The sequence below is a fragment of the Pseudomonas asturiensis genome, from assembly GCF_900143095.1.
GTDB lineage: Bacteria > Pseudomonadota > Gammaproteobacteria > Pseudomonadales > Pseudomonadaceae > Aquipseudomonas > Aquipseudomonas asturiensis.
The window spans coordinates 188,462-245,353 of the sequence record NZ_FRDA01000004.1; the positions used below are offsets into that span (position 1 = coordinate 188,462).

Annotated in this window: 53 protein-coding genes and 1 pseudogene (2 of these 54 only partly in view); 28 read left to right on the plus strand and 26 right to left on the minus strand. The window is 60.2% G+C overall.

The genetic code is table 11. From position 1 onward, the window contains the following. A protein-coding gene (gene gcvA / locus BUB69_RS08895) for a transcriptional regulator GcvA (RefSeq protein WP_073164818.1) crosses the window boundary here: on the plus strand, positions 1-339 show its 3' end. Its footprint begins 549 nt before the window's first position; the window shows 339 of its 888 coding nt (coding positions 550-888); the start codon falls outside the window, past its left edge; its stop codon occupies positions 337-339. A gap of 15 nt (positions 340-354) precedes the next feature. Here gcvA and BUB69_RS08900 read toward each other — a convergent pair whose 3' ends face one another. The 5 genes from BUB69_RS08900 to BUB69_RS08920 form a co-directional block, all read right to left on the minus strand. After that, positions 355-1,059 carry a helix-turn-helix transcriptional regulator gene (locus BUB69_RS08900; RefSeq protein WP_073164822.1) on the minus strand — a complete coding sequence of 235 codons (705 nt, stop codon included), beginning with the start codon at positions 1,057-1,059 and terminating at the stop codon, positions 355-357. Between the two features lie 2 nt (positions 1,060-1,061). Then, positions 1,062-1,994: an NAD(P)-dependent alcohol dehydrogenase gene (locus BUB69_RS08905; protein ID WP_073164826.1), complete on the minus strand. Its 933-nt coding sequence runs from the start codon at positions 1,992-1,994 to the stop codon at positions 1,062-1,064. A 77-nt stretch (positions 1,995-2,071) separates the two neighbouring features. Continuing rightward, positions 2,072-2,818, minus strand: a complete 747-nt coding sequence (locus BUB69_RS08910) for a substrate-binding periplasmic protein (protein ID WP_073164829.1) — start codon at positions 2,816-2,818, stop codon at positions 2,072-2,074. A gap of 166 nt (positions 2,819-2,984) precedes the next feature. After that, positions 2,985-3,611: a glutathione S-transferase family protein gene (locus tag BUB69_RS08915; RefSeq protein ID WP_073164832.1), complete on the minus strand. Its 627-nt coding sequence runs from the start codon at positions 3,609-3,611 to the stop codon at positions 2,985-2,987. A 104-nt stretch (positions 3,612-3,715) separates the two neighbouring features. Further along, complete coding sequence (locus tag BUB69_RS08920; RefSeq protein WP_073164835.1) at positions 3,716-4,513, minus strand: helix-turn-helix transcriptional regulator; 798 nt, start codon at positions 4,511-4,513, stop codon at positions 3,716-3,718. Positions 4,514-4,617: 104 nt separating this feature from the next. On the opposite strand from BUB69_RS08920, the gene BUB69_RS08925 reads away from it, so the two are divergent. The 5 genes and pseudogenes from BUB69_RS08925 to BUB69_RS29565 all read left to right on the plus strand — a co-directional run bounded on the left by BUB69_RS08925 (position 4,618) and on the right by BUB69_RS29565 (position 9,443). Further along, the gene (locus tag BUB69_RS08925) at positions 4,618-5,586 is read left to right on the plus strand and encodes a threonine dehydratase (protein ID WP_073164838.1); all 969 of its coding nucleotides are present in this window, start codon (positions 4,618-4,620) and stop codon (positions 5,584-5,586) included. A 64-nt stretch (positions 5,587-5,650) separates the two neighbouring features. Then, a complete protein-coding gene (locus BUB69_RS08930; protein WP_073164841.1) occupies positions 5,651-6,778 on the plus strand; it encodes a saccharopine dehydrogenase NADP-binding domain-containing protein in 1,128 nt (375 codons plus the stop codon). Positions 6,779-6,780: 2 nt separating this feature from the next. After that, positions 6,781-7,263 (plus strand): DUF2269 family protein, encoded by a 483-nt coding sequence (locus tag BUB69_RS08935; RefSeq protein ID WP_073164846.1) that lies wholly within the window; start codon positions 6,781-6,783, stop codon positions 7,261-7,263. Positions 7,264-7,514: 251 nt separating this feature from the next. Beyond that, positions 7,515-8,696: pseudogene (locus BUB69_RS29560) on the plus strand (methyl-accepting chemotaxis protein); the annotation flags it as partial. A 42-nt stretch (positions 8,697-8,738) separates the two neighbouring features. After that, on the plus strand, positions 8,739-9,443 hold the full coding sequence (locus BUB69_RS29565) for a methyl-accepting chemotaxis protein (RefSeq protein WP_425439359.1): 705 nt from the start codon (positions 8,739-8,741) through the stop codon (positions 9,441-9,443). Positions 9,444-9,581: 138 nt separating this feature from the next. On the opposite strand, the gene BUB69_RS08945 is transcribed toward BUB69_RS29565, so the two are convergent. Further along, complete coding sequence (locus BUB69_RS08945; RefSeq protein WP_073164854.1) at positions 9,582-10,523, minus strand: DMT family transporter; 942 nt, start codon at positions 10,521-10,523, stop codon at positions 9,582-9,584. Positions 10,524-10,598: 75 nt separating this feature from the next. Between BUB69_RS08945 and BUB69_RS08950 the strand changes: the two genes are divergently transcribed. Further along, positions 10,599-11,453, plus strand: a complete 855-nt coding sequence (locus BUB69_RS08950) for a LysR family transcriptional regulator (RefSeq protein WP_073164858.1) — start codon at positions 10,599-10,601, stop codon at positions 11,451-11,453. Between the two features lie 38 nt (positions 11,454-11,491). Here BUB69_RS08950 and BUB69_RS08955 read toward each other — a convergent pair whose 3' ends face one another. Then, on the minus strand, positions 11,492-13,678 hold the full coding sequence (locus BUB69_RS08955; protein ID WP_073164861.1) for an ATP-binding protein: 2,187 nt from the start codon (positions 13,676-13,678) through the stop codon (positions 11,492-11,494). A gap of 238 nt (positions 13,679-13,916) precedes the next feature. Further along, positions 13,917-14,933 carry a 1-aminocyclopropane-1-carboxylate deaminase gene (locus BUB69_RS08960; RefSeq protein ID WP_073164866.1) on the minus strand — a complete coding sequence of 339 codons (1,017 nt, stop codon included), beginning with the start codon at positions 14,931-14,933 and terminating at the stop codon, positions 13,917-13,919. Positions 14,934-15,103: 170 nt separating this feature from the next. Here BUB69_RS08960 and BUB69_RS08965 point away from each other — a divergent pair, with 170 nt between their 5' ends. Beyond that, positions 15,104-15,610, plus strand: coding sequence for an Lrp/AsnC family transcriptional regulator (locus BUB69_RS08965; protein ID WP_073164870.1), 507 nt, complete (start codon positions 15,104-15,106; stop codon positions 15,608-15,610). Between the two features lie 4 nt (positions 15,611-15,614). Here BUB69_RS08965 and BUB69_RS08970 read toward each other — a convergent pair whose 3' ends face one another. Then, the gene (locus tag BUB69_RS08970; protein ID WP_073165662.1) at positions 15,615-16,094 is read right to left on the minus strand and encodes a hypothetical protein; all 480 of its coding nucleotides are present in this window, start codon (positions 16,092-16,094) and stop codon (positions 15,615-15,617) included. A 236-nt stretch (positions 16,095-16,330) separates the two neighbouring features. Between BUB69_RS08970 and BUB69_RS08975 the strand changes: the two genes are divergently transcribed. Continuing rightward, entirely contained in the window at positions 16,331-17,239 is a 909-nt protein-coding gene (locus tag BUB69_RS08975) for a DUF808 domain-containing protein (RefSeq protein ID WP_073164874.1), read from the plus strand. A 125-nt stretch (positions 17,240-17,364) separates the two neighbouring features. On the opposite strand, the gene BUB69_RS08980 is transcribed toward BUB69_RS08975, so the two are convergent. The 6 genes from BUB69_RS08980 to puuE form a co-directional block, all read right to left on the minus strand. Further along, entirely contained in the window at positions 17,365-18,150 is a 786-nt protein-coding gene (locus tag BUB69_RS08980; RefSeq protein WP_073164877.1) for an outer membrane protein OmpK, read from the minus strand. Positions 18,151-18,526: 376 nt separating this feature from the next. Then, positions 18,527-19,810, minus strand: a complete 1,284-nt coding sequence (locus tag BUB69_RS08985) for a urate hydroxylase PuuD (RefSeq protein WP_073164880.1) — start codon at positions 19,808-19,810, stop codon at positions 18,527-18,529. Between the two features lie 27 nt (positions 19,811-19,837). Beyond that, positions 19,838-20,362: an ureidoglycolate lyase gene (locus BUB69_RS08990; RefSeq protein WP_073164883.1), complete on the minus strand. Its 525-nt coding sequence runs from the start codon at positions 20,360-20,362 to the stop codon at positions 19,838-19,840. Between the two features lie 71 nt (positions 20,363-20,433). Beyond that, complete coding sequence (gene alc / locus BUB69_RS08995; protein ID WP_073164888.1) at positions 20,434-21,429, minus strand: allantoicase; 996 nt, start codon at positions 21,427-21,429, stop codon at positions 20,434-20,436. Between the two features lie 16 nt (positions 21,430-21,445). Then, positions 21,446-21,985, minus strand: a complete 540-nt coding sequence (uraD, locus tag BUB69_RS09000) for a 2-oxo-4-hydroxy-4-carboxy-5-ureidoimidazoline decarboxylase (protein ID WP_073164892.1) — start codon at positions 21,983-21,985, stop codon at positions 21,446-21,448. Then, positions 21,982-22,911 (minus strand): allantoinase PuuE, encoded by a 930-nt coding sequence (gene puuE / locus BUB69_RS09005; RefSeq protein WP_073165666.1) that lies wholly within the window; start codon positions 22,909-22,911, stop codon positions 21,982-21,984. The genes uraD and puuE overlap by 4 nt, the downstream gene beginning before the upstream one ends. A gap of 387 nt (positions 22,912-23,298) precedes the next feature. Between puuE and uraH the strand changes: the two genes are divergently transcribed. Together uraH and BUB69_RS09015 are read left to right on the plus strand one after the other, a co-directional pair. Then, positions 23,299-23,652 (plus strand): hydroxyisourate hydrolase, encoded by a 354-nt coding sequence (gene uraH, locus BUB69_RS09010; RefSeq protein WP_073164896.1) that lies wholly within the window; start codon positions 23,299-23,301, stop codon positions 23,650-23,652. A 110-nt stretch (positions 23,653-23,762) separates the two neighbouring features. After that, on the plus strand, positions 23,763-24,509 hold the full coding sequence (locus BUB69_RS09015; RefSeq protein WP_073164899.1) for a GntR family transcriptional regulator: 747 nt from the start codon (positions 23,763-23,765) through the stop codon (positions 24,507-24,509). A 3-nt stretch (positions 24,510-24,512) separates the two neighbouring features. On the opposite strand, the gene BUB69_RS09020 is transcribed toward BUB69_RS09015, so the two are convergent. The 5 genes from BUB69_RS09020 to phhA all read right to left on the minus strand — a co-directional run bounded on the left by BUB69_RS09020 (position 24,513) and on the right by phhA (position 28,970). Then, a complete protein-coding gene (locus tag BUB69_RS09020) occupies positions 24,513-25,724 on the minus strand; it encodes an MFS transporter (RefSeq protein WP_073164904.1) in 1,212 nt (403 codons plus the stop codon). Positions 25,725-25,892: 168 nt separating this feature from the next. Continuing rightward, positions 25,893-26,072 (minus strand): hypothetical protein, encoded by a 180-nt coding sequence (locus BUB69_RS09025; protein ID WP_032610241.1) that lies wholly within the window; start codon positions 26,070-26,072, stop codon positions 25,893-25,895. Positions 26,073-26,579: 507 nt separating this feature from the next. Beyond that, positions 26,580-27,776 (minus strand): amino acid aminotransferase, encoded by a 1,197-nt coding sequence (locus BUB69_RS09030; protein WP_073164908.1) that lies wholly within the window; start codon positions 27,774-27,776, stop codon positions 26,580-26,582. Continuing rightward, the gene (locus tag BUB69_RS09035) at positions 27,776-28,132 is read right to left on the minus strand and encodes a 4a-hydroxytetrahydrobiopterin dehydratase (RefSeq protein WP_073164912.1); all 357 of its coding nucleotides are present in this window, start codon (positions 28,130-28,132) and stop codon (positions 27,776-27,778) included. Before BUB69_RS09035 ends, BUB69_RS09030 begins: the two co-directional genes overlap by 1 nt. Positions 28,133-28,172: 40 nt before the next feature. Further along, positions 28,173-28,970 (minus strand): phenylalanine 4-monooxygenase, encoded by a 798-nt coding sequence (gene phhA, locus BUB69_RS09040; RefSeq protein WP_073164916.1) that lies wholly within the window; start codon positions 28,968-28,970, stop codon positions 28,173-28,175. A gap of 273 nt (positions 28,971-29,243) precedes the next feature. Between phhA and BUB69_RS09045 the strand changes: the two genes are divergently transcribed. Next, the gene (locus tag BUB69_RS09045; protein WP_073164920.1) at positions 29,244-30,803 is read left to right on the plus strand and encodes a sigma-54-dependent transcriptional regulator; all 1,560 of its coding nucleotides are present in this window, start codon (positions 29,244-29,246) and stop codon (positions 30,801-30,803) included. Between the two features lie 93 nt (positions 30,804-30,896). Here BUB69_RS09045 and BUB69_RS09050 read toward each other — a convergent pair whose 3' ends face one another. Then, entirely contained in the window at positions 30,897-31,163 is a 267-nt protein-coding gene (locus tag BUB69_RS09050; RefSeq protein ID WP_073164923.1) for a DUF2790 domain-containing protein, read from the minus strand. Positions 31,164-31,508: 345 nt separating this feature from the next. On the opposite strand from BUB69_RS09050, the gene acs reads away from it, so the two are divergent. The 14 genes from acs (at position 31,509) to astE (ending at position 47,491) form a co-directional block, all read left to right on the plus strand. Beyond that, a complete protein-coding gene (acs, locus tag BUB69_RS09055; protein ID WP_073164927.1) occupies positions 31,509-33,464 on the plus strand; it encodes an acetate--CoA ligase in 1,956 nt (651 codons plus the stop codon). 783 nt (positions 33,465-34,247) lie between these two features. After that, positions 34,248-35,024, plus strand: coding sequence for an ABC transporter substrate-binding protein (locus BUB69_RS09060; protein WP_073164931.1), 777 nt, complete (start codon positions 34,248-34,250; stop codon positions 35,022-35,024). A gap of 85 nt (positions 35,025-35,109) precedes the next feature. Continuing rightward, entirely contained in the window at positions 35,110-35,799 is a 690-nt protein-coding gene (locus BUB69_RS09065) for an ABC transporter permease (protein ID WP_024688799.1), read from the plus strand. Beyond that, positions 35,796-36,494 (plus strand): ABC transporter permease, encoded by a 699-nt coding sequence (locus BUB69_RS09070; protein ID WP_073164935.1) that lies wholly within the window; start codon positions 35,796-35,798, stop codon positions 36,492-36,494. The genes BUB69_RS09065 and BUB69_RS09070 overlap by 4 nt, the downstream gene beginning before the upstream one ends. Before the next feature lies 1 nt (position 36,495). After that, a complete protein-coding gene (locus BUB69_RS09075; protein WP_073164938.1) occupies positions 36,496-37,608 on the plus strand; it encodes a succinylglutamate desuccinylase/aspartoacylase family protein in 1,113 nt (370 codons plus the stop codon). 22 nt (positions 37,609-37,630) lie between these two features. Beyond that, entirely contained in the window at positions 37,631-38,395 is a 765-nt protein-coding gene (locus BUB69_RS09080) for an ABC transporter ATP-binding protein (RefSeq protein WP_073164942.1), read from the plus strand. Positions 38,396-38,530: 135 nt separating this feature from the next. Beyond that, on the plus strand, positions 38,531-39,520 hold the full coding sequence (argR, locus tag BUB69_RS09085; protein ID WP_073164945.1) for a transcriptional regulator ArgR: 990 nt from the start codon (positions 38,531-38,533) through the stop codon (positions 39,518-39,520). A gap of 245 nt (positions 39,521-39,765) precedes the next feature. Then, positions 39,766-40,983, plus strand: a complete 1,218-nt coding sequence (locus BUB69_RS09095) for an aspartate aminotransferase family protein (protein ID WP_073164948.1) — start codon at positions 39,766-39,768, stop codon at positions 40,981-40,983. Between the two features lie 133 nt (positions 40,984-41,116). After that, positions 41,117-42,148 carry an arginine/ornithine succinyltransferase subunit alpha gene (gene aruF / locus BUB69_RS09100; protein WP_073164951.1) on the plus strand — a complete coding sequence of 344 codons (1,032 nt, stop codon included), beginning with the start codon at positions 41,117-41,119 and terminating at the stop codon, positions 42,146-42,148. 62 nt (positions 42,149-42,210) lie between these two features. Beyond that, entirely contained in the window at positions 42,211-43,236 is a 1,026-nt protein-coding gene (gene astA, locus BUB69_RS09105; protein WP_073164954.1) for an arginine N-succinyltransferase, read from the plus strand. Next, positions 43,233-44,702, plus strand: a complete 1,470-nt coding sequence (astD, locus tag BUB69_RS09110; protein WP_175561678.1) for a succinylglutamate-semialdehyde dehydrogenase — start codon at positions 43,233-43,235, stop codon at positions 44,700-44,702. The genes astA and astD overlap by 4 nt, the downstream gene beginning before the upstream one ends. 49 nt (positions 44,703-44,751) lie before the next feature. Then, positions 44,752-46,098, plus strand: a complete 1,347-nt coding sequence (gene astB, locus BUB69_RS09115; RefSeq protein ID WP_073164960.1) for an N-succinylarginine dihydrolase — start codon at positions 44,752-44,754, stop codon at positions 46,096-46,098. A gap of 60 nt (positions 46,099-46,158) precedes the next feature. After that, the gene (locus tag BUB69_RS09120) at positions 46,159-46,446 is read left to right on the plus strand and encodes a hypothetical protein (protein ID WP_004886111.1); all 288 of its coding nucleotides are present in this window, start codon (positions 46,159-46,161) and stop codon (positions 46,444-46,446) included. 31 nt (positions 46,447-46,477) lie between these two features. Further along, positions 46,478-47,491, plus strand: coding sequence for a succinylglutamate desuccinylase (gene astE, locus BUB69_RS09125; protein ID WP_073164966.1), 1,014 nt, complete (start codon positions 46,478-46,480; stop codon positions 47,489-47,491). A gap of 132 nt (positions 47,492-47,623) precedes the next feature. On the opposite strand, the gene BUB69_RS09130 is transcribed toward astE, so the two are convergent. From BUB69_RS09130 to xdhA, 5 genes are all read right to left on the minus strand, one after another. Continuing rightward, entirely contained in the window at positions 47,624-47,821 is a 198-nt protein-coding gene (locus tag BUB69_RS09130) for a hypothetical protein (protein WP_073164970.1), read from the minus strand. A 373-nt stretch (positions 47,822-48,194) separates the two neighbouring features. Further along, a complete protein-coding gene (gene guaD, locus BUB69_RS09140) occupies positions 48,195-49,508 on the minus strand; it encodes a guanine deaminase (protein WP_073164977.1) in 1,314 nt (437 codons plus the stop codon). Positions 49,509-49,515: 7 nt separating this feature from the next. Next, on the minus strand, positions 49,516-50,355 hold the full coding sequence (gene xdhC / locus BUB69_RS09145) for a xanthine dehydrogenase accessory protein XdhC (protein ID WP_073165672.1): 840 nt from the start codon (positions 50,353-50,355) through the stop codon (positions 49,516-49,518). Positions 50,356-50,626: 271 nt separating this feature from the next. After that, positions 50,627-52,993, minus strand: a complete 2,367-nt coding sequence (xdhB, locus tag BUB69_RS09150) for a xanthine dehydrogenase molybdopterin binding subunit (RefSeq protein ID WP_073164981.1) — start codon at positions 52,991-52,993, stop codon at positions 50,627-50,629. Then, on the minus strand, positions 52,986-54,440 hold the full coding sequence (gene xdhA / locus BUB69_RS09155; RefSeq protein WP_073164984.1) for a xanthine dehydrogenase small subunit: 1,455 nt from the start codon (positions 54,438-54,440) through the stop codon (positions 52,986-52,988). Before xdhA ends, xdhB begins: the two co-directional genes overlap by 8 nt. A gap of 274 nt (positions 54,441-54,714) precedes the next feature. Here xdhA and BUB69_RS09160 point away from each other — a divergent pair, with 274 nt between their 5' ends. Both BUB69_RS09160 and smc read left to right on the plus strand, forming a co-directional pair. Beyond that, positions 54,715-55,374 carry a GntR family transcriptional regulator gene (locus BUB69_RS09160; RefSeq protein WP_073164987.1) on the plus strand — a complete coding sequence of 220 codons (660 nt, stop codon included), beginning with the start codon at positions 54,715-54,717 and terminating at the stop codon, positions 55,372-55,374. 4 nt (positions 55,375-55,378) lie between these two features. Further along, a protein-coding gene (gene smc, locus BUB69_RS09165) for a chromosome segregation protein SMC (RefSeq protein WP_073164990.1) crosses the window boundary here: on the plus strand, positions 55,379-56,892 show its beginning. It continues 1,975 nt past the right edge of the window; only the first 1,514 of its 3,489 coding nucleotides appear in the window; its start codon is at positions 55,379-55,381; its stop codon lies beyond the right edge, outside the window.

A 56,892-nucleotide genomic window follows, 5' to 3' on the forward strand; every position in this document is an offset into this window, starting at 1 on the left:
CAGGAACTGGAGCGGCACACGCTGCTGCACACCTCAAGCCTGCCCAGGCTTTGGCCTGACTGGCTCGCCAGCGCCGAGGTGCCAGCCTTGCAGCCTGCTGCGGGCGTGGTATTCGACCATTTTTACCTGACCTTGCAGGCAGCCATCGACGGGCTCGGCATCGCCATGGGGCCCACGGCATTGGTGGCCAGCGACCTGCAGGCTGGCCGGCTGGTCACGCCGTTTACCGGGCCTCGCCTCACGTCACGCAGTTACTGCGCCTATGTCCCGGACCAGAAGCTTGGCGATGAAACGGTGCAGCTGTTCTGCTCATGGCTTGAAGGGCAGGGCGGTGGTTAAGCGAGTGGCAGGGTATCAGCACGTCTCGCCCCGCGCGGTGCAGGGCAGTATTTCCAGCGCGCGCCATTCCTTGATCAACTGACGACGGTTGCGCGCGTAGCGTTCGCTGAGGACGTCGGCGTTGGCAATGTCATCCATGGCGATCACGCGGTACTTGCTGTCTCCTTCACACCAGGCCGCCAGATAACGCTTGTCTTCAATGAAACCCAGCATGATGGGCCAGATGATCTGCGGGTCGGCCGGTGCGTGCTCGATTGACAACGTGATGCTCAATTTGTACTGATCGCGCAACGCCCGGCGGATTTCGCTCAGGTCGATGGAGGTTGAAGCGCTGAGTGGTTTGCTGATGTAGAAGGTTTCGTCGTCAAGGGTCGGGCGCATCTCGGGAGGGAGCACGGCATTGATCTTGGCCAGCGCGTTTTTTACGGCAAACGCGAACTGGTCATCGGTGTGACGGCTGACCCACTGAGCACCGATGACCAGCGCCTGGATTTCCTCTTCCGTGAAGGACAACGGCGGCAACACAAACCCAGGCTTGAGGAGATAACCCAGGCCAGGTTCGCCATCAATGTCAGCGCCCATGCCTTGCAAGGTCGCCACGTCGCGGCGAATCGTGCGCAGCGATACGCCAAGTTCCCGCGCGAGCGCCTCGCCCGACACCGTCATGCGGTGCCGGCGAAACACTTGCATCAGTTCAAACAGTCGATGACTTCTGGCCATGCCTACTCCATCGCGATAACGCCTTTGCCGCCAAGCTTGCGGCCTTGCTCAAGCTCGGTGATCAGTTTGATCGCACCGCCCAACGGCACCACTTCACCGACCGCAACCCTGAACCTGCCCCTGCTGGCGGCTTCGGCAAGCTTATCCAGAATCTCGACGCGGGGCGCACCGATGACAGGTTTGAGCCTGCGATCAAAGAGAGCCCGTATGAACTTGCCCGGACCGGGATTGAGATCCAGAAATACACCGCCTGGACGCAACATCGCAACACCTGCCGATACGCTCAGGGTTGCGGCGGTATCCAGCACTGCGTCGAATCGTGTGGTAATGGCCGACGCAGGCGTTGCCCGGTAGTCGTAGACCGTTTGCACGCCCAGCGCCTTGGCCCTGTCGAGGTCTGCTGCACTGCAACTGCCCGACACAGTAGCACCGAAATAGCGCGCGATCTGGACGGCCGCTTCGCCGACTGCGCCCGAACAGCCAGTGATGAACACATGTTGGCCTGCCTGCAGCTTCGCCTTGTCGACCAGTGCGTTCCAGGCGGTGATCCCCGGTGTGCCGATGCAGGCAGCGTCCTCGAAGGAGAGCGGCTCGGGTTTTTTCGCCAGAAAGGCTTCCTGGGTCACGACCGCCTGAGCAAATGCCCCGCTTTCCTTGAACCGTGCGAGCCCCAGTACGGCATCACCTGCCTTTAGCCGGGTAACATCAGCCCCTACCGAGATAACCGTCCCCGAAAAATCCATGCCCATGGCCCGGGGAAAGGCCTTGCCGGTCACAATCTTCATCACGCCGTTGCGCAATTTCCAGTCAATGGGATTGATGGCCGCGAACCTGACCTGCACGGCCACCTCGTTTTTTTTCGGCACTGCCAACCCGAAGTCCTCGACCTGCATCAACTCCGGGCCACCGTATTTGCTGTATTGAATGCGTTTCATGAGGCGTCTTCCGCGATGAGTACGCAGATCACACTACACAGCCACAGGGACAGTTTTTGTCACCATGCTTGCGACGTTCAGGAGTCTGGTTGACGCTCATACCTGCGTTGAATGCGCTCCAGTTCTCCCGACTCGTGCAGCCTCTCCAATGCCTTGGCCCAGGATGCGACCAGTGCATCGTCACAGTCCTGACTGAAAGCGATATACAACGATGAGCGATAGAGCTCGATAGGTATCTGTCGCAAGGTGCCGGGGGCGATGTTCAGTTGTCGGCTGTGGTATGCCACGCCGGCATCGGTGTCGCCAATGATGACAGGGGTGCGTCCATTGAGCAGCATTCGATAAAGCTGAACGCTTTCAGTCGCACTTTTGTCGAGGTTTTTAAAACCCAGCGACTGCAGCATGTCGGGTAGCAGACCAGCGTGCCGCGTCGTGATCTGCGGTGCATGCAGCAGTTGCTCAAGAGAGGTGATGGGCGACGCCGTGGCCAGTTGATAAGGGTGTATCGACTCCTCCACGATGGGGCCGACCCATTTGTACAAGGGCTCGCGCTCTGGCGTTCGAAACATCGAATACAGGATGGTTCTGGGCCGATTTTTCAGGGTATGACTCGCCCGCATGCTGGGCAGCATCACGATGTCGAACTCGTCCCCGGTGACCGCCATGATCGCTCTGACGATTTCCGTGGTCATGCCGGTGAGCTGATTATTTTCCTCATAGTTGTAGGGCGCCCATTCTTCCGTGACGACCTGATAATGCTCCGCTCTGGCAGGCTCGCCGAGCAACAGACACACCAGCACTGCAGTTAATGTCGAGAGGTTCACAGGGTCTGCCTGATGAGCTGTTCGGCGGTCCAGAGCGGATTTTATTGAACAGACAAGGCAAGCATAGACGCGTATCGGGCGTGCATCGCGGCACTGGCAGGCAATTGCCAAAAGCAGCAGTAACGGGGTCAGGCGTCACTGCATGCCGGATGTGCGGTCATCCGCTTTATTGTGCGAATGAATACTCGCCACCCTGTTCCAGCGCCTTGCGGTACGCGGGTCTGGCCTGGAATTTTTCGACCCAGGCGGCGAGGTTGGGGTAAGGCTGCAGCTTGCCGCGGGCCTTGGCGAGTTCGCCGATGAAGCTCATCTGGATATCCGCGCCGGTCAGTTCTTCACCGACCAGGTACGGCGTCAGGCCCAGGGCTTGGTTCAGGTAGCCCAGGTAGTTGGCGACTTCCGATTCAATACGTGGGTGCAACGGCGCGCCAGCATCGCCCAGGCGTCCGACGTACAGGTCGAGCATAAGCGGCAGCATGGCCGAGCCTTCGGCGAAATGCAGCCATTGCACGTATTCATCGTAGGTGGCTCCGGCAGGGTCGGGCTGCAGACGGCCCTCGCCGTGGCGGCGGATCAGGTAGTCGACGATGGCACCGGATTCGATGACGACGTGAGGGCCGTCCTCGATCACCGGCGATTTGCCCAGCGGGTGAATGGCCTTGAGTTCAGGTGGCGCGAGGTTGGTCTTGGCGTCCCGCTCGTAGCGCTTGATCTCGTAAGGCAGGCCAAGCTCTTCGAGCAGCCAGAGAATGCGTTGCGAGCGTGAGTTGTTGAGGTGGTGAACAGTGATCATGTGGGCTCCGCTTCAGGTACGTGAGGGTGTTAATAGAGGACTGTCGTGGAGGCGGGGAGTGCCCTCGATCGGTATTGACGTCGATCACAGGTCAGGAAATGTCGTTACGCCCGCATGTCACGCGGGCTGATACCGAGCCGCTGCCTGAAGGCGGTGGCCATGTGGGCCTGCGATGAGAACCCGCAAGCCTGAGCGATATCAGCCAGTCGCTGGGTTGAATGACGCAGCAGTGTCCTGGCGCGCGCCAGGCGTCGGTCGATCACATAGCTGTGCGGGCTCTGGCCGGTCGTGTCCCGGAACGCACGCATCAAATACCCCTCTGACACGCCCAGTACGGTCGCCATTGCCTGCACACTCACCGGACCTTGCAGTTCTGCCTCGATGTAATCATCCAGCAATCGGAGCCGCTTTGCGGTGAGTGAGGGGCGAGACTGAAAGGACGCGGGTTCAGCGCCGATCGCTCGTTCGACCAGCGCAAAGGCCCATGCTTCCCAGTCATCTTCGACCGATACGCGCAGCAATGCGTTGCGCATGTGTTGCGCGAGGCTGATCGCGGGCGGGTCGATGCGATTGTTGAACGGACCGGCCTCGGCCAGCGATTTGCCGTCAGTGCGGATGACCCGCAGGTATTCGCCGCCTCTGGACGACTGTGAGAACACGTCACAGCCCGCCGGTACAAACGCCAGACCGTTGGCAAGAGCCTGGAAGGGAATCACCCGGTCGCTGCCGATGGCGTGTACGCCGTGCTGCCCATCGAAGGCGAAACCCACGGCAGACTGGGTCGCCACGTACCGGGCTTCATAGGCCGAAGGCGGGAGCAGTTCAATCCGCCACGGCCCGGCCTCGGCATGGCGAACCGGTTCGGCAGGGGGCGATGATTGCAGACGTTCGAGCGGTTTCATGGCTGCATAGTACTCAGGCGTCAGCGTAAAAGTCAGGTCAGTTTTCTGAAAGCCACAGGCGTGTTTTCTGCCTAGGCTGGGCAAAACCTTCTAGAGCAATGACCATGCATGGATTGACGCTGCAAGACATCGAAAGCGCTGCTCGCCAGGTATACGACGTAATGCCGGCCACCGCGCAATATGCCTGGCCTTTGCTGGCACAGCGGCTGGGTTGCAGTGTCTGGGTCAAACACGAAAACCACACGCCTACCGGCGCATTCAAGGTGCGGGGTGGCATCACCTTCATGAGCTGGCTCAAACGCAATCATCCAGAGGTCCGGGGCATCGTGACGGCGACGCGTGGCAATCACGGCCAGAGCCTTGCGCTGGCCGCCCGCGCCTTGGGTCTGCACGCCCTGATTGTGGTCCCGCAAGGTAACTCGGTGGAAAAGAACAGCGCCATGCGCGCCTTTGGCGGCGAAGTCGTCGAGTGCGGCCAGGATTTCGACCAGGCCCGTGAGGAGGCAGCCCGTCTGGCGCAGGTGCACGGGCTGTATCTGGTGCCGCCCTATCATCCAGAACTGGTCAAAGGGGTGGCGACCTATGCTCTGGAACTGTTCAACGCGGTCCCGGACCTGGATGTGGTTTACGTGCCCATCGGCTGTGGCTCTGGCGTCTGCGGCGTGATTGCTGCGCGCGATGCGTTGGGGCTTGAGACTGAAGTGGTGGGCGTGGTGTCCACCGAGGCCGACGCTGCCAAGCGATCGTTCGAGACCGGGCACCTGCAGGAAACCGCATCGGCCACGACCTTTGCCGATGGCCTGGCGGTGCGCAAGCCGGTGGCAGACGCGTTCAACGTCTACTCGGCGGGCGCCGCGCGCATCGTCTCGGTCAGCGATGCGCAGATCGCCGAGGCCATGCGTGTGTATTACACCGATACGCACAATTTGACCGAAGGCGCGGGTGCGGCGGCGCTGGCGGCACTCATTCACGAGCATGCACAGTTGCAGGGCAAAAAAGCCGGTGTGATTCTGTCGGGAGGAAACATTGATCGTGAGCTCTATGCAAGGGTGATTGCCGGGTTGTGGCCCTGACCCATAGGGCAGCCGTCGCCGATCGCGTAAGATTGCGCTCTCTTATTACATCAGGGACGAGTCAATGGCATTTCGGGTGTTGGTCATTGGTGGCTACGGTAACTTTGGCAGTTTGATCTGCGACCATCTGGTGACGCTGCCCACCGTTGAACTGGTCATTTCGGGCCGTGACAGTCGCAAGCTGGCTCAAAAGGTCGCCGAGCTGCAAACGCTGGGCGGCAAGGTCTGCGAAAGCTGGTGCGGTGATGCAATGAAGGACGGCACGGCCAGCGAGCTTCGTGCCCTGGGCATCCAGTTGGTGATTCACACGGCCGGGCCTTTTCAGCAGCAATCCTATGCCATCGCGCGGCATTGCATCGAAGCCGGTGTGAATTACTGCGACCTGTCGGACTGCCGCGCGTTTGTTACCGGGATCTCGACCCTTGATGCCGCCGCACGCGAGGCAGGTGTCAGTGTGTTGAGCGGCTGCAGTTCGGTGCCGACCCTGTCGGCGGCCATCATTGATGAGCATCGCGAACGCTTTTTGCGCATCGATTCGATCGAGCACGGCATTTCATCGGCGGCCAAAATGCCGGGTCTGTCCACCGTGCTGGGCGTGCTGGCTTACGCAGGAAAGCCGATCAATCAGCTCAAGGACGGGCAGGTGCATCAGGTGCCGGGCTGGATGGACCTGACACTGCGCAAGCTACCGGACATGGGGACGCGGCTGCTGGCCAATGTCGATGCGCCTGACATTGATGTATTTGCGACGCGCTACGCGGCAAAAAATCTGCGCTTCAAGGCTGGGTCAGGACTGAAGGCAGGCGGCATCGCCAATTTTCTGTTGGCCTGGTCGATTCGCCGCGGTCTGATTCATGACCCTGCGCCCTGGGCGACCCGGCTGCATCGCTGGGGTACCCGGTTTGAACACTTGGGCGACAAGAAAAGCGCGATGTACATAGACGTCGATGGAATTGATCACGACGGCCAGCCTTTGCGCATGCAGGCGCTGCTGACGGCCCTCAACGACAAGGGGCCGCAAATCCCCAGCTGCGCTGCGGTCGCCCTGGCGACAAAAATGGCCGCCGGTTACCGACCGCTTGCCGGGGCGCGTGCGTGCGTTGGCGAGATCACGGTGAATGAGTACTTGGTGGCCATGAACGAACCCGCCAACATTTCGCTGGACGTGCAGTTCAAGGGCGCAAAGGCCTGACCATGCTTTACCTGATACTTAAGTATGTGCACGTGATTGCGGCGATCTTTTTGTTCGGCTTCGGCATGGGGTCGTACCTCTACCTGATCGCCGCCAGCCGCAGTGCCAATGCGCAAGTCATTGCTCATGTGGCGAAAATGGTGGTGCGCTACGACGCCTGGATTACCACTCCGGCCGGGTTCATGCAAATCATCACCGGGTATTGGCTGGTGAAACTGACGGGGTTGTCCCTGTTGAGCAACTGGGTGCTGACCTCGTTGATCATCTTCATCTGCGTGGGCGCATTGTGGCTGCCGGTTCTGATACTGCAAAAACGCCTGGAACGGCTGGCTGAACAGGCGGCTGAAAGGGGCAGGGCGCTGCCCGATGAGTTTCATGTCCACTACCGCCTATGGTTCTGGCTCGGCGTGGCGGGTTTTTCCGGCATGTTCATGATTGTCTTGATGATGGTCAGCAAGATGACGCTGACGCAGTGGTTTCAGTGACTGCCTTCATCGAAAAAGACCTGAACGGCTGAAAACTTGAGTTCGCTGCGCGACCGTCTGGCGTTACCAGTCGTCCGAAAAAGATTCAGCCCACTAAGTTAAATAAATCTTAATGTTGGCGCAGGCCCCGTAAATGGGGGGCGCTGCGTCTTATCTATCGGTCGATCAGTTATATCGATCAAGTTTCCCATCAAGTTCACCTGTTTAGCGCCGATTCACGGGCATTCCGAAAAATCGAAGGCACACACGCTATGAGCGCGAAATGGTTGGACAACTTGAACGTCAGCAAGAAGCTCGGGCTGGGCTTTGCCGCCACCCTGCTGGGTGTACTGACGGTCACGGCGATTGGTTACTCAAGTACTAACCTGTTGATCGAGCGTCTGGGCAAAAGTGGCGAGGTGGCTGCAATCAAGGGCGATGTACTCAATGCCCGAATTGCCGCTCAGGCCTACGCCACGGGTCCAAGCGCCGCCGGCGTGCAAACCTACGCCAGCGCGCTGGGCACGTTGAGTAACAGTGTCGAGCGGGGGCTGAAGGTATTTGTCGTTTCGAGCAATCTGGACAAGCTGCGTGACATCAAGGAACAGGTCGGAGGCTTGAAGCAGACGTTCGATCAACTGGTCAGCATCAACCAGAAAGTCGATGACGCGTTAAAACCGCTGATCAAGGTTTCGGACGATGTCAGTGCAACGTTTGAAAACCTGCTGCAGAAAACCATCGACGACGCCGTGCGGGCGCCGAGCGAGTTGGGTATTCAACAAGTGAAAGTGGCCGGTGACCTGCGCAACGGCATGACCAACTTTCGGCTGATCTTCCGCCGCTACCTGAGTATTCCTTCTGCCGATAACCGTCAGGCGACCTTCAATGCGGCCGATGCGCTGATCGCGCAGCTGGCTGCCGCTCGCAATCAGTTGCCTGCCGAGGCCAATGGCGCGGTGGACACCGCCCTGAGTGCCTTGAAGCAATACAAGGTACTGATGGCGTCGATCTCCGAGATGCTGCAGCAGACTGATCAGGTGCGCAGCGCCTTGCAGCAACAGTCCATCGCCACGGCGGCCCGTGCCGACGACCTGGCTGCAGCGCAACTGGTGAGTGCCAAGCGTGAGCAGGACACCGCAGTGATGCAGCTGTTGAGCGTGGCGTTTGTTGTGTTACTGATCGGCATCTTCGCGGCGTTCATCATCACCCGCCAGATCACCGTGCCATTGAACGACACCGTGATCGCCGCTCGCCGGATCGCCGAGGGCGACCTGACCCATGACACCGGTACGACGCGCCAGGACGAGTTGGGCCTGTTGCAGAACACCATGCAGCACATGACGGTGTCGCTGCGTGGCCTGATAGGCGGCATCGGCACAGGCATCACACAGATCGCGACCGCAGCCGAAGAACTGTCTGCCGGCAGCGAGCAGACCAGTGCTGGCGTCGCTCAGCAAAAGAACGAAGTCGATCAGGTCGCCACGGCCATGAACGAGATGGCGTCGACCGTCCAGGAAGTCGCACGCAACACCGAAGACGCCTCCAGGGCCGCCAGACAGGCTAGCGAGCGTGCCGCTCATGGCAGCAGTGTGGTGCAACACGCGACGCGGGAAATCGGCCAGTTGGCGGGCGAAGTCAAGCAATTGGGCCAGGCCATGGAGCGTCTGTCTGAAGACAGCAACAAGATTGGCAGCGTGATTGACGTGATCAAGGCGGTTGCCGAACAGACCAACCTGCTGGCGCTCAACGCTGCTATCGAAGCTGCGCGTGCGGGCGAGCAGGGCCGCGGCTTTGCTGTGGTGGCCGATGAAGTGCGCTCGCTGGCCCAGCGTACCCAGAACTCCACGACCGAAATCGAAGCGTTGATCCTGGCATTGCAACAGGGCACGGGCGCTGCCTCCGGCCTGATGGACGCCAGCCTGCAACGGACCGAAGGCACCGTGGTGCTGGCGCGCCAGGCCGAGCAGGCGCTGATGGAAATCAACCAATCGATCGGCACCATCGAGCAGATGAGCCAGCAGATTTCTGCGTCTGCCGAGCAACAGAGTGCAGTCACCGAAGAGATCAACCGCAGTGTGCTCAGCGTGCGGGACATCGCGGATCAATCCGCTGCGGCAACCGAGCAGAGCGCGGCCTCTACCGTGGAACTGGCCCGTCTGGGCGGTAACCTGCAGAGCATGGTGGCGCGCTTTCGGATCTGAGGTCTGAAAAACGGGCTTGCGGCAAGGTCGTAAGCCCACTCCTATCAAACAACCCATACGTCACTGAAGAAACACTATTTTTCTGTGGCCGGTGCTCGCGTTGATACAGTGCTGTGCCAGAAATAGAGGGCGGGATACCTACCTGGCCGCTTCAGCCTTTCGTTTTTCCGCCCTGACCACAACCCAGATACCGATTCCCGACACCAGCATGCCTGACGCCATCTGCCAGGACAGCGGTTCATCGAACATCATCCAGGCCAGCAGCATGGTCACTGGCGGGCTGAGGTACAGAGCGCTCGCGACCCGCGTTTCGGACGCCCGGCGCAGGCATACCCAGTAGAGCCCATAGCCACCCAGAGTGGACAAACCGGCAGTCCATGCCACGCTCAGTGCAAACCCTGTGCCGGGTACTGGCGCCAGTGAGCCTTGTGCGCCTTCAATACCGGCGAAGATGATGCCGGACACGCAACATTGCAGCCACAGATTCGGCAGCAGGCCCAGGGTCTGCGAAGCGGTCAACCGTTTGCGCCAAAGCGTCGCCACCGCCAGCGACAGCATGCCCAGCAATGGGAGGCCATAAGCCCATAACGGCGCTTTACCCCAGGCCAATGCGCCTTGTGTTGCAATCACTACGCCCAGCAGACCGATGGCCAGCCCGACCCAGACTCGCCAGGCCAGTCGCTGGCCCAGAAACAGCGCTGCCAGCAGCGCCATTGCAATGGGCAGCAGATCTGCGAACAGCGCCGCGAGCCCGGCCGGAACGCCCAGCGCGATGCCTTGTGTGATGCCCGCCAGATAGCCCGTCATGGCCAGCAGACCAATGCCTGCGTTTTTCAGCAAAACAGCAGGCGAGGTCCGCAGCAATGGCCGGAACACAAAGGGCAAAAGAATCAGGCAGACCAACACGCAGCGCCAGAACACCACCAACAGGGGCGGCGCGTAATCGATCGAGAAGCGGGCGCCGATGAATCCGGAACTCCAGGTCAGGATCAGCCCCGCTTCGAGAAGCGGTAACGGCAGGGATCGCAGACGGTCAGGCCGTGGGATTTGGCTGTGTTTTATCGATATGTGCTGGTTCATGCCCCACAGACTACGAAACAGGAGTAATCTAATAAATCAAAATAAACCACATCAGTTGTTCAAGAATATTGAATTATGACGCCGACGCTCGATATCGAACTGATCAGAACCTTTCATGCCGTCGCCCGCATCGGCAAATTTTCGGCTGCAGCTGATCAACTGCATAAAAGCCCGGCTGCTGTGAGCGTGCACATCCAGCGTCTTGAGGCCGTCGCAGGCGGTCGCTTGCTGAATCGCGACAACCAGTCGGTTTCTCTCACCGCGCTGGGCAAAAGGCTTTTGTTGTCCACGACCGAGCTGCTCGCGACTCACGACCGGGTGCTCGCCGACCTTCACGGCACCCGTCTGGCCGGACGTATCAGCCTGGGCGTACCGGATGAATACGCCACCCATGTCATCCGCGACATCCTGCCAACGTTCATCGCAGCCTGGCCCAATGTGGTGCTGGAATTGAAAACCGCACCCAGCTACGCCCTTCGCGAGCAGGTACAGCGCGGCAAGCTTCAGGTGGCAGTGTTGGCGTTGCCCAAGTGCGAGGCGAGCGACGATGCGCAGCGGCTGGTATCGACCCACCCGGTGTGGGTTGGACCGCAAGGGCATTCCCTGCACATGGCTGAAGTGCTTCCGCTGGCCGTACATGCCGCGCAATGCCCTTATCGGCAAGCGATGCTTGAGTCGCTCAGTGAATGTGGCCGCAAGGTGCGTATCGTGCTGGAAAGTCCTTCGAATCAGGCAGTCAAGGCTTGCGTAGAAGCAGGGCTGGGCATCAGTCTGATCGACCGTTCCCGTGTCACCGCTGGCATGCAGATACTGCAAGGGCTGCCCGAGATTGCCGAACATGACGTGGTGTTTCTGAGGTCGCCGGGTTCGCGGATGGATGAAGCCGTAGACCTTCTGGGCGACGCCATGCGGCAGTCTTTCCGGCTTTAGTTTTCGGTTTAAGTGTTCGGTTTTAGTCAGGCACTTGCTCACGCACTGCTTTGAACAAGGTGCGCCAGACGCGAAGCAATGTCCTGACGGCGGAAAGGCTTGGCCAGAATCTCGAAATCGTCCGTCGGCACCGGTTTGGCATTGGTGTAGCCGGTGATGATGAGAATGGGAAGGTCGTTGATGCGCTGACGGATCTGCCGAGCCAGTTGAACGCCGGTGATGTCAGCCATGACGTAATCGGTGATCAGTACATCCGGCCTCAGGCCTGCATCAAACAGATCCAGCGCGACTGCGGCGGACGGTGCTTCGGTAACCTGATAGCCCAGATCCTGTAAAAGGTGCGCGGTGCTGTCCCTGACCAGGTCTTCGTCATCGACCAGCAGCACGTGAACGGCCCCCTCAATGACGTGCGCCTCCAGCGATCTGGACTCTGCCCTGTTCACCGGACCGCTGGCCACGGGCAGCCAGAGATTCACCTCAGTGCCCCTGCCAGGCTGCGAGTGGATAGCGAACTCGCCACCTGACTGCAGCGCCAGCCCCTGAACCATTGACAGACCCAGCCCCGTGCCTTTACCCACACCTTTGGTTGAGTAAAAGGGTTCAACGCAATGCCTGAGCGTGTCTTCACTCATGCCGCAGCCGTTGTCGCTGATTATCAGTCGCACGTGCCCGTCTGCGGGTGACTCGGTCGTGCCATCGAGGGTTTCACTCCGAGCACTGATGCGTACGCGACCACCTTCTTCAAGTGCATCGCGCGCGTTGACCGTCAGGTTGAGAATGGCCAGTTCCAGTTGGTGCGGATCAATGAATACAGCAGGCAATCCATCCGGGATATCGATTTGCACCGAGATCATCGGGCCGAGCGAGCGCTCGATCAGGTCGCTCAGGTCTGCCACCAGATGCCCGAGGTCGATCGCTTCAGGGTTGAGGGTCTGCCGACGTGCGAAGGTCAGCAGTCGACCGACCAGGGTTCGCGCGCGGTCTGCAGCCAGCAGCGCGCTTTCGGCCAGACGGGTCGAGCGCTCGTCTTCGGCGCGTCGGCTGATCAGCTCAAGCGAGGCAATGATCGGCGTCAGCAGGTTGTTGAAGTCGTGCGCAACGCCGCCGCTCAATTGGCCGACCATTTCCATCTTGCGAGACTCATGCAACTGGGCAAGGGATTTTTCGCGCTGAGCGAGCATCGTCACGACGCGTTGTTCAAGGCTTTCATTCAGGTCACGCAATGCCCGCTCGGCTTGTGCCTGATTGATCCATAGCCAGGCCTGCTTTGTGGCCTCCCGAGCGAGTTCGAGTTCATGAGCACCAAAGGTGGTGGTGAGGGAGGGCTGGATGATCAGCGTTGCTTCCAGCTTGCCGTGCAGCACAACCGGCACATGGATCGTGCAGGGCGGCTCGTCCTGTGGGTAGCGGGCAACACGCGCATTGGCGGGGATAATGGGGCTGGCAGCGTTTTCATGCACCACCGCCTGGCCGGAGCGCAGGTCCGCCGACATGGCGTCGGTCCAGCCAGGCAACCCGTTGAAGGGAATCGAGTGTCCGGTTTCGCCGCCCTGACGAACCGTCAGACGATGGCCGTCGTCGTCCACACCGATCAGCGCCAATTGCTGAGTCCCCAGTTCGTTACCCAGGCGGCTCAGCACATGACACTCGATGGCAACCGGATCGGATGTGGAAGGAAGCGTCTGCCCCAGCTCGACCAGGAACGCCTGGCGCCGCTCGAACTGTACGCGTCCGGTGGTCTCGGTGACGATGCACAGTACGCCGCCAATGGAGCCGTCAGCTTCGCGGACGGCCGAGTAGGACACATCGAAGTAAACCGTTTCTGCGGCACCAAAGCGTTTTATATAGAACGGCCGGTCTTTAGCCGAAAAGGTCTTGCCGCTGTCACGAACGCCCTGCAGCAGCGGTTCGAGATCGTTCCACAGCTCGCCCCAGCTTTCAACGGCAGGCCGCCCCAGCGCGCCTGGATGCTTGTCCCCGATGCTCGGTGCGTAGGCATCGTTGTACAAGGCGATGAACTGTGGGCCCCAGAAAACCACAATCTGGGCATGAACGGGCAGGGCCGTGGCAATCAGGTTTTTCAGGCAGCTCGACCACTGTGACGGATGCCCCAAAGGCGAATCGTTCATCACAGTTGCTTTTAGCAACGCGGCAATCTCGCTTCCGTCGTCCAGAAAGCTCAATGCTTCGGTGTCGGCTGACGTTGAAGGGTTGAGGTTATCCATCGACTTAAACGCTCTAAGAAAAAAGCGGAACTTGCGCGGTTAGAGCAGTTGAATACGCCGAGCGTTCAGTGAAAAGTTGAATAAAAACAGTCGATGTTCCAGCCCGGCTTAGAAGGTAGCGCCGTTGTTAAAGACCTGTCGATCCAGGGCGTCATGACCGCTTATGGCGCGAACGTATAAGCAAAAAGCCCGCGATATTCGCGGGCTGTGGATGACGGGATGAATCCGCGAGCCGTTCTCAGCCGTCCTTGAACAGAAAACTGTAGGCATTCAGGGCTGGCACGCCGCCCAGGTGGGCGTAGAGCACTTTCGAACCTTCGGGAAACTCGCCGTTACGGACCATGTCGATCATGCCGTGCATGGACTTGCCTTCGTAGACCGGGTCGGTCAGAACGCCTTCCAGGCGCGCGCACAGGCGGATGGCTTCCAGGGTGCCTTCGTTGGGCAGCCCGTATTCGGGGTAGGCGTAGCGGGTGTCCAGCACCACGTCGTCGGCGGTGATCTCGCGGCCCAGCTCGACCAGCTTTGCAGTGTTCTGTGCGATGCGCAGCACCTGTTCGCGGGTCTTGTCCGGCTTGGCGGAGGCATCGATGCCAATGACCCGCTGTGCTCGACCGTCGGCAGCAAAGCCCACGATCATCCCCGCGTGGGTGCTGCCGGTTACCGAGCAGACCACGATGTAGTCGAACTTGAAGCCCAACTCTTCTTCTTGCTGACGCACTTCATCGGCAAAACGCACGAACCCCAGGCCACCGAAAGGGTGCTCCGAGCAGCCTGCCGGGATCGGGAAGGGCTTGCCGCCGCTCTCGACCACATCAGCCATGGCTTTTTCCCAGCTTGGCCGAATGCCGATATCGAAGCCCGCCGAATCCAGACGCACATCAGCGCCCATGATGCGCGACATCTCGATATTGCCGACCCGGTCGTACAGGGCGTCCGAATAGTTGACCCAGTTTTCCTGAACCAACACGCACTTCATGCCCAGATGCGCGGCGACCGCTGCCACCTGACGGGTCTGGTTGGACTGGATGCCGCCAATCGACACCAGGGTGTCATAGCCCCCATCGATGGCCTCGGGTACCAGGTATTCCAGCTTGCGCGTCTTGTTGCCGCCGAAGGCCAGGCCGCTGTTACAGTCCTCTCGCTTGGCGTACAGCTCGACCTTGCCACCCAGGTGCTCGCTCAGGCGTTTGAGTGGCGTGATGGGCGAGGGACCGAACGTCAGAGGGTAGCGCTTGAATGTGCTCAGGTTCATATCGAGTCTCCGTTGAGAGGGGCATCCAGGCATGAGGTTTTACGCAGTGCCTGGGATGGGTCCTATCATAGGAAATAGCCTGATAAGTGTGGTTGCAAAGAATTGTTCAAATAGGAAATTAAGATTAGTGTTAATGCCATCAAACCTTTTTAAATGTTGTGAAATATCAAATGAAAGCAATAAATGAACGCAGCAAAAAGCTGACATCCGATGTTGCGCCGCCGCTGGACCGGATTGACCGCACGATTCTCAAGACGCTGCAGCGTGATGCGTCCATCTCCAATGTGGCGCTGGCGGAAAAGGTCAGGCTCAGCCCGCCCGCGTGCCTGAGGCGTGTGGAGCGGCTCAAGGAAAACGGGGTCATCAAGGGTGTGGTGGCGTTGCTTAATGGTGAGGTGCTGGATGCGGGGATGGTGGTGCTGATCGGTGTGGTGCTGGACCGCTCGACGCCGGACTCCTTCGCCCAGTTCGAAGCGGCTGCGCAGAAGGTGTCCGGGTGCATGGAGTTCCATGTGGTCACCGGTGAGTTCGACTACTTCATGCTGCTGCGCACCAGGGACAGCCAGAGCTTCAACCGCCTGCATGCCGAGCAGTTGCTTTATCTGCCGGGCGTTCGGCAGATCCGCTCGTTCATGGGGCTGCGCCAGGTGCTGTCGACGACCCACATTCCTCTCTGAATGATCAGTCCGGCGACAGGTAATGCTCCTGCAGGTAGCACCTCATCAGGAAGCGGGTCGCGGCGAGGATTTCTTCCACCTGAGCCTGTGGCGAGTTGCTGGAAGGCATCTGTTCTTCGGGACGGATCAGTTCCAGAAAGTGCATCTTGTGCCCACAGACCGAGCCCAGCCATGCCAAATGAGCAGGGTGGCTAGCTTCGACGTCCAGCAAATAGCAGGTCTTGGGGATCGCACCCAGTAACTGGCTGATTTCGCATTCGGACACCCGGTGTGCATCGAACAGACGGTTTTCAGCGTCCAGCCATTCATCTTCCAGTGTTGCCGATTGTCTGATCATCAGCCACGCCACTTGCGGCCAGTCGCTGAGTTCGTGAGAGAGGTACTCGATCAGGCGTGCCGACAGATTGGCGTTGGAAATGATGATCACCCCGGTCTCCTGCGACACGGGTTTCATCCATTGCGCTCGCTGTGAATCATTCGTCATGAACAGCCCCTTGCGGTCGATTGCGTCGCTCGTCTGGTCGGGTTGCAAAGCAGTAGTCGTGCCACCGGCTCAAGTACTGAGCGAAAAGTGGCTGCGCTCGCCGACTTTTCGTACAGAGCCTAACGTTCCCGTGTCGCCGGGGTCATAGGCTCAATGCTTTGCAATGCCGCACGGTGGTGGCTTGTGATTCAATACGCACCGGTTTTGGTTTTTCTACTTGCTCAAGGACTTTGATTTTGGCTGCTGGAAGCTTGCTTACCCTGCTTGATGACATTGCGACGCTGCTGGATGACGTGGCCCTTGCCACGAAAAAGACCGCAGGCGTGCTGGGTGATGATCTGGCGCTCAATGCGCAACAGGTGACCGGCGTATCCGCCGACCGTGAATTGCCGGTGGTCTGGGCCGTGGCCAAAGGCTCGTTGCTCAATAAAGCGATTCTGGTGCCCGCGGCGCTGCTGATCAGTGCCTTTGCGCCGTGGGGGATCTTGCCGTTGCTGATGATCGGCGGCGCGTTCCTGTGCTTCGAAGGCTTCGAAAAGATCGCCCACAAGTGGCTGCACAAGGAAAGCGGTGAGGAGCACGAACAGCGCAAGCAGGCCACGACCGATGCGTCGGTGGACATGGTGGCGTTCGAGAAGGATCGCATCAAAGGCGCAATTCGTACCGACTTCATTCTGTCGGCGGAAATCATCGTACTGGCGCTGGGCGTAGTGTCGACACGGCCGTTCATGGATCAGGTCGGCGTGCTGGTGATCGTGGCGGTGCTGATCACGGTTGGCGTTTACGGGCTGGTGGCCGGTATCGTGAAACTCGACGACCTGGGGCTGTACTTGAAGAAGAGCGCCAGTTCATTCGCACAGAAACTCGGCGCTGGCCTGCTGTGGCTGGCACCGGTGTTGATGAAACTGCTGTCGATCCTCGGCACCGCCGCCATGTTCATGGTCGGTGGCGGGATTCTGGTCCACGGCCTGCCCTTCGCTCATCACTGGGTTGAGGGCGTGACGGCAAGTGCTGCGGGGGCTGTGGGCGGATTGTCGGTGATCGTTCCGACACTGGTCGATGCGGTTGCAGGCATCATTGCCGGTGCGCTGCTGGTATTGATCGTGACGTTTGCGGGCAAGGCGTGGAAGGCCGCCAGGGCTTAGCCCTGAGCGTTCCTCAGGCTCCGTGTGTGAACGGTGGGAGGCGGCTTGTCGGCGATGCAGTCGACGCGGTGTATCAGGAAAACCGCATCATCGTTCATCGCGGACAAGTCCGCTCCCACGAGCTCTCAGAAGAACACTTTCACCAGCAAACTTGCGGTGTTCTGGTCGGTATCGAAGGAGCGGGTGTCCTTGATGCCGTATTTGTTGGTCCAGTAGTCATACTCGATACCGACGTACAACTGACGCTCCGGGTAGTTGAGCGCTTTGCCCAGGTCGTATTTGATCTGCGGGTTGAAGTGCAGGTTGGAGTGGTACGTGCCGCGTGAAGTCTCGTCGTTGTCGACGACCCAGTCCATGAAGCCGTCGATCAGCACATCCGATTTGCCCACCGGAATGGTGTAAGACCACACTGGCGTGATCTGCCACACGCCGTCGCCCGGGCGGTTGCCTTCGGTGTGGCGCTGATAGAAGTTGAGCTGGAAATAATCGAAGCCCGGAATCTTCAGATCGAACGCAGGGCCGATCAGGTACGACTCGTTATCGCCTTCGCCGAACTCGTAAGTGGCGGCCAGCAATACATCGGTGATCGGACCGAACTCAAACTTCTGGCCGAATATCTTGCCCATCGACAAACGTGGAGAGAACTCGCCGTAGTAGGTGTTATCGCCTGCGTTTGCATCTTTCTTGCCGTTGTAGAAGATCTTGTCAACGAAGAAGAAGTTGTCGCCGTACTTCCAGCTGTCGGCATGTTCGAACGTAAACGTCTGCTGGATATGCGGATTGACAGTGAAGTCCCGTCCATTGAGATAGGTCAGGCTATTGCTCTGCCACTGGAAAATATCCCCCGCCATGGCTGGCGCTGCGGCCAGCAGACTGCTGGCCAGTAACACGCTGGAAAGAGTACGGTTCATTCAGTGTATCCCTTGAGTTAGATCATGATGGTGCAGACCGGCGTTCTGAGTGACGCCTTGTCCGGGGGTAATAATTTGTCTGTTTGGTCAGCTTTGAGTAATTAGCAAGAGCTGCGCCAACTACTGAAAAACAGCCGCAGTCATCCTTGAACCGACACCTGGATGTCGGTTTGAGCACTTTTCCATGGGCAACAGACGCTTGACTGATCAGTCAGTTAGTTGGCTGGGGGGAAATGAGCAACAAGTCGCTAAATGATCGGTCGGTTTGCAGCGGCGGCGCAGGATACTGACTCGCGCTCAGGGGCTCAAGTGCTCCAGCACAGGGCGGCTGGAGCGAAAACGGGGCGACATTCAGGTTGACTGTCGCCCCGTTGACTCAATCCAGCTTCGCGCCTTGATCGATCCAGGCACCGACCAGTTCGCGCTCCTGCGGGGTCATCTGGGTGATGTTGCCCAGCGGCATGATCGGCGAGGTCACGGCCTGGGCCTTGATGCGTGGCGCCTGCTGCTGGATTTCCTGGGGCGTGTCGAACATCACGCCGGCAGGTGCAACGCTGAACAACTGGCTGGTGGGTTTGGCCGAGTGGCAGACCGCACAGCGTTGCTGGATCACTTCGTTGACCTTGCTGAACCCCGCGCTGGCCGCCGTGGGTGGCTCCGGCTGGGCAGGTGCGGCGACCGGTGCTGCGGGCTTTTCATCGGCGCGATGCCCGCCGACGGCGGTGCCGGGCAACGGTTGATAGACGATCTTCGTAACCTGAGGCGGTTGCGCAGGCCCGGTGACGTACGCCAGGCACAGCATACCCAGTGCGGCAACGGGCAATGTCCAGGCGAAGCGATGGCTGTCGTGCCGGGTATTGAAGTAATGCCGCACCAAGACGGCCAGCAGCGCAATGCCTGCCAGAATCAGCCAGTTGTATTCGCTGCCGTAAGTGCTCGGAAAGTGGTTGCTGATCATGATGAACAGCACCGGCAGGGTGAAGTAGTTGTTGTGCCGCGAGCGCAGCAGGCCTTTGGCGGGCAGGCTCGGGTCCGGCGTGCGGTTTTCTGCGATGGCGGCAACCAGCGCGCGCTGCGCCGGCATGATGATGCGAAACACGTTGCCGACCATGATGGTGCCCATGATCGCCCCGACATGCAGGTACGCACCGCGTCCGCTGAACACCTTGCTGAAACCGTAGGCCGCTGCGACCAGCAGCACGAACAGAATCAGCCCCAGCAGAGCAGGGCGCTTGCCCAGCGCCGAGTCACACAGAAAACTGTAGATGAACCAGCCCACGAACAACGAGCCCAGGCCAATGTGTACGCCTTCCGCGCCCGACAGGCTGCTGCCCGGTGCAAGCAGGTACAGGGTCGGGTTGGCGTAGAACACCACGCACAACAGCGCCACGCCCGACAGCCAGGTGGAATAGGCTTCCCATTTGAACCAGTGCAGGTTCTCCGGCATGGTCGGCGGAGCGAGCTTGTATTTCTCCAGATGATAGATGCCACCACCATGGATGGCCCACAGGTCCCCTGAAAGTCCGTCACGCGGGTTCTTGCGGTTGAGGTTGTTTTCCAGCCAGACAAAGTAGAACGATGCGCCGATCCACGCGACGCCCACAATCATATGAATCCAGCGTACGCCGAGATTCAGCCATTCCATCAGATGTGCCTGCACGGTTTTTACCTGATACCTGTCACCACTTCACGGGTGCTCAGGCCCTTCCTGGGAGTCGGGATCTAGCACCATCAACGTGTGCTCTGCAAAGTAATGCTCATCGCAGTTATTGCCGCTTCCACTGCGATCAACCACCAGGAAGTCATCCCGCTTTTCGATCGTCAGCACCGGATGGTGCCAGACGCCGCGATGGTAATTGACACCCTGCCTGCCGTTGGACACGAAGGCGCGGGTCAGCTCTGGTTCAGGCGCATCGCCAAGTGGCGCGACCACGATCAGAAAAGGATTGCCGAGCAGCGGTATGAACGCCTGACTGCCCTGCGGATGTCGCTCCAGCATGGTGATGGTCAACGGCATCGGCAGCGCCTCGGCGCGGAAGATGCTGATGATCGCCTTATCGTCTGGCTGCGCGGTTTCAACCTCGGCCAGACGATGAAAACGCATGGTCGAGCCGTTATTGATCATGAAATGATCGCTGCCATCGGTCTCGATCACATCACCGAACGGCGCAAAGGCTTCCTTGGTCAGCGGCTCGATTATCAGTTTGCGCATGCGGGTTCTTCTTTAATGGGGTTCGAGATGATCGTTCCAGTACAGGCATGGGTGTGCGTTGCTGCCAAAGCCTATCGCGACACCTTGCCCAGTACCCGCAACCGGCTCACGCCGCCATCCGGGAAAACGTTCAGACGAATGTGAGTGATCGGGCCGATGGCTTTGATCTGCTCGGCGAACTCGTGCTCGGCGTGCATGGTCAGCTTCTGGCTGGGCAGCAGTTCGCGCCAGAACAGGCTCTGGGTTTCGATCTGGCTATCAGTGCCGCCTTTCACGAAAGCACCCTGGATCGAGCAGCTGTCCGGGTAGTTGCCCTTGAAGTGCAGGGTGTCGACGATGACTTTTTCGACTTCGCCCGGATGCCCCAGCGCCACGATGACCCAGTCATTGCCTGGCGTGCGGCGGCGAGCGGTTTCCCAGCCATCGCCCATGTTCACGCCACGGCCCGGATTGAGAATATTGCTCATGCTGCCGTAATGCTCGTCCGAACAGGCAATCGAACGTCCGCCATTGAGCGCCGCCACCAGATCGATCTGTTCGCTGTCGCCAACTGTGGTCCAGTCGCGATGCGGCACTCCGTGCACTCGCAGACGTGCGACGCCGCCGTCCGGATAGATGTTGAAGCGCAAGTGGCTGAACGGCTGATCGTGGCTGATCTCATGATAGTGGTGGCTGTTGCCTTTCAGCTCCACCGACGGCAGCACTTCAGTCCAGGCGGTGTTCTCGTCCGGCTCGCCCGAGGCCAGAAAGCAGGCTTCCAGCGAGGCGGACGGCGGGAAGTTGCCGGTGAAGAACGACGTGTCGATGTCCACGCCCTTGATGGTGCCCGCTACACCCAGGCGAATGACTGCGCTGTCGTAACCTTCAAAACGCTTGCGTCGCGATTCCCAGCCGTCCATCCACTTGCCGTTATCGTCGAACACGCCTTCTTTCCAGACCGCAGGTGTCGGCTGGAACAGGCGGTTGGCATCGGCGAACCAGTCGTCGGTCACGGACAGCACCTTTGTGCCCAGACGCGCATCAGCCAGATTCACGAACTTCTCGAACGGTGCGGCGTAAACTTTCATGCTTCTTGTCTGCCTTCTAAACGTTGGATGAGCGCGGCGCTTGAAGCGCCTGCAAACGGAACAGTGCGATGGTGTTGATCTCAGCCAGGGCGCAAGCGAACTCGGCCTCCGGTGAGTGATGGATGCGTTGTTCGAACGCCGCCAGGATCTTGTGCCTGTCGCTGCCCTTGACCGCCATGATGAACGGAAAGCCGAAGCGGGCCTTGTAAGCCTCATTCAACTCGGTGAAGCGTTGAAACTCCTCAGGCGTGCAGAGGTGGATGCCGGCACCTGCCTGTTCATTGCTGCTGGCCTCGGTCAACTCACCCTGAACGGCGGCCTTGCCCGCCAGATCCGGGTGAGCGTTGATCAGTGCCAGTTGTTGCGCGTGCGTGGCGTCAAGCAGGATATCGCTCATACGCGCATGCAGGGTTTCGACGTCATCCAGTTCGGCATGCGCCCCGAGGTCGTAGGCCTGCTGCGCAACCCAGGGCGAGTGCTCATAGATGTCTGCGAAGGTCGCAATGAAGGCTTCGCGACTCAGGCTCGAAGGCGTGAAGTTGGCAAAGGCCGTCATTGCGCAGCCTCGGCCTTGAAGGGGTGCTCGGCGTGCCAGTGACGGGCAATATCGACGCGGCGTGTGAACCACACCTGTTCGTGGCCTTTGGCGTATTCGATGAACCGCTTGAGTGCGGCAAGGCGGGCAGGGCGGCCGATCAGACGGCAGTGCAGGCCGATGGAGAGCATTTTCGGCGCGTCCCCACCCTCGGCGTAGAGCACGTCGAACGCGTCCTTGAGGTACTGGAAGAACTGCTCGCCGTTGTTGAAACCCTGCACTTGCGTGAAGCGCATGTCATTGGTGTCCAGAGTGTACGGAATCACCAGATGGGGCTTGCCGGTCGGATTGTTCGGCTCCCAATAGGGCAGGTCGTCGTCATAGGTGTCGCAGTCGTAGAGAAATCCGCCTTCCTCCATCACCAGCCGACGGGTATTCGGGCCGGTGCGGCCGGTGTACCAGCCCAGCGGACGTTCGCCGCTGATTTCGGTGAGGATGTGGATGGCCTGAAGCATGTGCTCGCGTTCCTGAGCCTCGTCCATGTTCTGGTAGTCGATCCAGCGATAGCCGTGACTACAGATTTCATGACCGTCGGCGACCATGGCGCGGATCACGTCTGGATGACGTTGCGCGGCCATCGCCACGGCAAAGATCGTCAGCGGGATATCGAACTGCTTGAACAGCTTTAGAATGCGCCACACGCCTGCGCGGCTGCCGTATTCGTAGAGCGATTCCATGCTCATGTTGCGTTGTCCCTGCAGCGGCTGCGCAGCGACCATTTCGGACAGAAAGGCTTCGGACTCCTTGTCACCATGCAAAATATTGCGCTCGCCGCCTTCCTCGTAGTTCAGCACGAACGACAGTGCAAGACGCGCGTTGCCCGGCCAGCGAGGGTGTGGCGGGTTGTTGCCATATCCGATCAGGTCGCGTGGGTAGTCGGCGCTCACTGCAGGCTTCCTTATGTGCGTGAAATCAGGTTCAGTACGGGCGCTTGCAAACGTCCCGAGTGCGAGGATTGTATACAATTTAATTTTGAAATTGTAACCTCGCATGCCGTCTTCATTCGCGATGCCTGCTGTGCGAAGAATCTGCATGAATAATACAAGCAAGAAACCTGCCTGACTGGTCAGCTTAATCACAAAAAACTGATAAATTTCCTTTGTTTCAGCGATTCTGGTCTGGTCAGGCGCTGTGCAGCGCCGTTACGATCCGTACGGCCTCAGGCCCAGCGTGTACAGGGTTTTTGAAAAGTGTCTTAATCGGTCGCATCCGCACAGCCGTCAGCACCTCGCTGGTGCAGTTTCGTCGCGATCTTCATGGCAAGGAGCAACGTCTTGGGAAAATTGACCACACACGTACTGGACGCAGCGCACGGCTGCCCTGGAACCGCCATCGCCATCGAGCTTTACCGGGTTGAAGGCGGGCAACTGCTCAAGGTTACCAGCGCGATCACCAACAGCGATGGCCGCTGCGATGCCCCTTTGCTGCAGGACGATGAATATCGCTCGGGTGTCTACCAACTGCACTTTCATGCCGGTGATTATTACCGGGCACGAGGCGTGGTGTTGAGCGAACCGGCCTTTCTCGATGTGGTGGTGTTGCGCTTCGGCATTGACGCAGGTCAGCCTCATTTCCACGTGCCACTGCTAATCTCGCCCTACAGCTACTCGACGTATCGGGGCAGCTGATACTCGCTTCCCCGCGCACACTGCGGGCTTTTTTCTGCGCGCCTTTCCGGTTTTGCCCTGTGTACAATGCGCCCGTTGCGACGCCGTCCTCCATCCGCGCACGAGTGCCCATGAACGATCAGTCCCTGCCCCTCAAGAAACCGATGCGACCTGCCAAGGCCAGCCAGAGCCTGACTCAGGATGACGTGGTCTATGCACACATCTTCGACGCCATCCTTGAGCAGCGCCTGGCGCCGGGCACTAAGTTGAGCGAAGAGGCCTTGGGCGAGATTTTTGGCGTGAGTCGCACCATCATTCGTCGCGCTTTATCGCGGCTGGGGCATGAAGGCGTCGTGTTGCTGCGGCCCAACCGTGGCGCAGTGGTCGCCAGCCCGAGTGTCGAGGAAGCCCGGCAGGTGTTCTTCGCCCGGCGTCTGGTGGAAAAGGCCATCACCGAACTGGCTGTCGAGCACGCGACTGCCGAGCAACTTGCCCAGCTGCGCCAGATGGTCAGCGATGAGCGCGACAGTTTTTCTCGTGGGGATCGTGGCGCGGGCATTCGGCTGTCCGGTGAGTTTCACCTGCAACTGGCCGTTGCGGCCAGAAACGCGCCTTTGATCAGCTTTCAGCGCAGCCTGGTCTCGCAGACATCGCTGATCATTGCTCAGTACGAAACCGGCGACCGCACGCATTGTTCCTATGACGAACACAGCCGGTTGATCGACGCTATCGAAGCCCGTGACGCCGCGCGGGCGGTCGAATTGATGATGCACCACATGGATCACATCGACAGCAAGCTCAACCTGGACGAAGACGTGATCTCGGATGATTTGCAGGCCGTGTTTTCGCACCTGCTGGGCAAGAAAAAAACCAAATGACGGTCAGCCGCCTTTCTGCTCCCTAACTGCTTGAGCCTGACGGTACAGGTACACGCTCAGGATCAGCCCGCTCAGCGAGGCAAAGGCGGCGAACAGGAAGATTGACACAAAGCCGAAACCCGCCGCAATGGCACCGGCCAGTGGCCCGGTGATGCCCAACGACAGGTCGATGAACAGCGAATAGGCGCCTACGGCCGCGCCACGGCTGGAGGCTGGAACCAGGTTGACCGCCTCCACGCCCAGTGCCGGAAACACCAGCGAAAAACCGAATCCCGACAACGCCGCACCCGCCAGCGCCAGGCCTGGCGTGGGCGCCATCCATAACAGCAGCAGCCCCAGCGTCTCAACTGACAGGCACACAATCGCCACCCGAAAGCCGCCGAGACGGTTGATCAGGTTGCCAAACAGCAGACGCGCTGCGATGAAGCTGCCACCAAACAGGGTCAGGCACAGTGCGGCGTTTGGCCAGTGGTTGCTGGCGTAATAAAGGGTAATGAACGTCGCGATGGTGCCGAACCCGATACCGCCCAGTGCCAGCCCCATGCCGTGAGGAAAAACGCGTCCCAGGACATGCATGAACGGCAGGCGCTCGCCATGCACGATAGGCGCACCCGGCTTCTTCCAGGTCAGCAGCAGGCCGGTCGCGCACAGCAGCATGATGCTCACGCCCACGGTCCACAGGCCCAGTTCATTGACCATCCAGACGCCCAGCGGCGCACCGATTGCCAGCGCGCCATAGCTGGCGATGCCGTTCCAGGAAATGACCTTTGCAGTATTCTGTGCGCCCACCCGGCCGATGCCCCAGCCAATCGAGCCTGAACCCACGAGGCTTTCCGCGCTGCCCAGAATCACCCGTCCGATCAATAGCACCACCAGGCTCGCCATCGGCCACGCTTGCAGCCAGATCGGCACCAGCATGAATACGCCGCTCAGTCCGCAACCCGCCAGGCCAAACTGAACAGCCTTCTTGCTGCCCAGATTGTCGATAATCCGGCTCGCCCAGGGCCGACTGACCAGCGTAGCGAGGTACTGCACGCTGATCACCAGGCCTGCCATTACCGCGCCAAAACCCAGGTCGCTGTGGACGTAACCCGGCAATACAGCCAGAGGGATGCCGATATTCAGGTAGCCGATGAAGGTGAACATGACGATGGAGACCACCGTCAGCGTGACGGCCATCGGGGTTTGCGGTGCAGCGGTGTGTGTCTCGGGCATGGAGATAGGTTTCATTCTGATAACGGAGGGACGTAGAGCGTTCGAGCCGTGCAACGGGAAAGCACGCAGGAAAATGCTTAGCAAGCTTTCGATAGGCTCATCATAACGGTGCATCGGGCGATGCAGGTAACAGATTGAAATAAAATCTGCAGGAAGGGGGGATTCAGATCAAGGCTGGGCAGGTGCTACGAGTTGAGTGGTGACCAGTGCGGCCAGGGCGTTTTCCTGAGTGCCGAAGCGGGCCAGCAGGGCTTGCTGTTTTTCCGGGCTCAGGCGTGACCAGATCTCGATCATCTTTTCGGCGGTGCCGATCAATGCGCTGGCCTGGGTTTCGGTGAAATCGCTCATGAGGTTTTCTGTGTGCCTGTTCTCTGGTTTTCCAGGCGTATTGAAAATCGGCAGAACCGTTTTTCGATACGCCTGAAAACAATCGCCTTCAGTCTTTGCCTTGGGCTTTCTGGCTGTCTTGAGCCGAGGGTGCTGCTTTCATTGCGGCAGGTTGACCAAGCTCCTGTTGAGCCAGGGTCGACTGCTGTGGTTCCTGTTGGCCTGGTGGGAAGTTAGGGATTTCATGCATCGTCATCGCTCCTCGCAAGGGGTTGCAGATAGAACCGTGCTTTAAAAAAGCCTGCGCAGGATACCCCACTGAAAATGACAATCCCGATATTTTTTTCAACTGATTGACCGAACGGCGAAACAAAATCGTGATTTTACTGTCCCGGCCGGATGATCTGGCAGTAGATATTCGCGGACAAGTCCGCCCACCAGCCAAACTCAGCAGGTGGGAGCGAGCTTGCTCGCGAAGGGGCAAATGGCCCTTACACAAATAGTGTGCCTGGCATCAACGATCAGCCTTCACTCCTTGCAAACCGCCGCAATCGCCTGCGCCAGTTGATCCAGACGGCTGGCGTCGATCCCCGCAATGTTGGCCCGGCCATCATTGACCATGTACACGCTCTGCTCGTCACGCAGGCGTTTGACCTGATCGCCCGTGATACCGGTGTAGGAAAACATTCCGCGCTGGTGTGCGATGTGGGCAAAGCGTTCGCCCAGTCCCAGCGGGGTCAAGGCTTCGACCAGTCCGCTGCGTAACTGAGCCACACGCTGACGCATCTCCTCGACCTCATCGGCCCACAGACTTTTAAGCGCTGGATCACCCAGAATTTCTGCCACGACTGCCGCGCCATGATCCGGCGGGTTGGACCACAGATTGCGCGCGATGCTTGCCAGCTGGCTGCGTACATCGAGCAGCTTTTGTGCCTCGTCGGTGCACACAATCAGCGCGCCGGTACGCTCGCGGTATAAACCGAAGTTCTTCGAGCACGAACTGGTGACCAGCAGTTCTGGCAGCTCTTCGGCGAACAGGCGAACGGCCCACGCGTCCTCTTCCAGGCCGTCACCGAACCCTTGGTAGGCAAAGTCGATCAGGGGCAGCAAGTCGCGTTTTTTCACAATCTCCAGCACGTCGCGCCAGTCATCATGCGACAGGTCAAAGCCGGTCGGGTTGTGGCAGCAGGCATGCAGCAGCACCACGTCGCCGTGCGGTATCTGGCGTAAGGCGTCCAGCATGCCATCGACGTTCAGCCGGTTATCGCTGCCGACATACGGGTAATGGCTTACTGTCAGGCCCACCTTGTTGAAGATGGTTTCATGCAGCGGCCATGTGGGATCGCTCAGCCAGATGCCCTTGCCGGGCAGGCACTGGGCGATGAAATCCGCCGCAAGACGTAACGCGCCGGTGCCGCCCGGTGTCTGGGTCGCACCTGCGCGCCGGGTCTTGATGAGTTGCGAATCACTGCCCAGCACCAGTTCACTGATGAGCATGCCGAAGCGCGAATCGCCATGGCTGCCGATGTACGTCTTGGTCATCTGCCTGTCGATCAGGCGCTGTTCGGCGGCTTTAACGGCGCGCGGCACCGGAGTCTGACCTTGTGAATCCTTATAGACGCCCACGCCCAGGTCGAACTTGTCAGGATGGGTGTCGTTGGCATACGCCTCGATCAGACCCAGAATCGGATCGCCCGGTACACGCTGGATATCACTGAAATGCATTATTTGCGTCCCTCGGCGTCTTTGACCACCTCGTCGGTGCGAGCAGCCATGATGAAGTCGTTGCGGTGCAGTCCCTTGATCGAGTGGCTCCACCAGGTCACGGTCACTTTGCCCCATTCAGTCAACAGGCCGGGGTGGTGACCTTCGGCTTCCGCAATTTCGCCGACCGCATTGGTAAACGCCAGCGCAAATTTGAAATTCTTGAACAGAAAGACTTTTTCCAGTTGCATGACGCCGTCGCGCACCTCGATGTTCCAGTCCGGGATCTGCTTGAGCAGCTCCGGCAATTCGGCTTCGTCGACTTGCGGGGCATCGGCGCGGCAGGCTTCGCAGTGGGCTTGATTCAGTGTAGTCATGAACGGATTCCTTTTGGACGCGTGGCAGTCGATCAGGCGATCAGGCCGCGTGGTTATTGGTTTTAGGCGCAAATTTAGGGGCGTGCAGACCCAGCTGCATACCGCGCTCGACCAGCCCCATGATGTCTTCCTGCGCCAGATCGAACAGGCGCTTGAGGTCGGGCAGAACAAAGTACACCGGTTGCAGGATGTCGATGCGATAAGGCGTGCGCATCGCTTCGAGCGGGTCGAAGCGCTGGTGTTCCGGCGTGGACGACAGGCTGTATACCGCCTCTTTGGGCGAGGACAGAATGCCGCCGCCGTAGATTCTGCGTCCCTGCGGCGTGTCCACCAGGCCGAATTCGATCGTCATCCAATACAGACGGGCCAGGTACACCCGTTGTTCCTTGGTCGCGCTCAGGCCGAGTTTGCCGTAGGTGTGGGTGAATTCAGCGAACCAGGGATTGGTCAGCAACGGGCAGTGGCCGAAGATCTCGTGAAAGATGTCGGGTTCCTGCAGGTAGTCGAGTTCTTCTTCGGTGCGGATGAACGTCGCCACCGGGAAACGTTTGCTGGCCAGTAGCTCGAAGAACGTCTGAAACGGGATCAGTGCGGGCACACGTTCGACCTGCCATCCGGTGGTGGCAGCCAGTACCGTGTTGATCTCGCCCAACTGCGGGATTCGGTCATGAGGCAGGCCGAGTTGCTCGATACCGTCCAGGTATTCCTGGCAGGCACGGCCTTCGATCACCTTCATCTGGCGAGTGATCAGGGTGTTCCAGACCGCGTGTTCGGCGGTCGGGTAGTCGATGAAACCCTGTGCATCGGGCTCACGCGCTATGTACTTCGTCTGGGCCATGGAGTCTCCTGAAGAGCACTGTTGTTTTTATAAGGCTGCTTGTGTCGCAACTGCCATGAGCCAGAAATAGCGCAAATCCTGTGCTGCGTCAGCGCGATGCCTGCTACAGCGTCAGGCATTTGGGCCTATGGTCGTAACGAAATCTTTACGGATGATACGGCTGTCAGAAGAATTACGGCTTTGCGAGCCCTTCATTGTGCTGGGCTGTCACGTATTGTTGACGCTAGACTTCGACCTACAACAAAAACATCCACGCCTCGAGGGCTTATCCCCATGCGCATCAAGGTTCATTGTCAGAATCGCATCGGCATTCTGCGCGACATTCTCGACCTGCTGGTTGCCTACGGCGTCAACGTGGCCAGGGGCGAGGTGGGCGGTGAGCATGGCGACGCGATCTATCTGCACTGCCCGAACCTGATCAACCTGCAATTCCAGGCGCTGCGCCCCCGGTTCGAAGCGATCACCGGCGTGTTCGGCGTCAAGCGGGTCGGGCTGATGCCCAGCGAGCGCCGCCACATGGAACTCAATGCTTTACTGGGAGCGCTGGAGTTTCCGGTGTTATCCATTGATATGGCCGGCGCGATCGTGGCGGCCAATCGGGCGGCCGCTCAATTGCTGGGCGTGCGGGTCGATGAAGTACCTGGCATTCCCTTGTCGCGTTACGCCGAAGAGTTCGATCTGCCAGCGCTGGTGCGCGCCAACAAGTCACGCATCAACGGCCTGCGCATCAAGGTGCGCGGCGATGTGTTTCTGGCCGATATCGCGCCCTTGCAGTCGGAGCACGATGAAAGCGAGGCGATGGCTGGTGCGGTACTGACGCTGCACCGGGCTGATCGGGTCGGCGAGCGCATCTACCACGTGCGCAAGCAGGAGCTGCGCGGCTTCGACAGTATCTTCCAGAGTTCGAAAGTCATGGCCGCGGTCGTGCGGGAGGCGAGGCGCATGGCGCCGCTGGATGCGCCGCTGCTGATTGAAGGCGAGACCGGAACCGGCAAGGAACTGCTGGCCCGTGCCTGTCACCTGTCCAGTCCGCGTGGGCAGTCGCCATTGATGGCGCTCAATTGTGCAGGGCTGTCCGAGTCGATGGCCGAGACCGAACTGTTCGGCTACGACCCCGGTGCGTTCGAGGGCGCGCGCGTTGAAGGACGGTTGGGGCTGCTGGAACTCACGGCAGGTGGCACGCTGTTTCTCGATGGGGTCGGCGAGTTGAGTGCACGCATGCAAGCCAAGTTGCTGCGCTTCATTCAGGACGGCTGCTTTCGCCGCGTGGGCAGTGATGAAGACATGTATCTGGATGTGCGGGTGATGTGTTCGACGCAGGTCGATCTGTCCGAACTCTGTGCCAAGGGTGTCTTTCGGCAAGACCTCTACCACAGGCTTAACGTACTGACGCTGCACATTCCGCCGCTGCGTGAATGCCTGGATGGCCTGACGCCTCTGGTGGAGCATTTTCTCGATCAGGCCAGTCGCCAGATCGGCTGCGCATTGCCAGGCATCGCGCCTGCTGCCTTGAAACGCCTCAGTCAGTACCACTGGCCGGGAAATGTACGGCAATTGGAAAACGTGTTGTTTCAGGCTGTTTCGCTGTGTGATGGCGCTCAGGTACAGGCCGAACATATCCGGTTGCCTGATTATGGCGTGCGGCAAACATTAACCGATGTGTCTCTGGACGGCGGGCTTGATGCCATTGTCGGTCGGTTCGAGAAGTCGGTGCTCGAACAACTGTATGCGCAACACCCCAGCAGTCGGCAACTGGGTAAACGGCTGGGTGTTTCACATACAACCATTGCCAACAAGTTGCGCGACTATGAAGTAGGCAGGTCAGTTGAATAGCGCGATGTGTGCATCGAAGAACGTCATGGCTTAACAACGCAAAAGGCGCCCCGCATGAATGACGTGCGAGGCGTCGCGCCCATCGAGCGGGTATCAGCCGTTGCTGCAGCCGTTGCCCATGACCTGATAACTCATGATGTGCTGCTTGCCCTGGGAGTCTTCATAGACCATGCGGGCCGGTACGACCTGGCAGATGTTGGGGATCTGGCTGATGGAAATGACCCTGGCAATATCCAGATGAGTGCCGTAGGTATATTGCTCGACGCGTGCCTGCTGCGCGGCGACTTTGGTTTGCGATTCTTCGGCCATGGCCAGTGTACTGAGACTGCAAAGTGCCAGAATCGCGAATGAAGCTTTCATTGCTGTTTACCTTCTTGAGTGCGAGCGAATGCGCCTGACAAATAATCGAGTTCAGGGAACATTGCGAGGGATTGATTAAGTAACCGGGCCTGTGTGGGGGCGTCTGGTAGTTGCCGTGTTGGCGGAAGTGATTCTAGGCTTCTGACGACGCGATATATATAAAGGCTTTTGATAAGCCTTTTCATCGAAACGGTAACAATCTTTGGAAGGCGTTTGCGGTCGAGCCTGGCGTGAAGAGATGAACCTGAAGATCCTGGCCGGTAAGACCAACGTCGAATGGTCCTGTCAGTGGGGTCGGGATACAACGGAGTCATAAAACAACAACTATCCACCGAGGTAACCAAGATGAGTGCAGCTTCCCTGTACCCTGTCCGCCCAGAAGTCGCAGCGACTACGCTGACGGATGAGGCAACCTACAAGGCCATGTACCAGCAGTCGGTGGTCAACCCCGATGGTTTCTGGCGTGAGCAGGCCAAGCGCCTCGACTGGATCAAGCCCTTCACCCACGTCAAACAGACCTCCTTCGACGATCACCGTGTCGACATCAAATGGTTCGCCGACGGCACGCTGAACGTGGCCTACAACTGCCTGGACCGTCACCTGGAAGAGCGCGGCGACAGCATCGCGATCATCTGGGAAGGCGATGACCCTTCCGAGCACCGCGAAATCACCTACCGCGAACTGCACGCCGAAGTCTGCAAGTTCGCCAACGCCCTGCGCGGCCAGGACGTGCACCGCGGCGATGTGGTGACTATTTATATGCCCATGATTCCCGAGGCTGTGGTCGCCATGCTGGCGTGCGCCCGGATCGGTGCGATTCACTCGGTGGTGTTCGGCGGTTTCTCCCCGGAAGCGCTGGCTGGCCGCATCATCGATTGCAGCTCCAAAGTCGTGATCACCGCGGATGAAGGTTTGCGTGGCGGCAAGAAAACCCCGCTCAAGGCCAACGTCGACCGTGCCCTGACCAATCCGGAAACCAGCAGCGTGCAGAAGGTCATCGTCTGCAAGCGCACGGGCGGCGAGATCGAGTGGAACCGTCATCGTGACATCTGGTACCACGCGTTGCTGGAAGTGGCATCGAGCACCTGTGCGCCAAAAGAAATGGGCGCTGAAGAATCCCTGTTCATCCTCTACACCTCCGGTTCCACCGGCAAGCCAAAAGGTGTGCTGCACACCACGGCCGGCTACCTGCTTTACGCGGCACTGACCCACGAGCGTGTGTTCGACTACAAGCCGGGCGAGATCTACTGGTGTACAGCGGACGTGGGCTGGGTCACTGGCCACAGCTACATCGTCTACGGCCCGCTGGCCAACGGCGCTACCACGCTGCTGTTCGAAGGTGTTCCGAACTACCCGGACATTACCCGTGTGTCGAAAATCATCGACAAGCACAAGGTCAACATTCTCTACACCGCACCGACCGCCATTCGCGCCATGATGGCCGAAGGTACGCGTTCGGTCGAAGGTGCAGACGGTTCCAGCCTGCGCCTGCTGGGTTCGGTGGGTGAGCCGATCAACCCTGAGGCCTGGGGCTGGTACTACGACACCGTCGGCAAGAAAAACTGCCCGATCGTCGACACCTGGTGGCAAACCGAAACCGGCGGCATCCTTATCAGCCCGCTGCCGGGTGCGACCGCCCTCAAGCCGGGTTCGGCGACGCGTCCGTTCTTCGGCGTGATTCCGGCGCTGGTGGACAACCTCGGCAACCTGATCGAAGGTGCGGCCGAAGGCAATCTGGTGATTCTCGATTCCTGGCCAGGCCAGTCGCGCTCGCTGTATGGCGACCATGATCGCTTCGTCGACACCTACTTCAAGACCTTCCGTGGCATGTACTTCACTGGTGACGGTGCGCGTCGCGACGAGGACGGCTACTACTGGATCACCGGGCGTGTGGACGACGTGCTCAACGTGTCCGGCCACCGCATGGGCACCGCCGAGATCGAAAGCGCGATGGTCGCGCACCCCAAGGTCGCCGAAGCAGCGGTGGTGGGCGTGCCGCACGACCTGAAAGGGCAGGGCATCTACGTCTACGTCACGCTCAATGCCGGTGAGACGGCTGATGAGGCGCTGCGTATCGAGTTGCGCAACTGGGTGCGCAAGGAAATCGGTCCGATTGCCTCGCCGGACTTCATCCAGTGGGCACCCGGCCTGCCGAAAACCCGCTCGGGCAAGATCATGCGCCGCATCCTGCGCAAGATCGCGACCGGCGAGTATGACGCGCTGGGTGATATCTCCACCCTGGCCGATCCAGGCGTTGTGCAGCACCTGATCGAGACGCACAAAAGCATGAGCGCTGCCTGACAGGCAGTCCTGCCTCACTCCGGTCCATTCCCGCGCGCCCGCGCGGGAATGCCTCTCGCAGCCTTCCGCGTCTTCAATATGTGCGTCAACCGAGTCATCTGGACCCGTGTGGGCATGATCGGCATTGCGGCGGACTTTAGTGATTGCTCCCGCTCCAAGCCCATTGTTCTACACAAGTCTTGTTGCGACCGGAGGACTGTGGAAGGCGGCTTGCTGGCGATGGCCTCAGTTCAGTCACCCCTATGCCGCTTCAGAATAAGCATCGCCGGCCAGCCGCCTCCCACAGGGTGTGCATTCAGTCGCTTGGCATTGATTTGGTTAGCATCGAATATTCCAGTCGGGATATATCGACCTGTTACGCGTCTACCCGCCGTTTGCGCCGGCCGCTTCCTTGTGGGACATTCGTCCCGATATCTGTAGGAATATGCTGCGCTTCAAGGTGTTTCTCCGAACCGATGACACGCTGGGCTTGCCGGATTAGAAGGCTTTGCCAATAATGGGCGCGTTTTTTGCTGTAACAATCGGTTGGATCTGTAGTCATGGATCACGGGATTTCGGCTTCGTCAACAGGCTCCAGGCGCTTTTCAGGTGCTTCTGTAACTAGTTGTCGCATTGAAGAAATATCGACTTCGGTCCTGTCGTTAAAATGCCCCTCACTCGTCAGAGGCCGATGACCTGCAAACGGTATCGGATGCCTGGCGTCGCTCTCCCTGGATGGTCCTTTCGCATAATGGGCGCTGCCCACTTTGCCACTTGTCGTGCTTTACCGATGGAGTTCTGTAAATGAAAAAGCTCATGCTCATTGGCGCGCTGGCGTTGTCCGTGCTTGCCCAGCCGACATTCGCTGATGAAAAGCCGCTGAAAATCGGCATTGAAGCCGCGTACCCTCCGTTTGCGTCCAAAGCGCCGGATGGCAGCATCGTGGGTTTCGACTACGACATCGGCAACGCGCTGTGTGAAGAAATGAAGGTCAAATGCACCTGGGTCGAGCAGGAGTTCGACGGTCTGATCCCGGCATTGAAAGTGCGCAAGATCGACGCGATCCTGTCTTCGATGTCCATCACTGAAGACCGCAAGAAATCCGTCGACTTCACCGGCAAGTACTACAATTCCCCGGCTCGTCTGGTCATGAAGGACGGCACCAAGGTCAGCGACAACCTGACTGAACTCAAGGGCAAGAAAATCGGTGTGCAGCGTGGTTCGATCCACGAGCGCTTTGCCCGTGAAACGCTGGCGCCTCTGGGTGTCGAAGTGACGCCTTACGGTTCTCAGAACGAAATCTACCTGGACATCGGCGCCGGTCGTCTGGATGGCACCGTGGCTGATGCGACGCTGCTGCAGGACGGCTTTCTCAAGACTGACGCTGGCAAGGGCTACGCCTTCGTCGGCCCGTCGTTCACCGACCCGAAATACTTCGGTGACGGCATCGGCATCGCGGTGCGCAAAGGCGACAAGGCCAACCTTGACCGTCTCAATGCCGCCATTGCTGCCATCCGTGCCAACGGTAAGTACAAGGCAATCCAGGACAAGTACTTCGACTTCGATATCTACGGCAAGTAATCAGCCCTAGAACACCGTCCGAAATGGCGCAGACAGACTTGCTGGCTTGCGCCATTTTTTATTCCACGCTTGAGGACCGCACATGATGTTGAAAGGCTACGGGGCTGTGATCCTCGAAGGTGCCTGGCTGACGTTGCAATTGGCGCTGTCATCGATGGCCCTGGCAATCGTCCTCGGCCTGATCGGCGTGGCGCTGCGTCTGTCGCCGGTGCGCTGGCTGGCCTGGATGGGCGATCTGTACAGCACCGTGATTCGCGGCATTCCCGACCTGGTCCTTATTCTGCTGATCTTCTACGGCGGCCAGGACCTGCTCAACCGCGTCGCACCCTTGCTGGGCTTCGATGAATACATTGATCTCGACCCGTTCGCGGCCGGGGTCTGCACGCTGGGCTTCATTTTCGGGGCCTATCTGTCCGAAACGTTCCGGGGTGCGTTCATGGCCATTCCCAAGGGCCAGGCCGAGGCGGGTATGGCGTATGGCATGAGCAGCGGCAAAGTGTTTTTCCGGATATTGGTGCCGCAGATGATCCGTCTGGCGATCCCCGGTTTTACCAATAACTGGCTGGTCCTGACCAAGGCCACCGCGCTGATTTCCGTGGTCGGTCTGCAGGACATGATGTTCAAGGCCAAGCAGGCGGCCGATGCCACCCGCGAACCCTTTACCTTCTTTCTCGCAGTCGCGGCGATGTACCTGGTGATCACCAGTGTTTCGTTGCTAGCGCTGCGTTATCTGGAAAAACGCTACTCCGTGGGCGTCAGGGCGGCCGACCTATGATCTTTGACTACAACGTCATCTGGGACAGCCTGCCGCTGTATTTCGGTGGTCTGCTCGTCACCCTCAAGTTGCTGGCGGTTTCCCTGGGTTTCGGTCTGCTGGCGGCCTTGCCGCTGGGCCTGATGCGGGTTTCGAAAAACCCGTGGGTGAATATGCCGGCCTGGCTGTACACCTATGTGATTCGTGGCACACCGATGCTGGTGCAACTGTTCCTGATCTATTACGGGCTGGCCCAGTTCGACACTGTGCGTGAGAGCTTTCTGTGGCCATGGCTGTCCAGTGCGACGTTTTGCGCCTGTCTGGCCTTCGCGGTGAACACCAGCGCCTACACGGCCGAAATCATCGCCGGCAGCCTCAAGGCGACGCCTGCCGGTGAGATCGAGGCGGCGCGTGCAATGGGCATGTCACGGTCGAAAATGTACCGCCGCATTCTCCTGCCCTCGGCATTGCGCCGGGCGTTGCCGCAGTACAGTAACGAAGTGATCATGATGCTGCAGACCACCAGTCTGGCGTCCATCGTCACCCTCATCGATATCACCGGCGCGGCCCGTACGGTCAACGCCCAGTTCTACCTGCCTTTCGAGGCCTACATCACTGCAGGCGTCTTCTATCTGTGCCTGACATTCATTCTGGTGCGACTGTTCAAAATGGCTGAACGTCGCTGGCTGGGCTATATGGCCCCACGGAAGGTCTGAAATGCAAAGAATCGATCATGTATTGCCCTGGAGTACCCTCGGTACCGAGCGTCAGTTGAGCGTGTTCAGCTTCGGCTCCGGCGAGCGCAAGGCTTATATCCAGGCCAGCCTGCACGCCGATGAGCTGCCCGGCATGCGTGCCGCGTGGGAGTTGAAAAAACGCCTTGCCGAGCTTGAGCAGCAGGGCGCGCTCAAGGGCGTTATCGAACTGGTGCCGGTCGCCAACCCGCTGGGTCTCGGCCAATTGTTGCAGGGGGCGCATCAGGGGCGGTTCGAATTCGGCAGTGGCAAGAACTTCAACCGCGATTTCACCGAATTGAGCGAGCCGGTTGCCCAATTGCTGGAAGGGCAACTGGGCGATGATCCGCGCGCCAACACTCAATTGATTCGTCAGGCGATGGCCACTGCGCTGGAGCGTCTGCCTGCGCCGCAGTGTGAGCTGCAGGGTATGCAGCGGATTCTGCTCAAACATGCCTGCGTTGCCGATGTGGTGCTGGATCTGCACTGCGACGCCGATGCTGCGCTGCATATGTACGCCTTGCCGCAGCACTGGCCGCAGTGGCGTTCGTTGTCGGCGCACCTGAACGTCAAGGTCGCGTTGCTGGCTGAGGATTCAGGCGGCAGTTCGTTCGACGAAGCGTGCTCGCTGCCGTGGTTGCGTTTGTCGCGGATCTTCCCGCAGGCGCAGATTCCCCTGGCCTGCCTGGCGACGACGCTTGAGCTGGGCGGTCAGGCCGACACCGGCAAGCCTGAGGCCCAAGCGCATGCCGAGGGCATTCTGGCGTTTCTGGCCGAGCAGGGTTTCATCAGCGGCGACTGGCCGCAGCCTGTGCACGAAGCCTGCGAAGGCATGCCGTTCGAAGGCACCGAATTGCTGTATGCGCCGCACCCCGGCGTGGTGACCTTTCTGCGCGCCCCTGGCGTGTGGGTCGAGCCCGGCGAGCCATTGTTCGAGGTCATCGATCCGCTGTCCGATCAGGTCAGCACTATTTGCGCGAATACTGCCGGTGTGCTGTTTGCCATCGAGCGGCTTCGCTACGCTCAACCCGGTTTCTGGCTGGCCAAAGTGGCGGGGCGCAAGGCGCTGCGTCAGGGACGCCTGCTCAGTGATTGATCGTTCTGTGAGAAACCAAAGCATGAACAAACTGGAAGTCCAGGACCTGCACAAGCGGTATGGCAGCCATGAAGTGATCAAGGGTGTGTCCCTGACCGCCAAAGCGGGCGATGTGATCAGTATCATCGGCTCCAGCGGCTCGGGCAAAAGCACGTTCCTGCGTTGCATCAACCTGCTCGAACAGCCCCATGCAGGCAAGATCCTGCTCAACGGCGAAGAGCTCAAGCTGGTCCCGAACAAGGACGGCGGTCTGAAAGCGGCGGATGGCAAGCAGTTGCAGCGCATGCGCTCGCGCCTGTCCATGGTGTTCCAGCACTTCAACCTGTGGTCGCACATGACCGCGTTGCAGAACATCATCGAAGCACCCGTGCATGTACTGGGTGTTCCGAAGAAAGAGGCCCTGGAAAAAGCCGAGTATTACCTGGCCAAGGTGGGGGTCGGGCACCGCAAGGATGCCTACCCGGGGCATATGTCCGGTGGCGAGCAGCAGCGCGTGGCGATTGCCCGTGCACTGGCCATGGAGCCTGAGGTGATGCTGTTCGACGAGCCCACTTCGGCGCTCGACCCGGAACTGGTCGGCGATGTGCTCAAGGTCATGCAGGGCCTGGCTCAGGAAGGTCGGACCATGGTCGTGGTGACCCACGAAATGGGCTTTGCCCGCGAAGTCTCCAATCAACTGGTGTTTCTGCATCAGGGCGTGGTGCTGGAGCGAGGCGACCCGCGTGAAGTGCTGGCCAACCCGCAGACCGAGCGCCTGCAGCAGTTTTTGTCGGGCAGCCTCAAGTGATGAGCGGCATCGCCCCGGCGGTGCCTTTTTGCAACAGAACAGGGCATGCTGCGCGACACGCGACATGACCTGGAGATTCCAGATCGAGCCTGTTCATGGGCTTGGCTTTTGCGGCGATACGTATCGGATGTCCCAATGACTGCCCATCGAATAGGTTTCCTTGTCTGGCCTGGCACCAAAGCGCTGACCCTGGCGCTCGCCGAGGAAGCCTTGCGCGTGGCCCAGCGCGTGCACCCGGAAGTGGTCTACGAGCTGTCGTTTCTGCAGGCCGAGCCCGCTGAGCCCGCCGCCAATGGTGGCTGGCAGTTGCCGGGCGAGCCGTGGGCCGGGCGTCTGGACGGTCTGCACAAGCTGTTTCTGCTGGCCGATGAGCCTCCAGCGCCGGTTGCTTCGGTTCTGGGCAGCGCGCTCAAGCAACTGGTACGTGCCGGTTGCGCGATTGGGGGGCTGTCGGCAGGCGTCTACCCGTTGGCACAGCTCGGGCTGCTCGACGGCTATCGCGCCGCCGTGCACTGGCGCTGGCAGGATGATTTCAGCGAGCGCTTCCCTAAAGTGATTGCCACCAGCCATTTGTTTGACTGGGACCGCGATCGCCTGACGGCCTGTGGCGGCATGTCGGTGCTCGACCTGTTGCTGGCCGTGTTGTCCCGTGACCACGGTGCGGAACTGGCGGGTGCGGTGTCCGAGGAGCTGGTGGTCGAGCGCATTCGCGAGGGCGGCGAGCGTCAGCGCATTCCGCTGCAGAATCGCCTGGGTTCCAGCCATCCGAAGCTCACCCAGGCGGTGCTGCTGATGGAGGCCAATATTGAAGAACCACTGACCACCGACGAAATTGCCCAGCACGTGTGCGTGTCGCGTCGGCAGCTGGAGCGCATCTTCAAGCAGTACCTCAATCGCGTGCCCAGCCAGTACTACCTGGAACTGCGCTTGAACAAGGCGCGCCAGATGCTGATGCAGACCAGCAAGTCGATCATCCAGATCGGCCTGTCCTGCGGTTTCTCGTCCGGGCCGCACTTCTCCAGTGCCTACCGCAACTTCTTCGGCGCGACGCCACGTGAAGATCGCAACCAGCGACGCAGCAGCAGCCCGTTCGAGCTTTCTCCGGTTCCGGCCGAGCGCGGCTGAAACACCTCTGTCACGGCGGCGCATCAATCTGCGTGCGCCGACAGCGCCGGGCCAGACACTCGCCTGCAATCCGTTTAAACTGCGCCTTTGTGACGCATTATGTCGCATTGCCGAAAACCTTGAAAAAACACGGTTTTGCGCTGTAACAAGTTGTCGCCTGGCGGCAAGGTCAAAGCCGAATCTGTCCTTACAATCTTTCTATCGCTCGCCAGTTTCAGGCAGGCGTTCCTCATCAGGAGACTCCGATGTCCGTTGAGCATGCTGCGGTGCAACGCGCCGATTTCGACCAGGTAATGGTCCCCAACTACGCGCCGGCCGGGTTCATTCCCGTACGCGGTGCGGGCTCCCGAGTCTGGGACCAGGCGGGCCGTGAGCTGGTGGACTTTTCGGGCGGGATCGCCGTCAACGTGTTGGGCCATTGCCACCCGGCGCTGGTGGGTGCGCTAACCGAGCAGGCCAACAATCTGTGGCACGTGTCCAACGTCTTCACCAACGAGCCGACCCTGCGTCTGGCCAAAAAGCTGGTCGACGCCACCTTCGCTGATCGGGTGTTCTTCTGTAACTCCGGTGCCGAAGCCAACGAAGCGGCCTTCAAGCTGGCCCGTCGTGTCGCCCATGACCTGTATGGCCCGGAAAAATACGAAATCATCGCCGCCGTGAACAGTTTTCACGGCCGTACGCTGTTCACTGTGAGTGTCGGTGGGCAGCCGAAGTATTCCGACGGTTTCGGCCCGAAGATCACCGGCATCACCCACGTGCCGTACAACGACCTTGATGCGCTGAAAGCAGCTATCTCCGACAAGACCTGCGCCGTGGTGCTCGAGCCGATTCAGGGCGAGGGCGGTGTGCTGCCCGGCCAGCTTGAATACCTGCAAGGCGCGCGCAAGCTGTGCGACGAGCACAAGGCCCTGCTGGTGTTCGACGAAGTGCAGAGCGGCATGGGGCGTAGCGGCCATCTGTTCGCCTACATGCATTACGGCGTGACCCCGGACATTCTTTCCAGCGCCAAGAGCATTGGCGGCGGTTTCCCGCTGGCGGCCATGCTGACCACCGACGCACTGGCCAAGCACCTGGCGGTCGGTGTACACGGCACTACGTACGGCGGCAACCCGCTGGCCTGTGCCGTGGGCGAGGCGGTCATCGACGTCGTCAACACACCTGAAGTGCTGGCTGGCGTAACAGCCAAGCATGAGCGCTTCAAGGCTCGTCTGGAACAGATCGGCCAGCAGTACGGCGTCTTTACCGAAGTGCGCGGCCTGGGGCTGTTGATCGGCTGCGTGCTGGCCGATGCCTGGAAGGGCAAGGCCAAGGACTTCTTCAACGCCGCAGAAGCCCAGGACCTGATGATTCTGCAGGCCGGCCCTGACGTGATCCGTTTCGCGCCAAGCCTGGTGATCGAAGACGCGGACATCGACGAAGGCCTGAACCGCTTCGAGCGTGCCGTCGCCAAACTGACGTCCTGATTCACCGCGTTACCTGCCGGTGTTCGCCTTGGCGGGCACCGGACACTTTTCTGGCACCCTGCGGGCATGACGCCGTGCGGTGCTTTTTTTAGGGCCGGTCGTTCCGGCCTGTGGATCGACAAGGAGTGGCACCATGCTGGTGATGCGCCCCGCGCAAATGGCTGATCTGGCCGAGGTTCAACGCCTCGCCGCCGACAGCCCGATTGGTGTCACGTCCTTGCCCGACGATGCTGGCCGCCTGAGCGACAAGATCGGCTCTTCTGAGGCCTCATTCGCCGCCGAAGTCAGCTTCAACGGCGAGGAAACCTACTTCTTTGTGCTCGAAGACAGCGAGAGCGGTCAGTTGGTGGGCTGCTCGGGCATTGTCGCGTCAGCGGGTTATTCCGAGCCGTTCTACAGCTTTCGCAACGAGACCTTCGTGCACGCCTCTCGCGAGCTGAAGATTCACAACAAGATTCATGTGTTGTCGCAGTGTCACGACCTGACCGGCAACAGCCTGCTGACCAGCTTTTACGTGGTGCCGGAGCTGGTGGGCACAGCGTGGTCGGAACTCAATTCCCGGGGGCGTCTGCTGTTCGTTGCCAGCCACCCCGAGCGCTTCGCCGATTCGGTGGTCACCGAAATCGTCGGTTACAGCGATGAGAATGGCGACTCACCGTTCTGGGATGCCATCGGCCGCAACTTCTTCGACCTCAACTACGCCGCTGCCGAGCGCCTGTGCGGGCTGAAAAGCCGGACCTTCCTCGCCGAGCTGATGCCGCATTACCCGATCTACGTGCCACTGCTGCCCGACGAAGCACAGGAAGCCATGGGCCAGGTGCATCCGCGTGCGCAGATCACCTTCGACATTCTGATGCGCGAAGGCTTCGAAACCGATCACTACATCGACATTTTCGACGGTGGCCCGACCCTGCATGCGCGGGTTTCCGGGATCCGTTCGATTGCGCAAAGCCGTCTGGTACCGGTCAAGATTGAGGCAGGCAACGCCAGCGATGTCGGCCGGGGCGGGCGCTCTTATCTGGTTGCCAATGGCCTGCTGCAGGATTACCGCGCCGTGCTGCTGGAGCTGGACTGGGCGCCCGGTCGCCCGGTGGTGCTGAGCCTGCAGGCCGCCGAAGCCCTGGGTGTTGGCGAAGGTGCCAGTGTGCGGATCGTGGCGGTCTGAGCAAGACCTGCGAATGCTGATAAGCAAGTTTCGAGGCTCTTGAGAGCCGCTGAGGAGATAACATGATCGTTCGTCCCGTACGCAGCAGTGACCTGCCCGCGCTGATCGAGTTGGCGCGCAGCACCGGTGCCGGCCTGACGACCCTGCCCGCCAACGAACAGCGCCTGGCGCACCGGGTCGGCTGGGCTGAAAAGACCTTCCGCGGCGAGGCCGAGCGGGGCGACGCGGACTACCTGTTCGTGCTCGAAGATGATGACGGGCGTGTGGTCGGTATCTCGGCCATTGCCGGTGCTGTCGGCCTGCGCGAGCCCTGGTACAACTACCGGGTCGGCCTGACCGTCAGCGCCTCTCAGGAACTGAACATCTACCGCGAGATCCCGACGCTGTTTCTGGCCAACGACCTGACCGGCAATTCGGAGCTGTGCTCGCTGTTTTTGCGCAGCGATGCACGCAGCGGTCTCAATGGCCGGCTGCTGTCCAAGGCGCGCATGCTGTTCATCGCCGAATTTCCGAAGCTGTTCGGCAACAAGATCATCGCCGAGATGCGGGGCATGTCTGACGAGAACGGTCGGTCGCCGTTCTGGGAAAGCCTGGGCCGGCACTTCTTCAAGATGGAGTTCAGCCAGGCCGATTACCTGACCGGTGTCGGCAACAAGGCGTTCATCGCCGAGCTGATGCCCAAGTTCCCGCTGTACACCTGCTTTCTCTCCGAAGATGCGCGCAAGGTGATCGGTCGCGTGCACGCCGATACCGAGCCTGCGCTGACCATGCTCAAGGCAGAAGGCTTCAGTTATCAGGGCTACGTCGATATCTTCGACGCGGGCCCTGCCATCGAGTGCGAAACCGGCAAGATACGCGCGGTGCACGACAGCCAGGCGCTGGTGCTGGCCATTGGCACACCAGGCGATGATGCGCCGCAATTTCTGATCTACAACCGCAAGCGCGAAGACTGCCGCATTACGGTCGGACCGGCGCGTTTCGCCGCAGGCACACTGGTGGTCGATCCGATGACCGCCAAACGTCTGCGCATGAGCCCCGGGGATAACGTGCGGGCAGTGCCGCTCTCGGCGGCACGGGAGGGTGTTTGATGAGCACGCTGTATATCGCGGGTGCCTGGCAGGCCGGGCAGGGTGAACTGATCACGTCGCTGAACCCGGTGACCCAGCAAGTGCTGTGGTCCGGTCAGGGCGCGACCGCCGAGCAGGTCGATCAGGCGGTGCAGGCCGCGCGACAGGCTTTTCCAGACTGGGCGCGACGCTCGTTGCAGGCGCGCATCGACGTGCTCGAAGCCTTCGCTGCGCGGCTCAGGCACCACGCCGACGATCTGGCCCGCTGCATCGGTGAAGAAACCGGCAAGCCGCTGTGGGAATCGGCGACTGAAGTGACCACGATGGTCAACAAGGTCGCCATCTCGGTGCAGAGCTATCGCGAGCGCACGGGTGAGAAGAGCGGCCCACTGGGCGACGCGACGGCCGTATTGCGCCACAAGCCCCACGGCGTGGTGGCAGTGTTCGGTCCGTACAACTTCCCTGGCCACTTGCCCAACGGTCACATCGTGCCTGCGTTGCTGGCGGGCAACGCCGTGCTGTTCAAACCCAGCGAACTGACCCCGAAAGTGGCTGAGCTGACGGTCAAATGCTGGATCGAAGCCGGTTTGCCCGCCGGTGTGCTCAACCTGCTTCAGGGTGATCGCGAGACCGGCATCGCACTGGCTGCCCATTCGGGCATCGACGGGCTGTTTTTCACCGGTTCCAGCCGCACCGGTAACGCGCTGCATCAACAGTTTGCCGGGCGTCCGGACAAGATCCTCGCCCTGGAAATGGGCGGCAACAACCCGTTGCTGGTGGATCAGGTTCAGGACGTGGACGCGGCGGTGTACACCGTGATCCAGTCGGCGTTCATTTCCGCCGGTCAGCGCTGCACCTGCGCACGTCGCTTGCTGGTGCCGCAGGGCGATTGGGGTGATGCCTTTCTGGCGCGGTTGGTGGCCGTCAGCGAGACCATTGAAGTCGGCTCCTTCGATCAGCAGCCTGCGCCTTTCATGGGCTCGGTGATCTCGCTGGACGCCGCGCGCGGTCTGCTGGACGCTCAGCGCACCTTGCTGGACAAAGGCGCTGTATCGTTGCTGGAGATGCGTCAGCCGCTGGCGCAATCGGCGTTGTTGACGCCCGGTATCATTGACGTCAGCGCGGTCAGTGAGCGCTCCGACGAAGAGCTGTTCGGCCCGCTGTTGCAGGTGATTCGCTACGTCGATTTCGATGCCGCCATCGCCGAAGCCAACGCCACCCGTTACGGTCTGGCGGCTGGCCTGTTGTCGGACTCCGAAGCGCGCTATCAGCAATTCTGGCTGCAAAGCCGCGCTGGCATCGTCAACTGGAACAAGCAACTGACCGGTGCTGCCAGCAGCGCGCCGTTCGGCGGCGTCGGGGCCTCGGGCAACCATCGGGCCAGTGCGTATTACGCCGCCGATTACTGCGCGTATCCCGTGGCGTCCCTTGAAACCGGCAGCCTGACGCTGCCGACCACGCTGACTCCGGGTATCAGGCTGAGCTGACAGTGCGCGCAACGATTGCTTATGAAAACAGATCCACGGAGCCTTGCCGATGAAATCCTGTGAAGTGAATTTTGACGGTCTGGTCGGGCCAACCCACAACTACGGCGGGTTGTCCTACGGTAACGTCGCGTCCCAGAGCAACAGCCAGCAATGCTCGAACCCGCGTGAGGCGGCATTGCAGGGTCTGGCGAAGATGAAAGCGCTGATGGACATGGGCTTCACGCAGGGTGTGCTTGCGCCGCAGGAGCGGCCGGATGTGGCCGGTCTGCGTCAACTGGGCTTCACCGGCAGTGACGAACAGGTCATTGAACAAGCCGCCCGGCAGGACATGCCGCTGCTGGTCGCCAGTTGCTCGGCGTCGAGCATGTGGGTCGCCAACGCGGCGACCGTCAGCCCCAGCGCCGACACCGCCGACGGCCGCGTGCACTTCACGGCCGCCAACCTCAATTGCAAATACCACCGCAGCATCGAGCACCCGACCACCAGCCGCGTGCTGGGCGCGATGTTCGCCGATTCCGGGCACTTCGCGCACCATGCTGCCTTGCCGGCGGTTGCCCAGTTCGGTGACGAAGGGGCGGCCAACCACACGCGTTTCTGCCGTGACTACGGCGAAGCAGGGGTGGAGTTTTTTGTGTTCGGGCGCAGCGCCTTCGACACCCGCTATCCCGCGCCGCAGAAATACCCGGCGCGCCAGACGCTTGAAGCGTCGAAAGCCGTCGCTCGTCTGCACGGTTTGAGCGATGAAGGTGTGGTTTATGGCCAGCAGAACCCGTCGGTGATCGATCAGGGCGTGTTTCACAACGATGTGATCGCGGTGGGTAACGGCGAAGTGCTGTTCTATCACGAGGACGCGTTCCTGCACACCGAGTCGATGCTCAGCGAACTGCGCGACAAGCTGGCGCGGGTCGGTGGCCAGTTGCGGGCAATCTGCGTGCCACGTGCCGAAGTCTCGGTGGCGGACGCCGTGCGCTCCTACCTGTTCAACAGCCAGTTGCTGTCGCGGCCTGATGGCACGATGCTGCTGATCGTGCCGCAGGAATGTCAGGCCAACAGCCGCGTCTGGAATTACTTGCAGCGTCTGATTACAGACGACAGCCCGGTGACCGAGGTCAAGGTGTTCGACCTCAAGCAAAGCATGCAGAACGGCGGAGGCCCGGCGTGCTTGCGCCTGCGCGTGGCGCTCAATGAAACCGAGCTGCAGGCCGTCAACTCCGGCGTGATCATGACTGCGCCGTTGTATGAAACCCTGACGCAATGGGTCGACCGCCACTACCGGGATCGCATGAGCGAAAACGATCTGGCTGATCCCCGTTTGCTGACCGAATGCCGAACGGCATTGGATGAACTGACGCAAATCCTTAAACTGGGCGCCGTTTATCCTTTTCAACTCGTTTGAAACCTGCGCACCGAGCCAAGGCCCGGTGCATGATTTTTCCTTTTCAAGAGCATTCCGAATATGAGCGACGCCCTGCAGTTAATCCTCGAAGACACCGATGGCACCCAGCTGGAAACCTCCTGCACCCGCGTTGCCGTCATCTGGCAGGGCAAGGAATTGTGGATTCAACAGGACGGCCGCGGCCAGTTGCTGATCGGCGTTGACGTTGAAGAAGATGACGCCGAATACGCCAACCTGCTGCTGCGCCCACTGGCCACCAACCTGGTCAGTCTGCAACTGGAAATGGAGCCGGCCGACATGGGTGCAGAAGAAGACGGTCATGTGCATGGTCCCGACTGCAACCACTAAGTCCTGACACTCACTCGTAAGGAAGCGTGCCATGCTCGCCCTCGGCAAACTGCTTGAATTGACGTTGGCCGGACGTGAGCCGGCGCAAAAGACTCAACTGACCGTCGAAGGCGTGCGACTGCGCTGGCTGGGCGAGGGGGCTTTGGAAGTCCGTCCGCCCGAGGCTCGCGACAACGGCACTGACCTGCTGCTGTCAGCCGGTATCCATGGCAACGAGACAGCGCCCATCGAGCTGCTGGATCAACTGATTCGCAGCATCGCGCGCGGCGATCTGAAACCGCGCGCACGTATTCTGTTCCTGTTCGGCAACCCGGAGGCCATGCGGCGCGGCACGCGGTTTGTCGAGCAGGACGTCAACCGGCTTTTCAATGGCCGTCATGAGCAAAGCGGCGGCTCCGAGGCCTTGCGCGCCTGCGAGCTGGAGCGAATGGCCGCCAGCTTCTTCAACCTCCCGGACCGATACCGACTGCATTACGACCTGCACACCGCGATCCGGGGTTCGAAGATCGAGCAATTTGCGCTGTATCCCTGGAAAGAAGGCCGCCTGCATTCGCGCCGTGAACTGGCCCGGTTGCGTGCCGCCGGTATGAGTGCCGTGCTGTTGCAGAACAAGCCGTCCATTGTGTTCAGCGCCTACACCTATGATCAGTTGGGTGCCGAAGCCTTCACGCTGGAGTTGGGCAAGGCCCGGCCGTTCGGTCAGAACCAGCAGGTCAACCTGGCGCCGCTGCGGGCCAGCCTTGAGCAGTTGATACAAGGCACTGAGCCCGAGCCGGACGACACGCTCGTCGGCCTGCAACTGTTCAGCGTGGCGCGGGAAGTCATCAAGCGCAGCGACGCTTTCACGTTTCATCTGGCCGATGACGTGGAGAATTTTTCCCCGTTGAAAAAAGGGTTTGTCCTCGCCGAAGACGTGAGCGATTCACGCTGGGTGGTGCAGGAAGAGGGGGCGCGGATCATCTTTCCCAATCCGAAAGTGAAGAACGGCTTGCGCGCCGGGATTCTGGTGGTGCCTGTGGCAGCGGATGCATTGGCGCTGGCCTAGCGCGGTGTTGCTGAATGGACGCAGCGCGGTGGGAGAATCCAGGGGTGCGGGAAGCGATGTTGCGGTGATACGGTCAGCGTCTGACCCTGGCTGACGGAGATCGCTTGCGTCGCGCATGCCCACGCTGGCGAATCAATGAAGAACCCGGCGGCTCTCCCCGATCCTGATTCTGTCGAGTGCCCTGTTTAACGCGTTCAAGGCGTCGAGCAAGGCATTCGCCTCGGCTTCCCGGCCATCGCCCCAGAGGCGTTCAGCCATTTTGTTGAGTGCCTGGATAGAGCGCTCGATATCAGCAGCCGTTACGGCGTTTGTTTGAGGTTTGCCGGGCATTGATTATCCTTCCTCGCAGACGCCTATGGGCAGACAGCAGGCGTTCGAGACTGCCGCTTGGTCCACAGGATATGACCTTTGATTGTTCCTCGGGACCACGACTCGGTCGTCATGTAGCAGTGACCGTCCAGGCGCTCAACGAACGTCCTTGGATAACCCTCAGGCTCATCTCCATCGAGACGCATCCAGTTTTGATCTGTCGAGGTCACTGATCGATAAGGCATGCAGGCTGCCAGTATGAACAGTGAGAGCGCCAAAACCACCTTTTTCATATCAATCCCAATCAGTCCGGCGCTGTGTTGATCGTGCGGTTATGGCGCTTCGTGGAAACGTATGCCGATTTCAGACCTTGGGAGCGACTGTCCGGGTGTCATCATCCCCGCACATGCACCCGCTCACCTGCCGACCACGTCTCCTTCACTGTCCGGTCATCGCCGAGGGTCATCAGCACGAACAGAATCTCTTCTATATCTTTCGTCTGCTTCAAACGGTAGGACAACAGCGGCGTGGCGGTGTAGTCCAGCACCAGGAAGTCCGCTTCGTTGCCAGCCTTCAGGCTGCCGACCTTGTCCTCCAGGCGCAGCGCCCTTGCGCCGCCCAATGTCGCCAGATACAGCGATTTCAGCGGGCTGAGTCGCGCGCCCTGCATCTGCATCACCTTGTACGCTTCGTTCAGCGTTTGCAGGATCGAAAAGCTGGTGCCACCACCGACATCAGTGCCCAGACCCACATTGACCTTGTGCTTCTCGGCCATCGGCAGGTTGAACAGGCCGCTGCCCAGAAACAGGTTAGAGGTGGGGCAGAAGGCGATGGCCGAGCCGGTTTCTGCCAACCGTGCGCACTGTTCGTCGCACAGGTGCACGCCGTGGGCGAACACCGAGCGTTCGCTCAGCAGGTTGAAATGGTCGTAGACGTCCAGATAGTGCTTGCGCTCCGGGAACAGCGCCTTGACCCATTCGACTTCCTGCAGGTTCTCACTGATGTGGGTCTGCATGTACAGGCCGGGGTACTCCTGGAGCAGTTGACCGGCCACGGTCAGTTGCTCCGGGCTGCTGGTCGGCGCGAAGCGCGGCGTCACTGCATAGCTCAGGCGACCCTGGCCATGCCAGCGTTCAATCAGCGCCTTGCTGTCGGCGTAGCCGGACTCGGGCGTATCCACCAGATAGTCCGGCGCGTTGCGGTCCATCATCACCTTGCCGGCAATCATGCGCAGGTTGAGCTGTTGCGCGGCGCTGAAAAACGCGTCGACCGACGCTTTGTGCACGCTGCCGAACACCAGCGCCGTTGTCGTGCCATTGCGCAGCAGTTCCTTGATGAAGATATCCGCGACGTGCGCCGAATGCTCAGGGTCGGCGAACTGCCGCTCGCACGGGAAAGTGTAGGTGTTGAGCCAGTCCAGTAACTGCTCGCCATACGCGCCGATCATGCCGGTCTGCGGGAGGTGGATGTGCGTGTCAATGAAGCCGGGCGTGATCAGGGCGTTCGGGTACTCGATCAGCTCGACGTCGTCATCCAGAATGGTGAGCAAGTCTTCGGCATGACCGATGGCCGTGATCCGGCCGTTCTCAACCACCATCAGGCCGTCCGCGAAATACTCGCAGGACGCCTGTGGTCCGACTTCGGCAGGGTCGGCGATGCTGTGGACGATGGCTGCGCGGTAGGCTTTACGGGACGTCACTGAACTCATGGGCATCTCAAGATGGCCTGCTGCGGCGCGAGGCGGGCAGCAGTTTGGCGATAGGTGGGGTGTCAGCGTGTTGCTGGCCAAAACTTGCGTTGTAGGTGGCAATGACCTCGGCGGCGATGGACACGGCGATTTCGATGGGCAGCTTGCCTTTCACTTCGGCCAGCCCCATCGGGCAGCGCATGCGTTGCAGCAGAGCTGCGTCGAAACCACGTTCACGCAGCCGGTGTTCGAACTTGACCCGCTTGGTGCGCGAGCCGATCAGGCCGAAGTAGCCGAAGTCGCCACGCTTGAGAATCGCGGCGGTCAGTTCCAGATCCAATTGATGGTTGTGGGTCATCACGATGCAGTAACTCCCGACGGGCAGATTCGCCACTTCTTCGACCGGCTCGTCGTTCAGGATCCTCGTAACGGCCTCAGGCATCGGCGTGGGGAATTCGCTCTCGCGGGAATCGATCCAGCGTACGCGGCAGGGCAGGCTGGCCAGCAGCGGCACCAGCGCGCGGCCGACATGTCCGGCACCGAATACGGCAATCTGTGCGACGGGCTCGCCCATGGGTTCGAACAGCAGCACGTTCACGCCGCCGCAGCACTGGCCAAGACTGGCGCCCAGGTTGAAGCGCTCCAGCCGGGTGTGCCGCGTGCCGCTGGCGAGCATTTCTCGGGCGATCGCCATGGCCTTGTATTCCAGATGCCCGCCGCCGATGGTGTCGTGAATGCGCTCGGCACTGACTACCATCTTCGAACCGGCATTGCGTGGCGTTGAGCCCAGTTCCTCAATGATCGTCACCAGAATGGCAGGCTCGCCACGGGCCTGAAGCTCGGCCAGGGCGCTGATCCAGTTATTCATTGCCCAGTCCGCCAAGGCCGTGGGAGCGGACTTGTCCGCGAAAGCCATGGTTCAAACGATCCTGCTTCGGCGGATGTACCGACCTCTTCGTGAGCAAGCTCACTCCCACAGGGATGTGAACTGCGCACTCCGTGGGAGCGAGCTTGCTCGCGAAGACTGTGTTTCAGACGCCCTAGGTGCAGTGCTTGTACTGGCTGCTTCGCGAGCAAGCTCGTTCCCACGAGTCGAGTGACGGTTGTGCTCACGCTCCGTGAGGAGCCGTTTGTAGCGGTTACAAACATACCGTTTCCCCCCACTCACGCATCTGCTCGCAGCCCCACAACACCTTCTCCGGCGTCGCAGGGGCGTCGATTCGGGGTTGGTGGCGGTAGTCGGCGAGGCTGGCAACCGCATCCTTGATCGCGCACCACGCCGCGATCCCCAGCATGAACGGCGGCTCACCCACAGCTTTGGAGTGAAACACCGTGTCTTCCGGGTTCTTGCGGTTCTCCACCAGCTTGACCCGCAGGTCCAGCGGCATGTCGGCCACGGCCGGGATTTTGTACGACGCGGGACCTGTGGTCAGCAGTTTGCCCTTGGCGTTCCACACCAGCTCTTCGGTGGTCAGCCAGCCAGCGCCCTGAATGTAACCGCCTTCGACCTGGCCGATATCGATGGCAGGATTCAGCGAGGCGCCAACGTCATGCAGGATGTCGGTGCGCAGCATCTTGTATTCGCCGGTCAGGGTGTCGACGATCACTTCGGCACAGGCCGCGCCAAAGGCAAAGTAATAGAACGGCCGGCCCCGCGCCTGACTGCGGTCGTAGAAGATTTTCGGCGTTTTGTAATAGCCGGTGCTGGACAGTGACACCTGACCCATCCACGCCAACTGAGCCAGTTCGGCGAACGACAACAGGGTGTCGCCGACCCGCACATGCCCATTGCGAAACTCGACCTGGTGTTCCTCGACCTTGAAATGCCGTGCCGCAAATACGACCAGTCGTTGCCTGAGGATCTCGGCCGCGTTCTGCGCGGCCTTGCCGTTGAGGTCGGTGCCGCTGGAGGCCGCCGTGGGCGAGGTATTGGGCACCTTGTCGGTGTTGGTGGCGGTGATCTGGATGCGCTCGATATCCACCTGAAACACCTCGGCCACCACCTGCGCGACCTTGACGTTCAAGCCTTGGCCCATTTCGGTGCCGCCATGGTTCAGGTGAATGCTGCCGTCGGTGTAAATGTGGATCAGCGCACCGGCCTGATTGAGAAAACTGGCCGTAAAGGAAATGCCGAACTTCACCGGTGTCAGCGCCAGGCCTTTCTTCAGGATCGGGCTGCCGGCATTGAAAGCGCGAATGGCTTCGCGACGCTCGGCGTACTCGCAGCTCTGCTCCAGGTCCGCCGTCATTTCTTCCAGCAGGTTGTGCTCGACGGTCTGGTAATAATGCGTGACGTTGCGCTCAGTCTTGCCGTAGTAGTTGACCTTGCGCACGGCCAGCGGGTCCTTGCCCAGGTAGCGGGCGATGCAGTCCATGACCTCTTCGATGGCGACCATGCCTTGCGGCCCGCCGAAGCCGCGGTACGCGGTGTTGGATGCCGTGTGAGTCTTGCAGCGATGGCCGTTGATCGTCGCTTCGCCGAGGTAATACGCGTTATCGGCGTGAAACATGGCGCGATCAACGATCGATGCCGATAAGTCCGGCGAGTAGCCGCAGTTGCCGGCCAGATCCAGCTCGATGCCCTGCAGACGACCGGTGTCGTCAAACCCCACGTCGTACTCGATGTAGAACGGGTGCCGCTTGCCGGTCATGATCATGTCTTCGACGCGTTGCAGGCGCATCTTGGTCGGCTGGCCGGTCAGTCGTGCCACGACGGCGCACAGGCACGCGGGACTGGCCGCCTGGGTTTCCTTGCCTCCGAAGCCGCCGCCCATACGGCGCATGTCGACCACGATCCGGTTCATCGGAACGTCCAGCACCTCAGCCACCAGTTTCTGGATTTCGGTAGGGTTCTGGGTCGAGCTGTAGACGATCATGCCGCCATCTTCAGTGGGCATCACCGAAGCGATCTGTGTCTCCAGGTAGAAATGTTCCTGCCCGCCGATGTGCAGGCTGCCTTGCAGGCGATGGGGTGCGCCTTGCAGCGCCGTTGCCGAGTCGCCGCGCTTGTGGGTGTGGCTGTCGAGCACGAAATGCTTCTGGCGCAAAGCCTGCACCACATCCAGCACCGGTTCCAGGTCTTCGTATTCGATCACCGCCGCCATGGCGGCCTCGCGGGCAGTGTCCAGATCGCGCGCGGCCACGGCCAGCACCGGCTGGCCGACGAACTCGACCTTGTCGATGGCCAGCAGCGGGTCGCCGGGCAGCAACGGACCGATGTCTTTCAGGCCTGGAATGTCTTCGTGAGTGATGACGATCCGCACGCCTTCGATCGCGTAGCAAGGCGTGGTGTCGACGCTGAGGATACGTGCATGGGCGCGGTCTGACAGCCGGGCATACACATGCAATTGATTGGGAAACTCCAGCCGGTCATCGATGTACACGGCTTCGCCGGACACGTGCTTGTCGGCGCTGTCATGCTTGACGCTGCGACCTGCGCCGGTGGTGATTCCTTGCTCGAACAGAGCTGCCATCTCGGCCTGAGTGAGCGGGGCGTGGTCAGACATAGTGAGTCACCCGCGTTGGTGTGTGAGGTGTCTGCAATTCGATGAAGCATTTGCGCAACAGATTGCGGGCACTGAGTAGGCGGTATTCCTTGCTGGCACGGAAGTCCGTCAGCGGGGTGAAGTCTTCACCCAGCGCCGTGCAGGCGCGCTCGACGGTCTCGCTGGTCCAGCGCTGTCCAGCCAATGCCCGCTCACAGGCCGCTGCACGTTTTGGAATGGCTGCCATGCCGCCGAAGGCCACCCGCGCGTGTTCGATGAAGCCGTCGGTGATCTGCAGGTGAAAGGCTGCGCAGACCGCCGAGATATCATCGTCCAGTCGCTTGGACACCTTGTAGGCTTTGAATACCTGAAGAGCGTTTGCAGTCGGCACGATGATTTTTTCGATGAACTCGCTTTCCTGACGCGCTGTGACCTTGTAATCGATGAAGTAATCCTCCAGCGCCAGCGTGCGTTGGGCAGCACCTTTGCGCAGCACAATCTGCGCCCCGAGCGCGATCAGCAGTGGCGGGGCGTCGCCGATAGGAGAGGCGTTGCCGATGTTGCCGCCCAACGTGCCCTGGTTGCGAATCTGCAACGAAGCGAAGCGTTGCAGCAGCTCGCCGAAGTCGGGGTATTCGGCTGTGAGTGCGGCGTAACAATCGGTCAGCGGCGTGGCTGCGCCGATCTCCAGGCGATCCTCGAAACGCTCGACGCGCTTCATCGCCTCGATGTGCCCGACATAGATCATCACCGGCAGCGCCTTGTGGAACTGGGTCACTTCCAGTGCCAGATCGGTGCCGCCAGCCAATAGGCGTGCCTGAGGGTTTGCGTCATACAGGTCGGCGAGATCGGCGACGGTCAGCGGGATCAGACAGCGTTTTTCACCGTCGTTCAGCTCGCCGGTCTGGTGCGGGGCGATGGCGCGCAAGCGCTCAATGGTCTGTGCTCGAAGCTGATCGAACTGATCAGGCTCACGCTGGGCGCAGGCCTGTTCGGCGGCGGCCAGAATCGGGCGATAGCCCGTGCAACGGCATAGATTGCCGGCCAGCGCTTCGTGGGCCTGATGGACATCGGCCTGCTCGCTGTTCTTCTGCAGAGCAAACAGCGACATCACGAAGCCTGGCGTGCAGAAGCCGCATTGCGAGCCGTGACACTCGACCATCGCCTGCTGGACGCTGTGCAAGCGGCCCTGATGCTTGAGGTCCTCGACACTGATCAATTGCTTGCCATGCAGCGAAGCGACAAAGGTCAGGCATGAATTCAGGCTGCGATAGCGCAGGTGTTGCTCGCCCGTGGCGTCGGTTTCCAGCTCGCCTACCACAACAGTGCAGGCGCCGCAGTCACCGCTGGCGCACCCTTCCTTGGTGCCGGGCTTGTGTGCCTGCTCACGCAGATAGGTCAGCACGGTCATGTTCGGATCGAGGGTACGCTCGGTTTTTAGCGCTTGGTTCAAAAGGAACTGAATCACGGCGTAATGCCCTCAATTGACTGTCATCGGACATGTCGATGAATTTATCAGCTTTGTTTATTGGGTCAATTTGTTTCTGACCCTCGGGTCAGGAAATCAGGTTTTCGGCACCTCTGCCGATCAAAAGCGTCACACGCTTTGAATCGCCTGTCGGGCAATGGTCGAGGTTTTGCGTGTTTCGTGCCAGATTCGGTGGTCGTGGCCCTGCGCCATGCCTGTTGGTTGCGATACACTCCGCCTCTTGTTTGTAGAACTGGTTTTTTGAAGGATAGTCATGACGTTCAAGGCACCGGACAGCCTCGCTGAGCAAATAGCCCATCACCTTGCGGAACGGATCATCCGCGGTGAGCTCAAGCCTGGAGAGCGAATCCAGGAGCAAAAAGTCACGCAGGCGTTGAACGTCAGTCGTGGTTCAGTGCGCGAAGCACTGCTGATTCTGGAACGCCGCCATCTGGTCGCGATCCTGCCGCGCCGTGGTGCGCAGGTCACGGTGCTCAACGCCCACAATGTCACCAGCCTCTGCGCGCTGATGAGCGAGCTGTACATTCTGCTGGCCAACGCGGTCGCCGAACACTGGAAAAGCCCGGACGATCTGGCGCCGTTTCTGGCCATTCAACAGCGTCTGCAGGCCAGCTTCGAAAGCGTCGACGTCAAGGCTTTCGTCGAAGAGAGCTTCAATGTCATGCGCGCCGCATATCCGTTTGCCAACAATCCGTACCTTGAAGAGACCATCGAGAACCTGCAGCCGTCCATGAGCCGCAGCTACTTTCTGGCCCTCGAACAGCGCAAGGCCGAGATGAGCGATTACGTGGAGCTGTTTGGCCAGCTGCTGGAAGCGGTCGTGGCGCGGGACCTTGCGCAGGTTCGTGTGGTACTGGTCAGTTACTGCCAGCGCAGTTGTCAGTCGGTTCTTTCCGCTTTGGCAGCGAGCTGACGCCATGCGCCTGAAGTGCATCAAGCTGGCGGGATTCAAGTCCTTCGTCGATCCCACCACGGTGAACTTCCCCAGCAATATGGCGGCCGTTGTCGGCCCCAACGGGTGTGGCAAATCCAACATCATCGACGCCGTGCGCTGGGTCATGGGCGAAAGCTCGGCCAAGAACCTGCGCGGCGAGTCGATGACCGACGTCATCTTCAATGGCTCGACCAGTCGCAAACCGGTCAGTCAGGCGAGTATCGAGCTGGTGTTCGATAACTCCGATGGCACGCTGGTGGGCGAATATGCGGCCTACGCGGAAATTTCCATTCGCCGCAAAGTGACCCGAGACAGCCAGAACAGCTACTACCTCAACGGCACCAAATGCCGTCGTCGTGACATTACCGATATTTTCCTCGGCACCGGTCTGGGGCCGCGCAGCTACTCGATCATCGAGCAGGGCATGATCTCCAAGCTGATCGAAGCCAAGCCCGAGGACCTGCGCAATTTCATCGAAGAAGCGGCAGGCATTTCCAAGTACAAGGAGCGCCGCCGAGAGACCGAAAATCGCATCCGTCGAACGCACGAAAACCTTGCGCGCCTGACCGATCTGCGTGAAGAGCTGGAGCGTCAGCTTGAGCGGCTGCACCGACAGGCTCAGGCCGCCGAGAAGTATCAGGAATACAAGACCGAAGAACGCCAGCTCAAGGCGCAACTGTCAGCGCTGCGCTGGCAGGCGTTGAACGAGCAGGTCGGTCAGCGTGAATCGGTGATCGGCGGACAAGAGGTCGGCTTCGAGGCGCTGGTCGCCGATCAGCGCAGTGCCGACGCCAGCATCGAAAGGCTGCGTGACGGCCATCATGACCTCTCCGAGCGCTTCAATCTGGTGCAGGGCCGTTTCTATTCGGTGGGCGGCGACATTGCCCGCGTCGAGCAGAGCATCCAGCACGATCAGCAGCGTCTGCGCCAGTTGCAGGACGATCTGCGCGAGGCCGAACGCGCGCGCCAGGAAACCGAATCGCATTTGGGCCACGACACCACGTTGCTGGCGACCCTGAGCGAAGAGCTGGACATGCTCGAGCCCGAGCAGGAAATCACCAGCGCAGCGGCCGAAGAGTCGGCCATCGCCCTTGAGGACGCCGAAGCGGCCATGCAGGGCTGGCAGGAGCAGTGGGATGTGTTCAATCAGCAGTCTGCCGAGCCACAGCGTCAGGCCCAGGTTCAGCAATCGCGCATCCAGCAGCTTGAACAAAGCATGGAGCGGCTGGCCGAGCGCCAGCGGCGTCTGGCAGAGGAGCGCCAGTTGCTGGCCGCCGACCCTGAAGACGCCGCGATTCTCGAACTGAGCGAAGACCTCGCCACCCGTGACATGACCCTTGAAGAGCTGCATCTGGGCGAAGAGCAGGCTGTCGAGCGTCTTGAGCAATTGCGCGAAGCCTTGCAGCGCGCCAATCAGGATCAACAACAGGCGCAGGGCCAGTTGCAGCGTCTCAACGGCCGACTGGCCTCGCTGGAAGCCCTGCAACAGGCTGCTCT

Bases quoted from the DNA above. Each gene is read 5' to 3' on its own strand.
- BUB69_RS08900 (WP_073164822.1), bottom strand. From the start codon at position 1,059: ATGGCCAGAAGTCATCGACTGTTTGAACTGATGCAAGTGTTTCGCCGG.
- BUB69_RS08905 (WP_073164826.1), bottom strand. From the start codon at position 1,994: ATGAAACGCATTCAATACAGCAAATACGGTGGCCCGGAGTTGATGCAG.
- BUB69_RS08915 (WP_073164832.1), bottom strand. From the start codon at position 3,611: ATGATCACTGTTCACCACCTCAACAACTCACGCTCGCAACGCATTCTC.
- BUB69_RS08920 (WP_073164835.1), bottom strand. From the start codon at position 4,513: ATGAAACCGCTCGAACGTCTGCAATCATCGCCCCCTGCCGAACCGGTT.
- BUB69_RS08925 (WP_073164838.1), top strand. From the start codon at position 4,618: ATGCATGGATTGACGCTGCAAGACATCGAAAGCGCTGCTCGCCAGGTA.
- BUB69_RS08930 (WP_073164841.1), top strand. From the start codon at position 5,651: ATGGCATTTCGGGTGTTGGTCATTGGTGGCTACGGTAACTTTGGCAGT.
- BUB69_RS08935 (WP_073164846.1), top strand. From the start codon at position 6,781: ATGCTTTACCTGATACTTAAGTATGTGCACGTGATTGCGGCGATCTTT.
- BUB69_RS29565 (WP_425439359.1), top strand. From the start codon at position 8,739: ATGGCGTCGACCGTCCAGGAAGTCGCACGCAACACCGAAGACGCCTCC.
- BUB69_RS08945 (WP_073164854.1), bottom strand. From the start codon at position 10,523: ATGAACCAGCACATATCGATAAAACACAGCCAAATCCCACGGCCTGAC.
- BUB69_RS08950 (WP_073164858.1), top strand. From the start codon at position 10,599: ATGACGCCGACGCTCGATATCGAACTGATCAGAACCTTTCATGCCGTC.
- BUB69_RS08955 (WP_073164861.1), bottom strand. From the start codon at position 13,678: ATGGATAACCTCAACCCTTCAACGTCAGCCGACACCGAAGCATTGAGC.
- BUB69_RS08960 (WP_073164866.1), bottom strand. From the start codon at position 14,933: ATGAACCTGAGCACATTCAAGCGCTACCCTCTGACGTTCGGTCCCTCG.
- BUB69_RS08965 (WP_073164870.1), top strand. From the start codon at position 15,104: ATGAAAGCAATAAATGAACGCAGCAAAAAGCTGACATCCGATGTTGCG.
- BUB69_RS08970 (WP_073165662.1), bottom strand. From the start codon at position 16,094: ATGACGAATGATTCACAGCGAGCGCAATGGATGAAACCCGTGTCGCAG.
- BUB69_RS08980 (WP_073164877.1), bottom strand. From the start codon at position 18,150: ATGAACCGTACTCTTTCCAGCGTGTTACTGGCCAGCAGTCTGCTGGCC.
- BUB69_RS08990 (WP_073164883.1), bottom strand. From the start codon at position 20,362: ATGCGCAAACTGATAATCGAGCCGCTGACCAAGGAAGCCTTTGCGCCG.
- alc (WP_073164888.1), bottom strand. From the start codon at position 21,429: ATGAAAGTTTACGCCGCACCGTTCGAGAAGTTCGTGAATCTGGCTGAT.
- uraD (WP_073164892.1), bottom strand. From the start codon at position 21,985: ATGACGGCCTTTGCCAACTTCACGCCTTCGAGCCTGAGTCGCGAAGCC.
- BUB69_RS09015 (WP_073164899.1), top strand. From the start codon at position 23,763: ATGAACGATCAGTCCCTGCCCCTCAAGAAACCGATGCGACCTGCCAAG.
- BUB69_RS09020 (WP_073164904.1), bottom strand. From the start codon at position 25,724: ATGCCCGAGACACACACCGCTGCACCGCAAACCCCGATGGCCGTCACG.
- BUB69_RS09025 (WP_032610241.1), bottom strand. From the start codon at position 26,072: ATGAGCGATTTCACCGAAACCCAGGCCAGCGCATTGATCGGCACCGCC.
- BUB69_RS09030 (WP_073164908.1), bottom strand. From the start codon at position 27,776: ATGCATTTCAGTGATATCCAGCGTGTACCGGGCGATCCGATTCTGGGT.
- BUB69_RS09035 (WP_073164912.1), bottom strand. From the start codon at position 28,132: ATGACTACACTGAATCAAGCCCACTGCGAAGCCTGCCGCGCCGATGCC.
- phhA (WP_073164916.1), bottom strand. From the start codon at position 28,970: ATGGCCCAGACGAAGTACATAGCGCGTGAGCCCGATGCACAGGGTTTC.
- BUB69_RS09045 (WP_073164920.1), top strand. From the start codon at position 29,244: ATGCGCATCAAGGTTCATTGTCAGAATCGCATCGGCATTCTGCGCGAC.
- BUB69_RS09050 (WP_073164923.1), bottom strand. From the start codon at position 31,163: ATGAAAGCTTCATTCGCGATTCTGGCACTTTGCAGTCTCAGTACACTG.
- acs (WP_073164927.1), top strand. From the start codon at position 31,509: ATGAGTGCAGCTTCCCTGTACCCTGTCCGCCCAGAAGTCGCAGCGACT.
- BUB69_RS09060 (WP_073164931.1), top strand. From the start codon at position 34,248: ATGAAAAAGCTCATGCTCATTGGCGCGCTGGCGTTGTCCGTGCTTGCC.
- BUB69_RS09065 (WP_024688799.1), top strand. From the start codon at position 35,110: ATGTTGAAAGGCTACGGGGCTGTGATCCTCGAAGGTGCCTGGCTGACG.
- BUB69_RS09070 (WP_073164935.1), top strand. From the start codon at position 35,796: ATGATCTTTGACTACAACGTCATCTGGGACAGCCTGCCGCTGTATTTC.
- BUB69_RS09075 (WP_073164938.1), top strand. From the start codon at position 36,496: ATGCAAAGAATCGATCATGTATTGCCCTGGAGTACCCTCGGTACCGAG.
- BUB69_RS09080 (WP_073164942.1), top strand. From the start codon at position 37,631: ATGAACAAACTGGAAGTCCAGGACCTGCACAAGCGGTATGGCAGCCAT.
- argR (WP_073164945.1), top strand. From the start codon at position 38,531: ATGACTGCCCATCGAATAGGTTTCCTTGTCTGGCCTGGCACCAAAGCG.
- BUB69_RS09095 (WP_073164948.1), top strand. From the start codon at position 39,766: ATGTCCGTTGAGCATGCTGCGGTGCAACGCGCCGATTTCGACCAGGTA.
- aruF (WP_073164951.1), top strand. From the start codon at position 41,117: ATGCTGGTGATGCGCCCCGCGCAAATGGCTGATCTGGCCGAGGTTCAA.
- astA (WP_073164954.1), top strand. From the start codon at position 42,211: ATGATCGTTCGTCCCGTACGCAGCAGTGACCTGCCCGCGCTGATCGAG.
- astB (WP_073164960.1), top strand. From the start codon at position 44,752: ATGAAATCCTGTGAAGTGAATTTTGACGGTCTGGTCGGGCCAACCCAC.
- BUB69_RS09120 (WP_004886111.1), top strand. From the start codon at position 46,159: ATGAGCGACGCCCTGCAGTTAATCCTCGAAGACACCGATGGCACCCAG.
- astE (WP_073164966.1), top strand. From the start codon at position 46,478: ATGCTCGCCCTCGGCAAACTGCTTGAATTGACGTTGGCCGGACGTGAG.
- BUB69_RS09130 (WP_073164970.1), bottom strand. From the start codon at position 47,821: ATGCCCGGCAAACCTCAAACAAACGCCGTAACGGCTGCTGATATCGAG.
- guaD (WP_073164977.1), bottom strand. From the start codon at position 49,508: ATGAGTTCAGTGACGTCCCGTAAAGCCTACCGCGCAGCCATCGTCCAC.
- xdhC (WP_073165672.1), bottom strand. From the start codon at position 50,355: ATGAATAACTGGATCAGCGCCCTGGCCGAGCTTCAGGCCCGTGGCGAG.
- xdhB (WP_073164981.1), bottom strand. From the start codon at position 52,993: ATGTCTGACCACGCCCCGCTCACTCAGGCCGAGATGGCAGCTCTGTTC.
- BUB69_RS09160 (WP_073164987.1), top strand. From the start codon at position 54,715: ATGACGTTCAAGGCACCGGACAGCCTCGCTGAGCAAATAGCCCATCAC.